The 56,057-nt window shown below is 50.3% G+C and carries 66 protein-coding genes and 1 tRNA gene (2 of these 67 only partly in view); 25 read left to right on the plus strand and 42 right to left on the minus strand.

Annotation, left to right across the window (positions count from 1 at the left end; all coding sequences use genetic code 11):
- Positions 1-831, minus strand: partial view of a Gfo/Idh/MocA family protein gene (locus KNP92_RS06770; RefSeq protein ID WP_214838849.1) — the 5' portion only. 150 nt of this gene lie to the left of the window's left edge; only the first 831 of its 981 coding nucleotides appear in the window; its start codon is at positions 829-831; its stop codon lies off the left edge, out of view.
- 152 nt (positions 832-983) lie between these two features.
- On the opposite strand from KNP92_RS06770, the gene KNP92_RS06775 reads away from it, so the two are divergent.
- Positions 984-1,454 (plus strand): YhfM domain-containing protein, encoded by a 471-nt coding sequence (locus KNP92_RS06775; protein ID WP_024370372.1) that lies wholly within the window; start codon positions 984-986, stop codon positions 1,452-1,454.
- Positions 1,455-1,495: 41 nt separating this feature from the next.
- Here KNP92_RS06775 and KNP92_RS06780 read toward each other — a convergent pair whose 3' ends face one another.
- The 11 genes from KNP92_RS06780 to KNP92_RS06830 form a co-directional block, all read right to left on the minus strand.
- Complete coding sequence (locus tag KNP92_RS06780; RefSeq protein ID WP_214838851.1) at positions 1,496-2,008, minus strand: GNAT family N-acetyltransferase; 513 nt, start codon at positions 2,006-2,008, stop codon at positions 1,496-1,498.
- Positions 2,009-2,023: 15 nt separating this feature from the next.
- Entirely contained in the window at positions 2,024-2,791 is a 768-nt protein-coding gene (locus KNP92_RS06785) for a hypothetical protein (protein WP_214838853.1), read from the minus strand.
- Between the two features lie 14 nt (positions 2,792-2,805).
- Positions 2,806-3,339 carry a DUF2199 domain-containing protein gene (locus tag KNP92_RS06790; RefSeq protein WP_214838855.1) on the minus strand — a complete coding sequence of 178 codons (534 nt, stop codon included), beginning with the start codon at positions 3,337-3,339 and terminating at the stop codon, positions 2,806-2,808.
- A gap of 51 nt (positions 3,340-3,390) precedes the next feature.
- On the minus strand, positions 3,391-3,630 hold the full coding sequence (locus tag KNP92_RS06795; RefSeq protein WP_353047944.1) for a DUF2750 domain-containing protein: 240 nt from the start codon (positions 3,628-3,630) through the stop codon (positions 3,391-3,393).
- Positions 3,631-3,645: 15 nt separating this feature from the next.
- Positions 3,646-4,107, minus strand: a complete 462-nt coding sequence (locus KNP92_RS06800) for an SMI1/KNR4 family protein (protein WP_214838858.1) — start codon at positions 4,105-4,107, stop codon at positions 3,646-3,648.
- 91 nt (positions 4,108-4,198) lie between these two features.
- Entirely contained in the window at positions 4,199-4,936 is a 738-nt protein-coding gene (locus KNP92_RS06805) for a hypothetical protein (protein ID WP_214838860.1), read from the minus strand.
- Positions 4,914-5,621, minus strand: a complete 708-nt coding sequence (locus tag KNP92_RS06810) for a hypothetical protein (protein WP_214838862.1) — start codon at positions 5,619-5,621, stop codon at positions 4,914-4,916. Before KNP92_RS06810 ends, KNP92_RS06805 begins: the two co-directional genes overlap by 23 nt.
- Positions 5,622-5,638: 17 nt before the next feature.
- Positions 5,639-6,031, minus strand: a complete 393-nt coding sequence (locus KNP92_RS06815) for a DUF5412 family protein (RefSeq protein ID WP_214838864.1) — start codon at positions 6,029-6,031, stop codon at positions 5,639-5,641.
- Between the two features lie 14 nt (positions 6,032-6,045).
- The gene (locus tag KNP92_RS06820; RefSeq protein WP_214838866.1) at positions 6,046-6,768 is read right to left on the minus strand and encodes a hypothetical protein; all 723 of its coding nucleotides are present in this window, start codon (positions 6,766-6,768) and stop codon (positions 6,046-6,048) included.
- Positions 6,769-6,770: 2 nt separating this feature from the next.
- The gene (locus tag KNP92_RS06825) at positions 6,771-7,391 is read right to left on the minus strand and encodes a hypothetical protein (protein WP_214838868.1); all 621 of its coding nucleotides are present in this window, start codon (positions 7,389-7,391) and stop codon (positions 6,771-6,773) included.
- Positions 7,370-7,681: an SMI1/KNR4 family protein gene (locus KNP92_RS06830; RefSeq protein ID WP_214838870.1), complete on the minus strand. Its 312-nt coding sequence runs from the start codon at positions 7,679-7,681 to the stop codon at positions 7,370-7,372. The genes KNP92_RS06825 and KNP92_RS06830 overlap by 22 nt, the downstream gene beginning before the upstream one ends.
- A gap of 161 nt (positions 7,682-7,842) precedes the next feature.
- Between KNP92_RS06830 and KNP92_RS06835 the strand changes: the two genes are divergently transcribed.
- From KNP92_RS06835 to KNP92_RS06855, 5 genes are all read left to right on the plus strand, one after another.
- Positions 7,843-8,298, plus strand: coding sequence for a helix-turn-helix transcriptional regulator (locus tag KNP92_RS06835; protein WP_214838872.1), 456 nt, complete (start codon positions 7,843-7,845; stop codon positions 8,296-8,298).
- A gap of 13 nt (positions 8,299-8,311) precedes the next feature.
- On the plus strand, positions 8,312-8,758 hold the full coding sequence (locus tag KNP92_RS06840) for a hypothetical protein (protein WP_214838873.1): 447 nt from the start codon (positions 8,312-8,314) through the stop codon (positions 8,756-8,758).
- Positions 8,755-8,940, plus strand: coding sequence for a hypothetical protein (locus KNP92_RS06845; protein WP_214838876.1), 186 nt, complete (start codon positions 8,755-8,757; stop codon positions 8,938-8,940). Before KNP92_RS06840 ends, KNP92_RS06845 begins: the two co-directional genes overlap by 4 nt.
- Before the next feature lie 15 nt (positions 8,941-8,955).
- Positions 8,956-9,357 (plus strand): nucleoside 2-deoxyribosyltransferase, encoded by a 402-nt coding sequence (locus KNP92_RS06850; RefSeq protein WP_214838878.1) that lies wholly within the window; start codon positions 8,956-8,958, stop codon positions 9,355-9,357.
- Positions 9,358-9,496: 139 nt separating this feature from the next.
- Positions 9,497-10,720 (plus strand): MFS transporter, encoded by a 1,224-nt coding sequence (locus tag KNP92_RS06855; RefSeq protein ID WP_214838880.1) that lies wholly within the window; start codon positions 9,497-9,499, stop codon positions 10,718-10,720.
- Between the two features lie 43 nt (positions 10,721-10,763).
- Here KNP92_RS06855 and KNP92_RS06860 read toward each other — a convergent pair whose 3' ends face one another.
- Positions 10,764-11,657 (minus strand): alpha/beta hydrolase, encoded by an 894-nt coding sequence (locus KNP92_RS06860; RefSeq protein ID WP_214838882.1) that lies wholly within the window; start codon positions 11,655-11,657, stop codon positions 10,764-10,766.
- Positions 11,658-11,876: 219 nt separating this feature from the next.
- Between KNP92_RS06860 and KNP92_RS06865 the strand changes: the two genes are divergently transcribed.
- From KNP92_RS06865 to tnpB, 6 genes are all read left to right on the plus strand, one after another.
- On the plus strand, positions 11,877-12,713 hold the full coding sequence (locus tag KNP92_RS06865; RefSeq protein ID WP_214838884.1) for a GGDEF domain-containing protein: 837 nt from the start codon (positions 11,877-11,879) through the stop codon (positions 12,711-12,713).
- A gap of 163 nt (positions 12,714-12,876) precedes the next feature.
- Positions 12,877-13,323: a GNAT family N-acetyltransferase gene (locus tag KNP92_RS06870; protein ID WP_312846224.1), complete on the plus strand. Its 447-nt coding sequence runs from the start codon at positions 12,877-12,879 to the stop codon at positions 13,321-13,323.
- A 140-nt stretch (positions 13,324-13,463) separates the two neighbouring features.
- Positions 13,464-13,880 (plus strand): NAD(+)--rifampin ADP-ribosyltransferase, encoded by a 417-nt coding sequence (gene arr / locus KNP92_RS06875; RefSeq protein WP_214838885.1) that lies wholly within the window; start codon positions 13,464-13,466, stop codon positions 13,878-13,880.
- Positions 13,881-13,897: 17 nt separating this feature from the next.
- On the plus strand, positions 13,898-14,329 hold the full coding sequence (locus tag KNP92_RS06880) for a hypothetical protein (protein WP_214838887.1): 432 nt from the start codon (positions 13,898-13,900) through the stop codon (positions 14,327-14,329).
- 216 nt (positions 14,330-14,545) lie between these two features.
- Positions 14,546-14,917 (plus strand): IS200/IS605 family transposase, encoded by a 372-nt coding sequence (gene tnpA / locus KNP92_RS06885; RefSeq protein WP_214840258.1) that lies wholly within the window; start codon positions 14,546-14,548, stop codon positions 14,915-14,917.
- Between the two features lie 5 nt (positions 14,918-14,922).
- Positions 14,923-16,014: an IS200/IS605 family element RNA-guided endonuclease TnpB gene (gene tnpB, locus KNP92_RS06890; RefSeq protein ID WP_214838889.1), complete on the plus strand. Its 1,092-nt coding sequence runs from the start codon at positions 14,923-14,925 to the stop codon at positions 16,012-16,014.
- Positions 16,015-16,223: 209 nt separating this feature from the next.
- Here tnpB and KNP92_RS06895 read toward each other — a convergent pair whose 3' ends face one another.
- The 5 genes from KNP92_RS06895 to KNP92_RS06915 all read right to left on the minus strand — a co-directional run bounded on the left by KNP92_RS06895 (position 16,224) and on the right by KNP92_RS06915 (position 21,411).
- Entirely contained in the window at positions 16,224-17,273 is a 1,050-nt protein-coding gene (locus KNP92_RS06895; protein WP_214838891.1) for an ABC transporter permease, read from the minus strand.
- Positions 17,273-18,133, minus strand: a complete 861-nt coding sequence (locus KNP92_RS06900) for an ABC transporter permease subunit (RefSeq protein WP_214838893.1) — start codon at positions 18,131-18,133, stop codon at positions 17,273-17,275. Before KNP92_RS06900 ends, KNP92_RS06895 begins: the two co-directional genes overlap by 1 nt.
- A 434-nt stretch (positions 18,134-18,567) precedes the next feature.
- A complete protein-coding gene (locus KNP92_RS06905; protein ID WP_214838895.1) occupies positions 18,568-19,329 on the minus strand; it encodes a DUF817 domain-containing protein in 762 nt (253 codons plus the stop codon).
- An 8-nt stretch (positions 19,330-19,337) separates the two neighbouring features.
- Positions 19,338-20,198, minus strand: coding sequence for a metal-dependent hydrolase (locus KNP92_RS06910; protein ID WP_214838897.1), 861 nt, complete (start codon positions 20,196-20,198; stop codon positions 19,338-19,340).
- Positions 20,199-20,415: 217 nt separating this feature from the next.
- A complete protein-coding gene (locus tag KNP92_RS06915; RefSeq protein WP_214838899.1) occupies positions 20,416-21,411 on the minus strand; it encodes a helix-turn-helix transcriptional regulator in 996 nt (331 codons plus the stop codon).
- 116 nt (positions 21,412-21,527) lie between these two features.
- Here KNP92_RS06915 and KNP92_RS06920 point away from each other — a divergent pair, with 116 nt between their 5' ends.
- Positions 21,528-22,373 (plus strand): alpha/beta fold hydrolase, encoded by an 846-nt coding sequence (locus KNP92_RS06920; protein ID WP_214838902.1) that lies wholly within the window; start codon positions 21,528-21,530, stop codon positions 22,371-22,373.
- A gap of 22 nt (positions 22,374-22,395) precedes the next feature.
- Here KNP92_RS06920 and KNP92_RS06925 read toward each other — a convergent pair whose 3' ends face one another.
- From KNP92_RS06925 to KNP92_RS06970, 10 genes are all read right to left on the minus strand, one after another.
- Positions 22,396-22,797: a YhfM domain-containing protein gene (locus tag KNP92_RS06925; RefSeq protein ID WP_156028771.1), complete on the minus strand. Its 402-nt coding sequence runs from the start codon at positions 22,795-22,797 to the stop codon at positions 22,396-22,398.
- 26 nt (positions 22,798-22,823) lie between these two features.
- On the minus strand, positions 22,824-23,240 hold the full coding sequence (locus KNP92_RS06930) for a YhfM domain-containing protein (RefSeq protein ID WP_214838904.1): 417 nt from the start codon (positions 23,238-23,240) through the stop codon (positions 22,824-22,826).
- Positions 23,241-23,305: 65 nt separating this feature from the next.
- Entirely contained in the window at positions 23,306-23,632 is a 327-nt protein-coding gene (locus tag KNP92_RS06935; protein ID WP_251136423.1) for a YhfM domain-containing protein, read from the minus strand.
- 169 nt (positions 23,633-23,801) lie between these two features.
- Entirely contained in the window at positions 23,802-24,101 is a 300-nt protein-coding gene (locus tag KNP92_RS06940) for a hypothetical protein (RefSeq protein WP_034815371.1), read from the minus strand.
- Between the two features lie 118 nt (positions 24,102-24,219).
- Positions 24,220-25,638: a glycoside hydrolase family 32 protein gene (locus tag KNP92_RS06945; protein WP_214838907.1), complete on the minus strand. Its 1,419-nt coding sequence runs from the start codon at positions 25,636-25,638 to the stop codon at positions 24,220-24,222.
- An 18-nt stretch (positions 25,639-25,656) separates the two neighbouring features.
- The gene (locus KNP92_RS06950; protein ID WP_214838909.1) at positions 25,657-27,087 is read right to left on the minus strand and encodes a sucrose-specific PTS transporter subunit IIBC; all 1,431 of its coding nucleotides are present in this window, start codon (positions 27,085-27,087) and stop codon (positions 25,657-25,659) included.
- On the minus strand, positions 27,084-28,028 hold the full coding sequence (locus tag KNP92_RS06955) for a carbohydrate kinase family protein (RefSeq protein WP_214838910.1): 945 nt from the start codon (positions 28,026-28,028) through the stop codon (positions 27,084-27,086). Before KNP92_RS06955 ends, KNP92_RS06950 begins: the two co-directional genes overlap by 4 nt.
- Positions 28,029-28,133: 105 nt before the next feature.
- Positions 28,134-29,120: a LacI family DNA-binding transcriptional regulator gene (locus KNP92_RS06960; protein WP_214838912.1), complete on the minus strand. Its 987-nt coding sequence runs from the start codon at positions 29,118-29,120 to the stop codon at positions 28,134-28,136.
- Between the two features lie 48 nt (positions 29,121-29,168).
- Complete coding sequence (locus KNP92_RS06965; RefSeq protein ID WP_214838914.1) at positions 29,169-29,645, minus strand: GNAT family N-acetyltransferase; 477 nt, start codon at positions 29,643-29,645, stop codon at positions 29,169-29,171.
- Between the two features lie 88 nt (positions 29,646-29,733).
- A complete protein-coding gene (locus KNP92_RS06970) occupies positions 29,734-30,597 on the minus strand; it encodes a cation diffusion facilitator family transporter (RefSeq protein ID WP_214838917.1) in 864 nt (287 codons plus the stop codon).
- A gap of 181 nt (positions 30,598-30,778) precedes the next feature.
- Between KNP92_RS06970 and KNP92_RS06975 the strand changes: the two genes are divergently transcribed.
- The 4 genes from KNP92_RS06975 (at position 30,779) to KNP92_RS06990 (ending at position 34,598) form a co-directional block, all read left to right on the plus strand.
- Positions 30,779-31,090: a hypothetical protein gene (locus KNP92_RS06975; RefSeq protein ID WP_034807168.1), complete on the plus strand. Its 312-nt coding sequence runs from the start codon at positions 30,779-30,781 to the stop codon at positions 31,088-31,090.
- Positions 31,091-31,131: 41 nt separating this feature from the next.
- The gene (locus KNP92_RS06980; RefSeq protein ID WP_214838919.1) at positions 31,132-31,923 is read left to right on the plus strand and encodes a class I SAM-dependent methyltransferase; all 792 of its coding nucleotides are present in this window, start codon (positions 31,132-31,134) and stop codon (positions 31,921-31,923) included.
- 137 nt (positions 31,924-32,060) lie between these two features.
- Entirely contained in the window at positions 32,061-34,433 is a 2,373-nt protein-coding gene (locus KNP92_RS06985) for an immune inhibitor A domain-containing protein (RefSeq protein WP_214838921.1), read from the plus strand.
- A gap of 94 nt (positions 34,434-34,527) precedes the next feature.
- Positions 34,528-34,598, plus strand: a tRNA-Thr gene (locus tag KNP92_RS06990).
- Between the two features lie 296 nt (positions 34,599-34,894).
- Here KNP92_RS06990 and KNP92_RS06995 read toward each other — a convergent pair.
- Entirely contained in the window at positions 34,895-35,092 is a 198-nt protein-coding gene (locus tag KNP92_RS06995; RefSeq protein ID WP_214838922.1) for a hypothetical protein, read from the minus strand.
- Between the two features lie 263 nt (positions 35,093-35,355).
- Between KNP92_RS06995 and KNP92_RS07000 the strand changes: the two genes are divergently transcribed.
- Entirely contained in the window at positions 35,356-36,051 is a 696-nt protein-coding gene (locus KNP92_RS07000) for a queuosine precursor transporter (protein ID WP_214838924.1), read from the plus strand.
- 29 nt (positions 36,052-36,080) lie between these two features.
- On the opposite strand, the gene KNP92_RS07005 is transcribed toward KNP92_RS07000, so the two are convergent.
- The gene (locus KNP92_RS07005) at positions 36,081-36,326 is read right to left on the minus strand and encodes a hypothetical protein (protein ID WP_260564049.1); all 246 of its coding nucleotides are present in this window, start codon (positions 36,324-36,326) and stop codon (positions 36,081-36,083) included.
- Positions 36,327-36,473: 147 nt separating this feature from the next.
- On the opposite strand from KNP92_RS07005, the gene KNP92_RS07010 reads away from it, so the two are divergent.
- The 3 genes from KNP92_RS07010 (at position 36,474) to KNP92_RS07020 (ending at position 37,938) form a co-directional block, all read left to right on the plus strand.
- Positions 36,474-36,830 carry a PilZ domain-containing protein gene (locus KNP92_RS07010; RefSeq protein WP_214838928.1) on the plus strand — a complete coding sequence of 119 codons (357 nt, stop codon included), beginning with the start codon at positions 36,474-36,476 and terminating at the stop codon, positions 36,828-36,830.
- Between the two features lie 86 nt (positions 36,831-36,916).
- Positions 36,917-37,549 carry a hypothetical protein gene (locus tag KNP92_RS07015; RefSeq protein ID WP_034815349.1) on the plus strand — a complete coding sequence of 211 codons (633 nt, stop codon included), beginning with the start codon at positions 36,917-36,919 and terminating at the stop codon, positions 37,547-37,549.
- Between the two features lie 137 nt (positions 37,550-37,686).
- Entirely contained in the window at positions 37,687-37,938 is a 252-nt protein-coding gene (locus KNP92_RS07020; protein WP_034804944.1) for a hypothetical protein, read from the plus strand.
- A 44-nt stretch (positions 37,939-37,982) separates the two neighbouring features.
- Here the strand turns inward: KNP92_RS07020 and KNP92_RS15850 are convergent, their stop codons facing one another.
- On the minus strand, positions 37,983-38,108 hold the full coding sequence (locus KNP92_RS15850; protein ID WP_034815346.1) for a hypothetical protein: 126 nt from the start codon (positions 38,106-38,108) through the stop codon (positions 37,983-37,985).
- Positions 38,109-38,165: 57 nt separating this feature from the next.
- Positions 38,166-40,829 carry a cation-transporting P-type ATPase gene (locus KNP92_RS07025; RefSeq protein ID WP_214838930.1) on the minus strand — a complete coding sequence of 888 codons (2,664 nt, stop codon included), beginning with the start codon at positions 40,827-40,829 and terminating at the stop codon, positions 38,166-38,168.
- A 254-nt stretch (positions 40,830-41,083) separates the two neighbouring features.
- Between KNP92_RS07025 and KNP92_RS07030 the strand changes: the two genes are divergently transcribed.
- Positions 41,084-42,115, plus strand: a complete 1,032-nt coding sequence (locus KNP92_RS07030; RefSeq protein ID WP_214838932.1) for a PTS sugar transporter subunit IIC — start codon at positions 41,084-41,086, stop codon at positions 42,113-42,115.
- A 39-nt stretch (positions 42,116-42,154) separates the two neighbouring features.
- Here KNP92_RS07030 and KNP92_RS07035 read toward each other — a convergent pair whose 3' ends face one another.
- The 3 genes from KNP92_RS07035 to KNP92_RS07045 form a co-directional block, all read right to left on the minus strand.
- Positions 42,155-43,147, minus strand: a complete 993-nt coding sequence (locus KNP92_RS07035; RefSeq protein WP_214838934.1) for a Gfo/Idh/MocA family protein — start codon at positions 43,145-43,147, stop codon at positions 42,155-42,157.
- A 58-nt stretch (positions 43,148-43,205) separates the two neighbouring features.
- Positions 43,206-43,694, minus strand: a complete 489-nt coding sequence (locus tag KNP92_RS07040) for a GNAT family N-acetyltransferase (RefSeq protein ID WP_214838936.1) — start codon at positions 43,692-43,694, stop codon at positions 43,206-43,208.
- 75 nt (positions 43,695-43,769) lie between these two features.
- The gene (locus KNP92_RS07045; protein WP_214838938.1) at positions 43,770-44,204 is read right to left on the minus strand and encodes an OsmC family protein; all 435 of its coding nucleotides are present in this window, start codon (positions 44,202-44,204) and stop codon (positions 43,770-43,772) included.
- A gap of 92 nt (positions 44,205-44,296) precedes the next feature.
- Between KNP92_RS07045 and cls the strand changes: the two genes are divergently transcribed.
- The 3 genes from cls to KNP92_RS07060 all read left to right on the plus strand — a co-directional run bounded on the left by cls (position 44,297) and on the right by KNP92_RS07060 (position 47,936).
- A complete protein-coding gene (gene cls / locus KNP92_RS07050) occupies positions 44,297-45,754 on the plus strand; it encodes a cardiolipin synthase (protein ID WP_214838940.1) in 1,458 nt (485 codons plus the stop codon).
- Between the two features lie 70 nt (positions 45,755-45,824).
- Entirely contained in the window at positions 45,825-46,814 is a 990-nt protein-coding gene (locus tag KNP92_RS07055) for a class I SAM-dependent methyltransferase (protein ID WP_214838942.1), read from the plus strand.
- Between the two features lie 249 nt (positions 46,815-47,063).
- Positions 47,064-47,936: a GGDEF domain-containing protein gene (locus KNP92_RS07060; protein ID WP_214838944.1), complete on the plus strand. Its 873-nt coding sequence runs from the start codon at positions 47,064-47,066 to the stop codon at positions 47,934-47,936.
- Between the two features lie 45 nt (positions 47,937-47,981).
- Here KNP92_RS07060 and KNP92_RS07065 read toward each other — a convergent pair whose 3' ends face one another.
- The 7 genes from KNP92_RS07065 to KNP92_RS07095 all read right to left on the minus strand — a co-directional run.
- On the minus strand, positions 47,982-49,961 hold the full coding sequence (locus KNP92_RS07065; protein WP_251136424.1) for a methyl-accepting chemotaxis protein: 1,980 nt from the start codon (positions 49,959-49,961) through the stop codon (positions 47,982-47,984).
- Between the two features lie 291 nt (positions 49,962-50,252).
- Positions 50,253-50,726 carry an SRPBCC domain-containing protein gene (locus KNP92_RS07070; protein ID WP_214838946.1) on the minus strand — a complete coding sequence of 158 codons (474 nt, stop codon included), beginning with the start codon at positions 50,724-50,726 and terminating at the stop codon, positions 50,253-50,255.
- 47 nt (positions 50,727-50,773) lie between these two features.
- A complete protein-coding gene (locus tag KNP92_RS07075; protein ID WP_214838948.1) occupies positions 50,774-51,295 on the minus strand; it encodes a GNAT family N-acetyltransferase in 522 nt (173 codons plus the stop codon).
- Between the two features lie 131 nt (positions 51,296-51,426).
- A complete protein-coding gene (locus KNP92_RS07080) occupies positions 51,427-53,343 on the minus strand; it encodes a PTS fructose transporter subunit IIABC (protein ID WP_214838950.1) in 1,917 nt (638 codons plus the stop codon).
- On the minus strand, positions 53,340-54,269 hold the full coding sequence (gene pfkB / locus KNP92_RS07085; protein WP_214838952.1) for a 1-phosphofructokinase: 930 nt from the start codon (positions 54,267-54,269) through the stop codon (positions 53,340-53,342). The genes KNP92_RS07080 and pfkB overlap by 4 nt, the downstream gene beginning before the upstream one ends.
- Positions 54,266-55,012, minus strand: a complete 747-nt coding sequence (locus KNP92_RS07090; protein WP_214838954.1) for a DeoR/GlpR family DNA-binding transcription regulator — start codon at positions 55,010-55,012, stop codon at positions 54,266-54,268. Before KNP92_RS07090 ends, pfkB begins: the two co-directional genes overlap by 4 nt.
- 136 nt (positions 55,013-55,148) lie before the next feature.
- Positions 55,149-56,057 carry the 3' portion of an alpha/beta hydrolase gene (locus tag KNP92_RS07095; protein WP_214838956.1) on the minus strand. The gene runs 6 nt beyond the window's last position, so only the last 909 of its 915 coding nucleotides appear in the window; its start codon lies beyond the right edge, outside the window — the gene reads right to left on this strand; the stop codon is at positions 55,149-55,151.

The raw sequence follows: 56,057 nt of genomic DNA on the forward strand, positions 1-56,057 counted from the left end.
CGGGTTTATTTGCTCGCTGACGAGCTCCTCGGTCGTCCCGTCACGCCCTTCGAACGTCAAGCGGTCGAACGTGGCAATGTCGTCAATCAAGATACGCCCCGTCTCCCCAATGATTTCAGACGGCGAGTTCGACCCGTGAATCTTCGAATGGAGCACGACGATGTCCATCCCGTCATACGATAGGATGGCCGAGCCGCTGCCGTCGACACCTGACTCGAGTTTGACGGTGTTCGCCAAAATCGTGTTTGGTCGATCGAACAGCTTGAGCGCGGGTCCGAGACAATAGACGCCGAGGTCCATCAGTGAGCCGTTCGAGAAGTCCGGGTTGAACGTGTTCGGGTTGTCCCCACGTTTATACAGGTCATAGCGTGACGAGTACTGCGACTTGTTCAAGATGACGCGCCGGACCGGACCGATGCGATGAAGTTCTTGACGCAACACGTCGAAGTTCGGCATGAACAAGTTGCGGAGCGCCTCGAGCAAGACGACGTCATGCGCACGTGCCGTCTCGAGCATCGCTTCGACCTCGCGGACGTTCGAGGCGAATGGTTTCTCGCAGAGAACATGCTTGTTGTGACGCATGAACAGGATGCTCTGCTCGGCGTGTAGCGAGTTCGGGCTCGCGATATAGACCGCGTCGATGACGTCACTCGCTGCCATCGCTTCAAGCGATGTGAACGTATAAAGGATGTCATGTTGAGCGGCGTATGTATCTGCCCGCTCCGCCGTTCTTGAATAGATGGCCGTCACTTCTGCGTCCTTGATATGTTGAATCGTCTTTAAAAAAGTGTCGGTAATAAAGTTCGTGCCGATGATGCCGAATCGAATCATAGGTAGTCTCCTCGTTTCTTTGTTTAATTTATGTCTTCGGAAATGAATGAGCCATCCCACTTAACATTTACCCGAAATCAATGTAATAAAAAGGAATTTATCTTTCCTATACGGAACAAGTATAGAGCGAAATCAAATTGGGAGTAATCATTATGATGAATAAAAAAATGTCATTGCTTTTGTCACCTGTGTTTTTAACCTCCATTCTTATAGGTTGTCAATCACAGGAAGATACTCAAAAAGAAAATGATCCGAGTAAAGTCGCTAAACAAACTGAAGCGAGTCCATCTTCAGAAGATGGCGCGGAGAACATGAAGATTGAAGACTCGATCGCAACGATTAGCATTTCAAAAGACGGTGAGGTAATCCGTTTTAATGATGATGCGTCGATTGAAACGTTACGTGCAGTCATTGAAAGTGCCATGAAAGAAGATGGGATTGTGAACATGTCTAATCCTACACACTATGTAGATGTTGTTTATGCGAACGAAGACAAACAACGTTTTCATTTCTGGTACGGTGAAGCAGGTGAACGAAGTGCGATGATGAGCGCAGACGACACACATTCCATTTATACGGTTTCAGCAGCATTGACAGAAAAAATCATCATTTTAACTCAATAAGATTAACAATAGACCTCAACTCGAGGTCTATTCTTTTCATGCTAGTTTTCAAACGCTTTCTCGAAACAAATATATCGTTCATGCCCTTTAGGTTTTGAATCAAAATGAACACTACCACGTTCGACATAACCATGGCGTTGATAAAAGTTACATGCAGTTTCATTACCCGAAAAACTGTCGAGCCGGATGCTGTGATACCCTTGCTCCTTTGCCAAACGCTCCGAAGCGTGGAGAACGAGGTTCCCGATTCCCTTACCTTGTTGCGACGGATGGACCATGAGCGAGTGTATGATGAGCGGCTTATCACCTTGCCATTCAATCTCGTTCCATTCCGAAGATTGCCATTCATCGAGCACGACGATTCCGAGCAACTGCTCACCGTCTTTCATGACATAGACGGAGCCTTCTTTGATACAATCCTCGAAATAGGCGCGGTTCGGGTAAGTGTCGTCCCATTGGAAAATCTGTCTGTGGAGCAAATCGTCTTTACAGGCGAGATAAAGTTGTTCGATTGCATTCACATCTGATGGTGTAGCTAAAGAGATTGTGGTCATTCCAATACTCCATTCTTAAAAGTGACTATTTTTATTGATCATCCGTTCATATTTTTTATACTCGTCACGGGACATGCTTAGACCGAGCAGCTCAGCGATGGTGTCTTGTCGCCACGTGCTGGGATTGAAATATTGTGAACTCGTATTGAACCAGCGCCCCTTTTGATCGAATCCCCATGTATACTTCACTCGGTCAAGTCCTTGCTGGATGAGCATCTTTCCTTCTCCCGGATTAGAGTAAAAGCGGCGCTTCCCGAGCCATAAGTACGGTTCTGGTGCCCATGGACAGCGCTCGATGGCGAGTTGATAATAGTGCTGCTTCAGATGACTGAACTCTTTCGCCAACGCAATGCAAAGCAAACCACTCACGTCTTCCGGACCTTGTTCGATGAGCGAATCTGCCAAGGCGACGTCCTCATCCGTGATGACAAAGTCATTCCATCCCGTCCAATATAAGGCGAGCGCATAATAGAACGGGTCATCCGGATGATATGTATAGGCGGTGAGACCGAAGCTGTTCACCCGTGCAAAATCTTCGATTGTGTCAATCAACTCATACCCGACGAGCCAGTCCCATCGGTTTTTATCGGTCGGGTCCATCATCACGTGGTCAATCAACAGCTGTTCGATACCCCGGGTCTGTTGAAGGTAATACTCGAGCTGTTTGAACTGTTTTGCCTCAACGTATGCATCGATGCAATCCATCATCGCTTGTTGCTCTGCCGAAAGGAGCTCGTTTCCTGAATACAGCTCAAAAATATTCCCTGCCGTGTAATCATTCAAATTGAGCTCTCCTCTCACACGTCGCTTTTCACAATACGCGCTAGTTCTTCAATCCGTTCACGTGTGATCCCTTCTCGTTGCTCGACGGCGAGTGGATGGTCGGTCGGCTCGAGTTCGATGAAGGGACGCAATCCGACTTCACGAATATGGACGTTCGTCTTCAAGTTGATCGTGTCCGGATAATCGGGCAAGTCCGTCGAGAACCAACCGAACATCGGTTCAAGTTCGACACGAGCCGGATCTTCCCACGCGTCAAGCATCCGAAAGAAGTTATCCGCGCTGAGCGACACCCAGACGTTCCAAGTGAAGATGTTGTCCTCTCCTATAATCGGGAGTTCGAGACAACCATTCACAAAGAAATGTTCCTCGTCTAGCACGCAGACGTCGTCGGTCAAGACAACGCGCCGTTTTCTCTCTTTCCTAGAGAATCCTTCGATATAGGTCGGCATGAGCGAACCATATCCGAGCGGTACGTCAATCGATACTTGGCAGACCGAACAGGTACACTGGGCGTTATGCTTGCGTTTCTGTTTGAAACGATTCAACATTTTAAAAACCTCTCTTAAATAAAAAATATAAATACGGTATTTGAAATAAAATTAATCTTCTTCTTCGATGGCTTCTAGGACGGTTTCGGGGTCGTACTCCATCCCTTTCAGGTCGCTCGACCAATCCAATCCACATAATAACCCGTCATCCGCCATATGCGGCAACCAGACCGCGACGAAAAGATCTAGTGGCAACTCGATGAGGTGATAGTCTTCCCACTCCTCAGCCTTACAAGCAAGTGCCCGTTCAGGAGTTGAGAAGAACAGCAAAACGTCTGTCGCTTCAATGATGGAAGGCGCATACGCTCAGCCAACGTCTGTCTCGGCCGACAACCCGAACACCGTCCCGCTCTCAAGGACACGTTCACAGAACCGCTCGATTACGTCCGACTCCAATCGCGTCACCTCGACGAACAGATCAATCGAATCGGCCACTCGCTCGAGTTCATCCGTCTCATGCCACCAGATGTAGATCGTCTCGACGTCTGAAGTCAAAAAGCCGAGCTCGTCCCCGCTCCCGTTCTCCGCGACCGTGATAAAGTCTTTCGGCAAGTGACGTTCATCCCTGTTCGCGCGGATGATGTCGTCCCACGTTTTGTTGAAGTAACGTTCATCTTTGATCGGGTAAAAGAACCACTCCCCGACCTCAAACTTATTGTCGTGTAGCCACGCCTCCCGGAGCCCGCTCGGCAAACGGCTGCCGAGCGCTTGTTCGACCGTCTCGATGGTTTCGAACGTAAATCCGGGCAGATTGGTTTCAATACGCATTGCAATCCCTCACTTCGTTTTTCGATACCTTAAAGTATACTTTTTTTGGTGAAAAGAGGGAATGTGTTTTTCGTCGATTCGTGTGAAGACTTCAAACACGAAGCAAAGTGACGTCCGTTCCGTCGATCTGAATAAACCCGCCAGCACATCCACGCAAGATACCTGTCACACGTCCCATTCGAATCGCCTTCTCACGCCGATCGTACGCCCAACGATACATATCATTGCCAGTCACGAAATATGCGACGCCGTCGACCATTGTCATCGCCTCGCTGTCACGGAGTATCTGTGGCGCCCGATGAGCGACGACGCGTCCGGCGCGGTCAATTTGTGCCAACTCCCCGTCAAGCGAAGGGAAAATCCAGACGCCTGATGGAGTCGTGACGAGATGCTCACAATCGACGATAGTCGGCGCTTTCCGTGCGTCTCGGTTGTAGCGAAACAAGACGTCCCCGTCCTTTGAGAAACAGACGAGCGCCTCTGTCGCCATGCCTTCACCAAAAATCCCTTCATCGCCGTAACCGACCCAGATGCCTGACGCATCGACTACAACCGATGCGATACATTGACCGGCGTGAAAAGAAGTCTTGACGACCCCATCCGTTCGAACAATCCACGCATTCGGTTTCGTGTCCTCGCGAGAGAAGTCCATAAGAACGAACGTCGTCTCGTCGATTACACGGACGAACGGGGCGGTCAGGTCGAGATTGAGTGAGATCGTCTCCCCTCGCCACGTCACGACGGCGTTGCCGTCCGCGAGATGTAACGTGATGAATTCCTCACCCCATCGATCGGCATCAACCAGTTTACGATTCTGAAGTTGCTTCAATTGAATCCCTCCACTCTAAATACGCTTCGAGTTCTTGTCGATACGCCTCGACTTCCTTTTCCGTGACGAAACAATCGACTGTATAGCGCGTCTTAAAATAAGGGGTCAAGTCGACCGAATGACAGCCGATTCGTTTGAACCATTCCGTTACGGTCTCACTCGACTGCCACTTATCGGTCCGAGGCAACGCTTGATTGAATTGAATCAATAAATCTCGAATCATCACATGTGTCCATTCAAGCTTCGCCTCTGCATCAAATTGAAGGGGCGATGGAGTTGTTTGACGGCGTCTCTTGAAAAGAGTCGATTCCTCTTCTGATTGACTCATGACATGACGTAAAAATCTGAATTTCGTCATGAGCAGAACGGCTAGAATCATCAAACATCCCATCAACACGCTCCAAATCATGCTGTCCCCACGTTGAATGACCGTCGGAACTGCGTCAATCGAATACTCTAAGTTATCCGGAATGATGGTTGAAGGGTCTTTTTTCGATCCGATTCGTTCTTTTCCGTTCGAGAACTCATTCGAAAAAGAGTCATCAGATGCGGATGACAGCCATCTCATGCCTCGCACTGGAGGGCGATGCCACCATTCGATAAACAAATTCACGAGACGAACGCCCAATACGGTGCTCAACACCATTATGATAGAGATGGCTCCAAGTCGCATGAACCAACGCATGCCTTCCCTCCTCCTTGTTAGTTTCGGGGATAAACGCCGTACCGTACGTCATACACTTCACGCACCGGATCAAATGTCACGTCGTTGATAGTGAGGACTCCTTCTTCCCAAACAACTGTCACTTCTTCACACGGATAATCCCAAAAGATGCGCTCACGTTCTGTCGACCCCTCGTGTTCGATTTCTCCTAACATCGCAAAGCCTGTCGTCGCCCCACCGCTCGTTCGATAGAAGAAAATCGTCTGTGTCCCGTCAGGTGAGACTGATCCATAGACGAGCTCGCCCTTTGGCACACCCTCGATCGTGTCGCCTCCTGTTACGAAACGATATGCACCATACCCGAGTGCAGCCCAAACACACAAGCTGACTAAACCGAGGGTAATCAACCAACCTCCGTGTATATTCTTCAAGTTCACACACCTCCTCATCCGTCCAAGACGGATTGTTCTGAACGTTTCCGCTCTAGAGTTTGACCGGTCACGTTCCAAGTCCCGTCTTGTTTCGGGTAAACACGAAATCTGAACCGGTCCCCGCGCCAGCCAAGCACATCCAACGTATAGAGTGAATCCCAGTACAACTTGTACAGTTGACGAGAGATTCGATACCCTCTCGGAAAAGAACAATCGAACGTCGATGCCTCGACCTCCATGACAGCTTCCCGTTTCATCAATCGACGCTTACCACGAATATCATACAGATCGATTGATACGCTCGCTTTGTCCTCTTTTATCGTGACAATCAAGTCCGCTCGAATCGTCTCGTTCTTATTTTTCGCACGCATCAAGTTTACTTCGAACGTATAGTCGTGACGCTCGACGTGATCGCGCATCGTATGTAGCACGTCTGGCGTGAAGACGTTCGGCGCAAAGAAGCGTAATGCGTGCTCTAACTCGATCAGCGCCCGTTCCGGGGTGACTTCTTCATTAATCTGTATCACATACACCGGGACAACCCCGTGCTCATAGACGATGGCTTGAAGCGATTCGCTCGACAACGTGTCACAATAGACAACCGTCAACGACGCGTCCCGAGAAAGTGCAAGCTTCATGTTCCGTATCTTCTGATGAAGTAACCCAAGTAAGGCATCTAATTTAGATAGCTCGCGCGACAATCCGTCTTGACCTAACTGTTCGATTGAAATTTTCATTATCACACCTCCCATTCTTGCAGCTCGTCAATCCAACGCTCAAGCTCTTTTTTCTCGTGCATATATACACCCGGCTCCACTTGGAGGTCGATGCCGTTCAAAAATCTCAGCCCATCCATCACGCGCGGATCAAGGGGCATGTCTTCCATCCGCTCGAGTGCGTCCACCGCCAAGTCGGAGACGTTTTCGAACGTCAGCTTCCCTATCATGACCGCACATAGCCACTCCACGAGATCCTCGCGAGACGGGACGTTCCGGCGCCTCGGAAGTTCAACTGGCGTTAGCTTTCCATCATTCACCTGCACAAACAGTTCGATGAGCCGTTGGTTTGTCGGAACAATGTCGAGTAACGTCTCAATCGGTGTCCGAATCGACTTCGTTTCATCAGTCATCTCGTCCCACAGCACGAGCACCCCATCCCGACCGTACACGAGCCACTTCCCGGAAGCGTCATATCCGATTCGTTTCCCGAGTCGAGACGACGGAAGACGGGACGCCTCATCTGAAGTGAGTAGCGTCGCAGGCAGGCGTTCACCCGAATCGGTCGTCATGTTGGTGGGAAGCGCTTCGTTCGGGAGAAACGTGATCACGTCTTCCCATGTCATCGTTCTGACTGCAACCATTCTTCAAATGAAGCGGCGATCGTTTCAATTTGTTCCCCTGTCTCATGGTCGACGATGAGGACCTCGTTCGTCTGCAAATTGACACAGACGAGATCCCCGAGAAAGTCTTCATATCCGATGACGGGGAGATGGTTCGGCCAAGGTTCTTCCTCATCGAACACCTCTCCTTGAACCTCATCGAAACGGTCGCGTTCGTTCAAAAATGCGAAACGCGGAAGCCCTTCTGCATCCTTCAGTTGAATTTCTATTTCGGACGTCGGTATTAGCGCTAATAATTGTTCTTTCGTCATTTTTTTGCACCTCGTTTTTTCTCCATTTTACCTCAATATTTACTCCATAGGTTCGATTTTCCAATGAATATAATTGACAGTGGGTTTGAAAGGTGTAAAATTACACTTGTAAGTTATTGTCATAAACTCCTTTATTTTTAACTAGTCAATTGAGGTGGATGATGAAGAAGACGGATTTTATCCAAACGGTTTCAAAACACATAAAATCGATTCGAGTCGAGCAACAGCTTTCCCAAGAAGAGATGGCCGAAGTGCTTGGTATCTCGAAAAAGACGCTCATCCAAATCGAGAAAGAACGAACCGTCGCCAACTGGGGCATCGTCGTCACGATATGTGCCCTTTTTAATGAGAGTGAGATTTTATTAAATGAGATTGGGGACGACCCCGTCGAGTTCGTCAAGCTGATTGCTAAAGAAGTCGCTTATGAGCCGAAATCGAAGACGCTCGGAGGCCGTGTCTGGTGGAAGCGGATTGCTACAAACGGCGATTATGTGATGCAACAAAACGTCATCAGTGGTCATTACCGTATCCTCGATTCAAACGACGTACGTTGGTACAGCTCGTTCGATGCGGATGATGCCATACATGTGTTAGCAAAACTCGCAAAAGATTGTTAAGAGGAGGTTTATCATGAACATAAAAAAACGATGCATCGTGACGCTCTCCTGCGTCTATGCCATCGCCTTTATCTTAAATGTTATCCCGTCGGTCACATTTCCAGACGCTACGATTGGTCCGCTCCAGGCATCAGCGTCCATCTTACTCGTCCTCTGCATGATGGGGACATGCGTCTTGAACGACCGGGTCGCCAAGCTTTATGTGACGGCACTCCTGTTCGCCGGCGTGACCGTGTTCACGTTACATAGCTTCGAGACGTATGTGTACGACATCGTCATCCTTGACGCGTTGTTCGCGATTCAATATCCACTCTATTTGTTATTCGTGACCCCACTCTTCGGGCTCAATCTCTTTTTCAACGTCGAGGCAGATTTTATCGCCTTGTTCGCCTTTTTCATCGGACTGTGCATCCTCGCTATTCATGAGATTGCGATGATGGTGTCACGGAGGATGACATGAGCCGATCGTTACTTGTCGGGTTTAGCGGTCTCGTCACCGGTTTTAGCCTTCACCTCGGACGAAAGCATCATTGGACAGCCCGCCACCGGTTCGTCCTCGGAATCGGACTGATTGCCGCCTTTATGCTGTCATTCGGTCTCATTCTCTGGTGGTTCGTCGCAGTTAACATGAATCACATTTGAATGGGAGGAAAATAAGTGAACTACTATATCGGGTCCGGATTTTATAATATCGAGAACGTCAGACGGTTACGTGATTTGCTCACCGCACAAGGCTATACTCATACATACGACTGGACGCTCAACGCTCGGGCCGATTCAATCGATGCGCTACGCGACATCGGAGAGAAGGAACGTGACGCCATCAAAGGTTCTGACTTTGTCGTCATCTTACTTCCGGCCGGGAAAGGAAGCCACGTCGAGCTCGGCATTGCCATCGGTTCAGGCGTTCCAGTATTTCTTCACGACACGACGGACAGCATGACAAAGTTTGAGACGACGAGCACGTTTTACCACGTATCGCATGTCATCCAGCTCTCAGATAACCTTGAACACGTCCCTACTCAAATTGACGCTTATTTCTCAGCCAACACCAATTGAATATTGGTCTTTTACGCAGTAGTCTGCTAATTTCTCATCCATTCTCAAACAAAATTTTGAAATGATTTGCATTTCTTATGGCGCAGAAATCATTTTTGTGACATACTGTTCAAAATCTATTTGAACGGGGACGATGCATATGCAGTCATGGAAACAGCCTTTACTTTTACTCACCGGTGTCGGGATCTCGAACCTCGGCGCCTGGGTGTATTTCATCGCCCTCAACTTGATCGTCCTCGAGATGACACAGTCACCTTTCGCCGTCTCTGTCCTCTACATGCTCGTCCCGCTCGCGGCGCTCTGTGCGAACTTTTGGTCAGGCTCGGTCATCGACCGTACCGACACGCGCCGCTTGATGATCCTCCTCGATGCGCTTCGTGCCGTTGTCGTGTTCAGCCTCGCCTTTATCGACTCGCTCGCGCTCATTTATATGCTCGTCTTTTTCTTGAATATCGCGAGCTCTGTCTTTGAATCGGCGTCCCTCGTTTATATGACGAAGCTCGTCCCAAGTAATGATCGGCAACGGTTCAACGCGCTCAAAAACTTTGTACAATCGGCCGGCTTTATCTTAGGACCAGCCATCGCCGGGCTTTTGTTTATGATTGGTAGCCCGACGCTCGCCATTCAGTTGAACGCCTTGGCGCTACTCGTATCGGTCGGTATTCTCGCCCTTTTGCCGACACTTTACACGGCCCGTGACGAAGTTGAGGTGTTCAGTGTGCGCATGATCATCGAAGATTGGAAGACGGTCGTTCGGTTCGCGTCCACAAAGCGCTATGTGACGCTCGTCTATAGCCTTTTCTGTGTCATGACGATTTTCATGTCCGGACTCGACTCGCTCGAAGCGTCGTTCGCGACGCAGGTGCTTGACTTCTCTGAGAGCCGTTACGGCTTCCTCGTCAGTGTCGCCGGTGCCGGGATTATCGCCGGATCCATCATCAATGCGACATTCAGCACACGCATGACGTTGCCTTACTTGATTAGTTTCGGCGCTGTCATGACACCGGTCGGCTATCTCGTCTTCGCCTTCTCTGAATCGTTCGTGGTCGCGTCTGTCGGCTTCTTCTTACTCACGTTCGCCTTATCGTTCGCGAATACCGGCTTCCTTTCGTTCTATCAAAACAACGTGCCGAGCGAATTGATGGGTCGCTTCTCTGGGGTGATTAACGTCGCCGAATCCATCCTTGTCATTGGATTGACGTTTGGAATTGGTCTTCTCGCTGAATATGTAGGTATCCGCTCGACGTATGTGGCGTTCTCACTATTCTTCCTCGTAATCGGGATAATGACGGTCCGTATTGTCCAAGCACGGTCGAGACGTTCATTCTATGAGACAGTCGAGTATGAAGAACAAGTTTCATAAAGCTAAACGATTCTGCACTTGTATCGCATGGTCGATTTAGGCTTCAGTTGTTTAAAGATGCATTCACTACATCCACAATCATATCGGGGCGATCCAAATGAATGGCATGGGACGCCCCTTTTGCAATAAAAAAGCGACTGTTCGAAGATAGTTCTGCTTGTTCACGAACTAGTTGATGCCATTTTCCCTCAAAGCTTTTCAATTCACTTTCAGGCAGTCCTTCCATCCTACCTCGTTTTATTTCATACTCTGCATCTCGACTCAAAATGTATAACGGTACATCTTCAAAGGATCCTAAGTCTTTGATCAACTTCGCATCCTGATACCAGTTTTGGACTTCCTCAAGCATCGTTTTATATAATTGTGGACGCCTAGAAAAGTTTAAAAGTTTTGCTTGAATCGATTCGGGAAGTTTTTGTTGAGCTTCACTTAAGTTCGGTCCAATGAGATCCGTTAATTCTGAAGTTGAACACTTTGCATAATGACGACACTGTTGAATCCAATCTTCGTCCGATGCTAGTCGATCCATCACTGGAGTATCGAGCGCATCAAGCTTATGTAAATCATGAGACGTCGAGTCGATAAGAATCAATGCAGCTAGATCCCCCGGAAATAGTTTTGCGTAGTGTTGGGCGCAAAGTCCACCGTAGGAATGACCAATCAAGACAATCGGCTCGTCAATCTGTAGAACGTGAAGTAATTCTTTTAACTCCTTTGCTGTCGCCTCTGTATTACGCTTTCTTGTACTGATTTCACTTCTCCCGGTCCCAGGTCGATGGTATAACAAAATACGGTTTGAACTAACTAGTCTTTCGGTCACCTCAATCCATTCCTCAAACGAGCATCCAATACCAGTCATAATCACAATCGGTCTACCGTGTTCTCCTATAGTTTTCACTTCTAGCTTCGTATCAAATACACGCACCATTTGATTCATCTCATTACCCCGCCTTCTGTTCGCAAACAACTTTGCTTCATCTTAATATCTCTTGAACGACTTCCTCATTTAACACTCGCTTCATTTCAAAAAATCGCCCGTTCCTCAATATCACTTGCTTTATAATGTAGCTATAGCACCTTCTGTCGATTAACTAATCATCACATGGGGAATTGTCGGGGAGGACGTACATCAAGCATGGAGTAAGGAGGGATGGCAATGAACCGATGGAGTAACGAATCACTACAACTGATTGGCCTCATCGCTTCCCTGCTCATTGGAACGATTTTGTATACCATCTTACTTGTGGAAAGTGACATCGGCTTTCTTGGTCTATTAATACTTCCAGTCATCGTCGTGTCCTCTCTCGCTTTCGGGATGCGCGCCGGCTTGACGATATCGGTGACGCTGCTCATCTTTCTGTTCATCTATTTTCTATCGTTTGCTCCCGTCAATGACCAAGGTGAAGTTCAGTTCTTCAATTGGCGTGGAATCGGGTTCACTATACTTCTACTCGTGCTCTCTGTCGTTTCAGGTCTCGTTCACCAACTGGTGAAACGTGTGCAACAGTCGAGACTCGCGTTAGAAGAACGAGCGCGCCAATTGATTGCGGTGGATCCCGAAACGTGGCTCGACAACGCCGAGCGGTTTCGAATAGATGTAATCAGTGAACGCGACCGTCTCGTACGACATGGTGGTGCGTTTTCTGTCTCATTCATTACGATTCATGAGTTCTCACGTTTTGAAGAAAAGTACGGACGTACCGAGTATGAATGGTTTCTAAATTACTTTAGTGATGAACTCCACACAGCGACACGACGAACCGATCAAAAGTATCGAATCGCGCATGATACGTTTGCCATCCTCTTCCCGTATACATCGCCCGAAGCGGTGCAAGTGGTCCACGACCGTCTTCGTCCGCTACTCGAGCACTATGAGTTGCAGAGTGGTGAATACGAGACGTTAACCTATGACGACAGCTCCTATGAGGTGACGCTAGAGAACGCAGCGGTCATGGTCGATGCCATTCTTGAGATAGCATCATCGTCTAATTGAAATCACATTTAAACAATCAAGCCCTGGAACCTACCGTCGATGAACGGCATGGTTCCAGAGCTTTTTTGTGTGCTATTGAAAATCTAAAAGAAATATCTTGCCGGTAAAGGAATCGGATCTCATATAAGAGAAATCAACATCACAACCTTTTGATTAAGGAGGCATGATTCTCATTTCATCGACTGTCTATACCATCAAACCAATCGAGTCACCAGGCGAACTCGATGACTCGTTCCTTGTCATGAACCAACTGCGCACCGACCTGACGCTCGAGGCCTATCTCGAGCTCGTCGCCGCAATGCGACCACAGGGCTATGAACTTTATGCGTTATACGCAGACGATACAATCGTCTCGCTCGCGGGAATCGAAGTTCGCGTCAATCTCTATCTCGAGAAGCACGTCTTCATTTATGACCTCGTGACGTGCGCGAACCATCGTTCGAACGGATACGGAGAGATGTTGCTTCACTTCGTCCATGAATACGCACGCGACCGAGGTGCCAAGTACGTGGCCCTCGAATCGGGACTTGCTCGGACCGAGGCTCACCGTTTTTATACAGATAAGATGGACTATACCATCACGAGCTATTCGTTCCGTAAACAGCTTTAATTTCTATGTAACGAAAAAAGAAGAACCGAACGCACTTCCCGTCTTAATTATATCGCGATTCATGAGCCAAAAACAGACTGTCTTCTCCTAAATCCATCCACTATACTTTGAAGACAACCTGATTGAAGGAGAGATGAAGCATGACTGATGACATCAAACCGCTCGACCCCGGCCCGTTTTTTCACGGCACGAAAGCCGAACTGAAGCTTGGGGACTTGCTTGAACCGAAGCGACGCTCAAACTATCAAGAGAAACAGTCGAACTACATCTATTTCACGGCCACCCTCGACGCCGCCAAATGGGGAGCCGAACTGGCGAGCGGTGAGGCTCGTGAACGCATCTATCTCGTCGAACCGACGGGCGACTTCGAGAACGACCCGAATTTGACGGACAAGCGCTTCCCTGGCAATCCGACCCGGTCGTATCGGTCGAACGCCCCGCTCAAAGTCGTGGCCGAACTCGGCGCGTGGGAACGCCACCCTGACGATGTAATCGCGCATATGCTTGAATCACTTGAGAAACTGAGGCAAGCCGGGGAAGATGTGATTGACGACTGACACGAAGGAGAACGATTTTGAAGAAATTCCACAACAAACGTAAGTATATGTTGATTACCGGTCTCGTCATCGGACTGCTATATGCGACGACATTTATCCCGCAGCGGGTCATCACGACGTCACCGTCGAGCGTGGCTCGCATCCACGTGTTTGACGGTCAGAGCGGTTATGAACTCAACTTGAGTGACCGAGACGACATATACGCTGTCATGAATAACTTGAATGACATCACGTTTCAGAAAGGAAAAACCAGTTTCGGCTATATGGGATACTCGTATCGGGTCACCTTATACGATCAAGATGGGGATGAGCTCGATGAATTTATCATCAATAGCGAGGATACGCTCCGCTACCACGGCTTCTTTTATACGGCAAAGTCAGGAAAAATCGATTATGACGCATTCGATGATTGGATGGCGCAAGTAAAGGCCCAGCCCGTTGAAGAATGAAGTGATGTCTATCGACGCGATTGATTGGCTCTTCGTCTCGACAGCAAGGAGATTAGCACCAGACTTGCTATCGCTGAGATTGCAATCTTAAGCTGAAACTCATTCGTCAATCCTTCGATTACATATCCCCTGAGTTGTTGGTACGGACTCGCTTCCGGTATCCAGTCAATCACATAGCCGATTCCTAACATTGCCGGAATGCTTATCACGACATAAATAACAATAAACGCGAGTGTGAACGTCTTGGTGGTCACATACAGACGCAAGGTGATTGATGACGCCATCTCGGGGTTCGCGAGACAGACGTTCGAACGGATCGGCGCGTCATACCATATCACACTGACCGAATGGAATCATGACGGTGACCATATCCATGTGTTGTTCAAGGCTCACCCGAACACAGCGATGTCGAAGTTTCTGAACACCTACAAGATCGCCAGTAGCCGACTGATCAAACGAGACTTTCCACACGTCAAGAGACGACTGTGGAAAGAGGTGTTCTGGTCTCGAAGCTACTGCCTCGTGACGACCGGCGGTGCGACGATTGACGTCATCAGGCAATACATCGAAAAACAAGGAGAGGAGTGATCACTTTGCTGAAGGCGTACAAGTTTCGACTATACCCGACAAAGCCACAACGAGAACACTTCATGAAGACGTTCGGTTGCGTCCGTTTCGTCTACAACAAGATGCTCGAGGAACGGATCCGGTTATATGAAGAGTCGAGGCTGAACCCTGACGCGAAGCAGAAGCTCCCGACCCCGGCGAAGTACAAGCCCGAGTTCCCTTTCTTGAAAGAGGTCGACAGTCTATCCCTGGCGAACGCCCAGATGGACTTGAATAAGGCGTATGCCAACTTCTTCCGCGACACATCTGTAGGGTTCCCGAAGTTCAAATCGAAGCACGGCGACCGCGCCTCCTACACGACCAACAATCAGAACGGGAGCGTCCGGATCGAGGACGGGAAGGTGAGACTTCCTAAGATCGGCTTCGTGAAGTTCAACCAACATCGTCCTTTCGAGGGGATCATCAAGTCCGCGACGGTCTCGATGACGAAGACGGGCAAGTTCTTCGTCTCCATCCTTGTCAATCAAGGCGAGGAAAAATGGGTTCCTGCCAAGAACAAGATTGGGATCGATCTTGGTCTTGAGCACTTCGCCATCATGACAAATGACGAGATGGTTTCTGAGAAGATCGAGAATCCTCGTTTCCTTCGCAAGTCAGAAGAGAAGGTCAAGAAGGCGCAGCGCGCTCTGTCACGAAAGAAGATCGGAAGCAAGAACAGAGAGAAAGCCAAGCTGATCCTCGCCAAGAAACACGAGAAAATCGCAAATCAACGTAAAGACTTTTTACATAAACTGTCGAAACAAACCGTTGACGAGAACCAAGTCATCGTCGTGGAGACATTGAAATCGAAGAACATGATGAAGAACCACAGGATCGCCAAATCGATCGCCGATGTCAGTTGGTACGAGTTTGTTCGACAGCTAGAATACAAATGCAAGTTCTACGGACGGACTCTTATCAAAGCAGATCAATGGTTTGCATCGACGCAAATCTGCTCTTCTTGTAGATTGAAAGGCGAGAAGAAAACAGTGGATGTACGCGAATGGACGTGTACGTGTGGCGCTCATCATGATCGAGATATCAATGCGAGCATCAACCTATTGATGTTGGCTGACTAAAAAAACCTTCAGGGCAGGGACTTGCCCGACGAGCTTGGTAAACAACCGTGGCTAGTAAAAGTGCGGTCTTCCCAAGAAGCTCCCACTTCAATTTGCGAAGCAAATAAGTGGCGAGTAGTTCACGTTGACTCAAGACAATAAGAAGAGGCACTCCTATACTCAGGAATGCCTCGTTTAAACGTATTCAGTGGCTTCATTTTTTCACCACGTCATCCGCTCATATCTTTTTTACGATGGAGTTGAAGCGCATCATCCGTATAAACGAGCATAAACGGTTCGTCGAGTGTCGCCGCTGCCGCCTCGGCTTGCGAGATCGTTTCATCGGTGACGATTGCTTCTTGACGCCGTAACCGAAACGCCCGCTCGAGCCGGCTCGTCAACAAGTTGCTAAGGAAGACAAGTAAGGACAGTCCGATGGCCGGGACGAGGAACATGTGACTCGTCATCCAAGTCGTCGCCGTGAACTGCTTAAAATAATAACCGAACATTGAGGACCACTCAAATAGCGTCGGCATGACCCCTTCAAATAAGAAGACGGTCCCTCCGAAGAAGACGCCGAATAAAGAGAGATGAATCAACAACATCAACGTCTGGACGAACTGTTGCATGAAGACAATCACCAGCGTTGGCACGAGATGCGGCCACAAGTGTTGCCTCGTCCGATGCCAGACACTGCCACCTAACGTTTCGGCGACGACCATGAACTCTCGGTTCAACAGCTGCCTCACCTCTGTAACCAAATAGAGCGTGACAGCAGGTAACCCGAGCAGGATGAAGACCGTTAGCTGAAGCGATACGCGATCGATGAGCGGTGGCACCATCGTCGAGTCGGCGAACATCAACGACGAGAACAACATCATCATCGCCAGTAGCGAAATCGGTAAAATCAAAAAGCCGTCCAACACAATCTTGAAGTATCGGTTCAACCGCGCCCCGCGAAATGCGAGCGGGATTCCGACGAGCAAACCAATCGCCATCCGTCCGAGCGCAACAATCGCGCAAATGCCGACCGTCCACTTGAACCCTTCAATCATCATCTGGAACAAGTCGTTCCCGGCCCGGTCCGTCCCGAGCCATTGGTCTTTCGACGGTTCGAGCGGCGGGATGCCAATCAATCTTCCTTCCTCCGAGTAGCGGTTCAGGAACTGGTCGACCTGTCCGTCACGAAAGATCGTATTCCCGATACTGAGTAAAAGTAGACCCATTAAAATCGTGAAGACGATCAAGAAAATCGGGTCACGCATGAGTACGCGGCGCATCATACCCCTCCTTTCCAAGCGTCTGGGATGAGCCATTCCGCCAATACATCCACGAGAAAGATTGGGATGTAGATGACGAACAAGATGACGAGTAGTATCGGCATGGAAGGATTATAGACGATGAACCGGAAGATACCTTGCACGTTGAACAAATACTCGATAATCAACAGACTCGACAATACCGTAATCAAATTCGAACGGAAAAAAAGGTAGAACCGATACACCAAATTCGGGAGCAAGTGTTTCCAGAACAACGCGGCCGGTCGAACACCCTTCGCTCGTGCCAGTTCGAGAAACGGCGTCGTTTCTTCTTGCAATATGTGGTTCGTCAACCATTTGAGGAAGAAAAACAAGATGGTGAGCGATAACGTCACAATCGGTAAAAAACGTATGTATTCGGCAAACCCTCCCGCGACCTCGATGCGATCGAAGCCTGTCTTCTTATAGAGCGTAATGGCGAGGAACTGCGTGAAGATGAGCCAAAACAAATCTGGGACCATCTCTAAGGTCTGACTCGTTTGTTGCATTACAGTCCGAACCCGCCTTCCGCTCCGATAAAAGGAATATGCATACAAGAGCGCAAATCCTACCGCGACGACTAACGACGTCATGAAGATGATGACGGTCTCCTTCATGAGCGGTCCAATCGCTGGCAACAACGGTAACTCTCGTTGTGCCGTGACGTTGTAATAGGTGATTTCATCAAGTTTCGTCAACAGGCCGACTTGTTGTTGCAGACCACCCCAGTAGTTCGAGGGCACAAACTCGAGTTGTCCAACCAAAGACGGCAAGGCACTGATCCCAATCAAGACGAAACACGTGATCAGAAATTGGGATGATTTTCGGGCAATCCAATTCATTGTGTCGACTCCTTTTTAATAATCCTTAACTTACTAAAGTTAATATTATCCATATGTGGTTTTAATGAGTTTAGCATATTAGTTATGTAAATAAAAACAATATTCTAAAAATTATCACCATCAAATTGTGATAACCTATCACCAATCGACGAGGATACGTGTTCTGGACAAATAAAAAAGCACTCCCGAATATAGGAGTGCTTCAGTATGTTGAAAAGAGGACCTCTCCATCAAGAGAACGAATCTCATAGTCGACGAGCGTTTTTATTTCGCGTGTCAGCGTTACCGTACATACATACTCAATGCCCGGACCGTACGAAATATCCGGAATCGTCATCATCGCTACTCACCATACGAGCAGCAACGAGCCCGTCTCGACAATCGTTTCAAACTTCATACAAAACCACTCGTTCAAACGTTAGAACGAGTGGTTTTTATGTATAAGCCTTAAGCCGTCGTTTCTGCCACGCCACGAGCAGGATGCTGATGATGACGAGAAGGAACCACGATGACAACTTCCCAAGGTCGACGATGGCCCACCCGTTCAATTGATTCGGATACGCCCAGCCGTTATAGAAGGTGACGATATTCTCCGCGAACCAAATGAAACATGCGATTAAAAAGAAAGCGACGACTACGGGCATCGTGAATCGGCGGTCGTCGAGCCGATACGTGACGATGGCCCGGCCAAAGACGAGAAAGACGAGGCCGATCAACACCCAGCGCAAATCGAGCCAAATGTGGTGCCAAAAGAAGTTGAAGTAGATGGCGATTCCGAGGCCGAACCCGATGAGCGGTGGTGGCATCTTTAGAAATTCCAAATCGAGGCGGCGCCATGACTGGACGACGTAGCTGCCGACGCTCGCATACATGAAGCCGGCATAGAGCGGAACGCCGAACCATTTCGTCAACGCCTCGTCCGGATAGCTCCACGACCCCATCTGGACTTTAAACAGCTCGAGGCCGAGCCCGATGACGTGGAACCAACTGATCACTTTCAGTTCTTCCATCGTCTCGAACCCGGTCTTGACGAGCACGACTTGGACGAACACACACCAAAGAAGCAACACATCATAGCGCGGAATCGGGAAATCGATCCACTTCGTTAACGCGAGTGCACCGAAGATCGCGACCGCGAAGAGACAACTGAGTGCCTGTTCGTAGCCGAAGATGAATAAATACCGGAAACGTCGCACAGAATCACCTACAATTCAATGTATTCGTAGAGGAAGGACGACTCGCCGTCAAAGAAACGCGGGTCGAATAGTCCGAGTCGCTCGTCTTCGTCGACAACGACAACGAACGGTGACCATTGCTTCAGCGTGAGCGCCTCTTTATTCTCATCAAAGAGCGGTGTCAAATCGGCATCGTCCGCACTCATCAATTCATATTGAAGTACAGATGATTGATAGACGGAATCGCTGAAAATCGAGACCGTGTCATCGGTCTTCGTGACGACCGTGAACTGCGCCGGGATGAACGACGCCGACAACGCGACCTCGTCATGCTCGGTAGCGTACGACTGATACAAATAGGCGCCTTGTGCGCTTTGAATCAAGACGTGGACAAAGATGGCGGCCCAGGCATAGCGATATACCGTGTGCCTAACGTTCTGGCGGCGCGCCACGAGCCATGCGACAAGGAAGATACCCCAATAGACGAAATCGACGATTGGAATGACGCCGAACGTGAGCCGCGCGTCCGAGAACGGTTCGAAGTAACCTGTCCCCCAGGCGTTGAACACGTCGGCCGTGTTATGAATGAACACGGACAGCATCGCCCAGTAAAAATAACGCATGTCGGTTACTTTAAAGAGAACGCGGACGAGCCAGTAGATGAGTAGCGCGAATAGCGGGACGAGGAAAATCGAGTGTGTGATGCCGCGATGCCACATCTGATACATCCCTTCGGTGTCCCAAAGCTGGGAGATGACGTCCGCATCCGGAATTTGACTCCCGACGAGTGTCGTCACGAGCAACGCGCGTTTCTCGTTTTTCTGTAACTCGCGTTTGTCCGCCGCTCCGTACAAGGTGAGCCCGAACAACGTATGTGTGATCGTATCCAAAAATTCCCCTCCTTCCTCTCTGAAAAAACACCCTTCTCAAAACGAGAAGGATGTCCTCAATTTATTTATCTTGGTCCATTTTCATCGCTCGTCTCGCGACGATTGTAACGAAAATGACAGCGACAATCGGAATGATTAATGGCATCCAGTTCAACATCCGCCTGTCCCCTTTCTACAAGTGTCGCAAGCAGTATATCACAAACTTAAATCAAGCGTTTCAATGAATGCTCGCCTTTGAGTATCGGCTTGCCATCGACTCAATCGTCTCCCGCATATGGTCGCGGAGCGTTACGGGTTCGAGCACCTCGACTTGGCTTCCTAGGGATAACAGCCAGAAGACGAAGCCGTCGGAGACGGCCGCGTCGAATCGGATGTGGAAACGGTCGTTTGTTTCCGTAATCGATACGTCTTCCCCAAGCTTATCGAAGATGACCGGGAGCACCCGCTCTTCGACGGCCAAGACGACTTCTTCATCGAGCCCATTATACATGTTGAACGACTTTTGGAAATAGTCATCCGGCAAGTGATGCTTTTGACGCGGCGAGTCGTCCTCGACGATCTCCGAGTTGACGATACGGTCAACCCGGTAGTTGCGAATCTCCCCAATCGATTCGTCGATGCCGATTAAGTAATACTGCTCGTGGTTCCAATGCAAATCAATCGGATTGACGACGTAGCGTTCGCCGTCACGTCGGAGCGGGAACGTCCGCTTGGCGACGTCGAATCCGACGACGTCCGTATATTGGAACGAGATGGCTTTTTGTTCTTGAATCGCCCGTTGAATCCGGTCGATATGGTATGGAATATAGTTCACTTTCTTCTTCGGCGTCTTGATGATGGATTGGAGCGTCTCCGCTTCCGGGATGCTCGTCAAATTGCGGAGCTTGTCGACGATCTGCTCGGTCACGTCCTCCGAGATGAACTTCGCGGCGACGATCGCATCGACCATCATCCGCAGTTCATGGCTCTCGAAGAGGCGGGCCGAATGCCAATATTTTTTGGCAAGACCGTTCTTCTCGAGCTCATCCTGCACCTCGAACCCCGAATCGGTCAATGCTTGGATGTCGTCTTTCACGGATTTTTTTGCTAACTTAGAAGTATCACCAATTGTAGATAAGTAAGCAAGCAGGTCCTCTAACGTCTTCGGATGATTGTCGTCCGTATGGCGTTCGAAGAACCGTCTTACTTCAAGTAACCGCTCTCGGTTGTTCACGGTATGTTCCCCTTTCACTTCTGTATATATAATATGTATAAAGAGACATTATCATGTTATTTCCATGAAATAAAGTTATTTTCCATTACATTTCGTTTAAGGAGGCAATCGTCGCTGTGAAACACTACGCCCACGTCAATGGCACAAAAATCGAATACATCGACCGAGGTCACGGTCCGGTCGTCGTCTTGATCCATGGGACCCAATCGTCAAGTCTCGAACCGTACCATGTGGACCGGCTCGTCTTGTCCGGATTCCGGGTCATTGTCCCGTCCCGCCCCGGTTACGGTGAGACTCCGTACTCATTTTCCGCGACGCCTCAAGCGTTCGCTGAGAACTTGCGCCAGCTGATGCACGTCATGAAGATTGACGCTTATCACGTATATGGCATCTCTGCCGGTGGTCCGACAGCGATTGAGCTTTCGTCACGCAACAATCAGGCTCTCAGTCTGACGCTCGCCGCGGCGGTGACGAGCGAGGTCGATTTCCCATATCGACGCTACATTAGCCGAAACATCGCCCAGCCGCTCTTCATCGCCGCCCAGTTCACGATGAAACAGTTCGTCTTCCGGGCGATTCAAAAACAGCCGTTCGAGGCGACGGCTCGTATGATTGAGTCGACGAGCCTGCTCGCGTTAGATGCGATTCGCGATGAAGTGACCCCGTACGACATCTTTCTATTGAAACGCGTCGCCAGTCAGATGGCGTTCGGGCTCGGGGCCCAGTTCGACCTACGTCAACGAGTCCCCGACGAAGCGCTACTCGGCGTGACATGTCCGACATATATCGTCCATTCAAAGAATGATAAGGCCGTCCCTGTGCGCCATGCCCATCACGCGAAGCGACTTATCCCGCACGCACAGCTCACGATTTTGAACAGTCCGGGCCATCTCATTTGGATTGGTCGCCAGGCGCGAAAGAGCGAGCAGCAAATCGAGCGCTTTATCCGCTTAAACTCGTAAGGCACCAATCTAGGTGTCTTTTTTAGTCTGCTTCGAGTAATTCGATCAGTCGATTGGTCACGTCTGCCGGAATGAGGTGAGCCGTGTCTGTATCGTCCGCGTCGTAAAGGCTGCTCTCACCGTCCGATTCATTAAGCCAGAGGTAATAGCGGTCAGTCTCTTCATTTTCGAAGCGGACTTCGAGATCGTATTCCGGTCCGACCACGTTGGCGATCCCCGGAATTCTCTCTGCCTCACGAAGCATATCTTCGAATACTTGAATCGCTTTCGGTTCGTCAAACGTGATGAAGTCACCCGTTTGGAAACGATAAAACCCATCCGATTCCGAGACGGTCACCGCTTTAATTCCGTCCGTCCGAAAATCGTTCGAGCCACAACCCGTCAACATGAACACTACCAATACGGGCGCTACGATTCGTTTCATTGAAAGCTTCACCATCCATCCCCTGTTCACTCATGCTCCAGCAGTCGAATCAGCTCGTCCGTCACGTCTGCCGGAACGAGATACACCGTATGCGTATCGTTCACATCCATAATGCTCGTCGGCATGCCTAACTCGCCGAGCCAGACGTAATAGCGGTCCATCGTCTCGTCTTGATACTGGACTTCCACATCATATTCAGGCGTTGCCATATTCACGATGCCAGGTTGTTGTTCCGCATTGCGAATCATGTCCGCGAACACTTTGACGTCTGCGAGCTCGTTATACGTGATGACATCGTGTTCGTGGAACCGCCCGAAGTCGACCGACTCGGCAATTCTCACTTCTGTGACATCTTCTGCGATGAGCTCATTCGTGTCACATCCTCCGAGTAAGCCGACGGTCAAAGCGGCAATCCCCGTTATCCATTTCCCCTTACGTTTCATCTGACTTCACCTCCTTAAGTTGTCGACTTTCAATACGTAAAACTAGTTTCAAGGACCATGCTAGGTTAGGCGTCCACCTGTAGCGTCACAATTAAGCGGCCCGTGATGTCGGCCTCCACTTGATAGAGGCGGTGTGACTCGCTGACGTTCGAAAGGACACTCGGTGTCCCGTTACGCCCGAGCCAAAGTTGATAGCGTTCCACAGCATCGGCTTTATAGTGAATCTCGAGATCGAAATCCGGTTCACGCTGAACTGTCGTGTCCATCAACTCGTCCGCGTTGCGAAGCATATCCGCGAACACCTTGATGTCCTGCAGTCGATTGTATTCGACGAGGAACTGGTCGTTGAATCGGGTCCCTTCCACCGATTCAGCGACTTTCACATGATTCATCTCTTCAGCTTCAACTGCCTTGAATCTTTCTCTGCCATACCCATACGGTAGCGTAATTTTTCTCACTTCATTAATGAAATTCAACAGTCTACCCATCATATTCGACCTCCTATCTGTCTGATCATTTTACATACGCAAAACGTGTACAGAACGTTTCATTAATATCACTTTAAGCTTTTGACTTCTGCTTCTCCTTAGCCCGTTCTAAAAAGATTGGTAGCACGTTCAGTCCGATTGAGATGCTTGTCAGAACCCACCACGCTCGCCCCATGCCTGGAATGACGTCTGCCAACGCCGCCCAGTCTTCTGCTTCGACCCAAACCGCCAAATGGCTGTAGTCTGCGCATACCGTCAATGCAGTCAAAGACAATGCGACCGCCATCGGTAGCCTGTAGTCTTTCCCCACGCTGAACGTGTACAAGTTGAATAACGTCGCCCCAATTGCCAGTAAACCAAATATAATCCACATCAGAGCATCACTCTCCATTATTTATGCAATTGATTACCTATTTTTACAGTAGCATAAGCAAAACGTGAAATCGTTACATTTCGGAACAACAAAAAAGCCGAGCCGAAGCTCAGCTTAATTATTCGTACGTCCAACCAATCAAGCTCGCAGTCGCCCCTTCATAGCGCAACTGTTTGTCGAGCTCGTTCGGGAACACGCGGAGCGTGGCGACGGCCTCGCCGTCATTGACGAAACATTCGACGCTCGACGAATCGACGAAAAGCTGGAGGGACGTGACGTCCATCACGTTCGTACGCGTCGTGCCAAATTCGGTCGCGAACGGCTCACCGGCGTTCGTCCGGTCAATCGTCAACTCACGAGTCGACGCGTCGTACCGGATGACGAGCGACTCATCTCCGACTTGAAGCAGTTCGAGCGTGAAGTCCGATCCGTCCGTCGTCAGTTCGAGTTCATATCGATGCGGCGTGTCCGTCTTAACCGACGTGCCTGACGTCTCGATGAACGTCGCTTGACGAAGTTTCGACAACTCCCGAACCGGGCGTTGTTTCAATCGACCGTCCTCAATCGAGAGCTCGCGCGGCAGCGTCAAGGCGTGTGCCCAACCAAACCGGTCCGTCGGATACTCGATTTCCGGCAAGCCCATCCACCCGACGAGCAGACGACGTCCGTTATGTTCAGTCGTTTGCGGGGCGTAGAAGTCGAAGCCGAAATCGAGTTCTTCGAATATACCGTGCTCAAACGTCAACGTCTCGAGGTCTAACTTCCCGATGACGAATCCCGATTGATAGATGTTGTGATACCGATGGCCGTCCGGCTCGATGCCTTGTGGCGAGAAGACGAGCACGTGCTGTCCGTTCAGTTCGAACACGTCGGGACATTCCCACATGTAACCGAACGGGTCGAGGCCCGTCTTCACTTCTCCAAGAAACGTCCAGTCGTTCAAGTCGCTCGAACGATACAAGACGACACATCCGGTCCCGTTCTCACGCTGAGCACCGACAATCGCATAGTAGAAACTGTTCTCAACCCATACTTTCGGGTCACGATAATGCTCCGTGTAGCCAGCCGGGACGTCCGGGATGGCGACGTTACGTCGTTCGATTTTTCCATCGCGTAACACGCCGATCAGTTGCGAGGCGTGACGCGTCCAGTCATCCGTCCGGTGATTACCCGTATACATGACATGCAGTTCCCCGTCTGCGACGAAGCCGCTTCCGGAATAGGCACCATGTGAGTCTTCGGTCGACTCCGGGACTAACGCCACCCCGCGATCGGTCCACGTGACGAGGTCGGTCGATGTGACGTGATACCAATGTTTCAGACCGTGTACCGGTCCGAGTGGGAACCACTGATAGAACATGTGGTATTCCCCATTAAAAAACGTGAAACCGTTCGGGTCGTTTAGCAGGCCAGTCGGCGGTTGGATATGATAGCCGAACCGCCAAGGCGAGGCCGCCGTTTTCGTGCGGAGTGTCTCCATGTCGAGGGCACTCACGTCACGCAGCGAACGATAACGTTCCGCCTTCGTCCAAGTCATTCAAATCACTCCTTTATCTTATGCGGCTTGTTTGACCGCGTCTTTTTTTGCCTGGCGCTTCGCGAGGACGAACGTCAAGCTGAAGGCAACAGCGAACGAGATCGCCATGCCGATGATATACGATACGATTGATGCCGGTGCGATTGAGATGATCCCCGGAAGACCAGCCGCACCGAGTGCGACAGCGAGGACTTCACGACCGACGATGAACGCCGAGGCGATTCCTGAACCGATGATGGCGGCGATGAACGGGTAGCGGAGTTTCAAGTTGACCCCGAACATGGCTGGTTCGGTGATCCCTAGAAGTGCCGAGATACCTGACGCCGAAGCGACACCTTTCATTTTCTTCTCACGTGTCAAGAAGAAGACAGCGAGTGTAGCCGCGCCTTGGGCGACGTTTGACATCGCGGCGATCGGGAAGATGAACGACCCGCCCGTCCGTGCGATATCGGCGAGAAGTTGCGTCTCGATGGCGATGAAGCTGTGGTGCATCCCTGTGATGACGATCGGTGCGTACAAGAGACCCATGACGAGACCGCCGAAGAAGCCGAGTGAGTCGTACGTCCAAACGAGTCCATCGATAATCAAGTTCCCTGCTTCACGTGTGATCGGCCCGACGAACGCGAACGTGACGAACGCTGTGATCAAGAGTGAGAGAAGCGGCGTGAGCAAGATGTCGAGCGATGCCGGCATAAACTTGCGGATGTTGATTTCAAGCTTCGATAAAATATAAGCCGATACGAGTACCGGTAACACTTGACCTTGGTAACCGAGTTTCTCAATTTCAAATCCGAGGATGTTCCAGACCGGAATATCACCGACCGTCGCTTGCGCATAGGCGTTGACGAGATCCGGGTGGACCATGATCATCCCGAGGGCGGCACCGAGATACGGGTTGCCCCCAAACCGCTTGGCCGCGGAGAACCCGATCAAGACGGGCAGGAAGACGAAGGCGGCGTTGGCGAACGTATTGATCATCGCGGCAAGGTCGGCGATGCCAGGGTACTGGTCGATGAGCGAGCTACCGTCGAAGAACAAGTCCGGCGCTGTGAGCAAATTGTTAATCCCCATCAAGAGACCACCGGCGACGATCGCCGGGATAATCGGTACGAAAATATCAGATAACATTTTCACGAACTGTTGGAGCGGATTGCCTTTTTTCGCACTCGCCGATTTGACGTCACTCGTCGACATGTCGCCGAGTCCTGTCAATTGAGTGAACTCGGCATAGACTTTGTTGACCGTCCCTGCACCGATGATGATTTGGTACTGACCGCCCGTCGCGAACGTCCCTTTGACGACGTCTAACGCATCCAATTTTTTCTCATCGACTTTCGACTCGTCATTCAAGACGAGACGGAGCCGGGTGGCACAGTGGGCGGCCGCGGCGACGTTGTCTTTTCCGCCGAGCGCCTCTAAAATCGCTTCTGCTTCTTGTCTGTAGTTCATTCGGGTTTCCCTCCTAACAGTTGTTGAACACGTTGTGGTGATGGTATGGCTGGAATCGCGCCGTAAGCCGTACACGTGAGTGCACCGGTCACGTTCGCATATTCGATGTCCTGCTGTAATCGTGCATCGTCGACGCCAAGTGTTACGAGACGATACAAGTACGCCCCGACGAATGCGTCACCGGCACCCGTCGAGTCAACGCTTTCAATTTTCACCGACGGGATGATGGCCCGCGTCTCGCTTGTCGCAATCAACGTGCCGCGCGACCCGAGAGTGATGGCGACCCGGCTTGCGCCGAGTTTGATGAGTGCGTCGACCGCCTCGTCGAGCGTCGCAGCTCCGGTCAACAAGTGGGCTTCTTCTTCGCTCAATTTGACGAAGTCGGCCTCGGCGATAAAGTGTAGCGAGTCTTGTTTGAACGCCTCGAGGTCCGTCACGAGCGCGTCGCGATAGTTCGGGTCGAACGAGACGAACAGCCCATCGCGTTTCGCGAATTGCAGCAACTTGAAGTAGGCGTTCTTTAATTCACCATCAAGCAGTGCCGTCGCCGAACCGAAGTGGACGATATCCCCTGACTTGAACTTCGACAAGTCAATCGCGTCGAACGCATAATCGCCGTCACTGCCACGTCGGAACGTGAAGTCACGCTCTCCGTCCGCCTGAATCGAGACGAAGGCGAACGTCGTGTCGCCTGCTTCGACCAAGTTGTCCGTGCCGACGCCGTTTGCTTCGAGCGTCTCTTTTAAGAATTGTCCGAACGGATCCGCCCCGACTTGACCGAGGAAACTTGATGTCCCCCCGTGTTTACTGACGACGGCCGCCACGTTCGCAGGCGCACCGCCTGCTTTTTTGACGAAAGTAGTGCCGTTGACGAGGTCGCTCGACGCGTCCTCACACACCCAATCAATCAATAGTTCACCAATGCAATGTACGGTATTCATCCGTCCACCTCCATAATCTTTCAATCCACGCTCTTTATCGAACCGGTTCCAAAACCAATTAAAAAAATGTTGCGGAACCGGTTCCGCAACACAAATGTAATCGATTTATTTTAAAATGTCAACGCTTTCTCGCAGTTTAATCTCGAAATTTGTGAACGTTTTCATTGCGATGACATCGCCTGTTAACAACTGGAGAATCATGTCAGCCGCCTTCGCTCCTGTCCTGCGATATGGCAGGTGGACCGTCGTGAGGGACGGATGCAATACCTCGGTGAAATCATAGCCACCAAATCCGCTCACCGAGACGTCATTCGGTACGGTCTTGCCGCTGTTGGCGAGCCCTTTCAATACACCGAGGGCGATATTATCGGTCGCACAGACAACGAGTGACGCCGCTTGCTCATGACCGATTTGTGCCCCAATCGGAATCGAATCCTCAATCTTGAACGTCGTCGTATACGTCTTGACGCTCGCGCCCGATTCGCTAAAGGCACGTAAAAATCCGTCGCGTCTCGCTTGGCCGACGGCGATATCATACTCCTCGACACCTACGTAGATAACGTCCCGATGGCCCCAGTCCATGAACTGCTTACCTAGTGCGTATGCCGCCTCATAGTCAGGATAAACGAGACTATGCACTGTCGCATGTTCCTGACCGATTAACAGTACCGGAATTTGAATCGCCTCGATCGCATGTAAATGACGTGGGGTCACCGTCGTCCCGAGCCAGATAATGCCGGCGACTTTCTGTTTTGCCAAGTTGTACAATTGCTCGATCTCGCGCTCGGTCTGTTGAGCCGTGTTCACGACGAGCATTTGATAGCCGCGTTCGGTCAACCGCTCGTCGATCCCCATCATCGTGCGAGAGGCGGCGTACGAGTCAAGACGCGGCACGATGACGCCAATCATCTTCGTCTGTTTCGATTTCAAACTTTGCGCGAACTGGTTCGGTTCGTAGTTCGTCTCTTGAATGACCCGCTCAATCTTCTCCCGTGTCGCCTGTCCGACCGAGCCTCCGTTTAAATAACGCGAGACCGTACTCTTTGCGACGCCTGCTAGCTTGGCGATGTCGTTGATCGTTACTTGTCTCATCTCCAAAAACCCCCATACGAAAAAACTGACGCGTCAAACGCCGTCAGTTTAGTGGTTTACTACATATCGTTTCTTAAAGTTCAAATAATAGAGTCCGTTCCGTTTCTCAAAGCCGTTCTTCTCGAGCACGCTTCGCATCGCTTCTTGATGCGGGCTCGTCGGCGGAATCCCGGCACGGACGGTATGTCCGTCTTTCAAATCTGACTGTTCGAGCGCGAGACGTAACCCTTCCGTCGCATAGCCTTTGCCTTTGTATGGGTCGAACACCATCAAATCGAGCTGATACACACGTGCGAGCTTGAGCAAAAGTACTTTTCCGACAATCTTTCCATCAACGAGGATATCAAAATAAAAATCTTCCCCGTAGCTATGGTCAACGGCCGAATAGACATGTTCGGTGCCCATCTCTTCAAAGATGCCTTTCAGCTCCTCAGCTGAAATGCCGTATGAGCTCTGCCCATATTTCTGAAAATGTTCATATTCAATCTCATCAATTTGACGAATAGGTTGACGCACGATGTCCATCCCGTGCCCTCCTTAACAGTTATTCCGTATTCTTTCCACACTCATTATATACGAACTGCGACTTGATTCGCAAAAGATAACCGAAACGTCAAGCAGGTTCAATGTGAATATGAACCGAATCGACGGCATGCCGCTCATCGAGTTTTCGTTCAATCTCATCGCAAAGGTCATGCGCCTCGTCAACCGTCAACTCTCCATCAACCGCAATGGTGACGTCGAGCATAACATGGTTCCCGAGATGCCGACCCTTGATTTCACGCACTTCCTTCACCGATTCGAACTCGCCAATCGTCTCCTCGTAAGCGTTCACGAGGTCCGGGGGGAACCCGTCCGACAGTTGATGCGTCGCATCTAAGAAGATTTGAATGGCCGTGCGGATAATCATCCCGGCAATCAAGACGGCGAGCACCGTGTCCATCCATGGCAGTTTGAAGAATGCGAACAAAACACCGAGCGTCGCCCCGATTGAGATCATCGCGTCGGCGAGATTGTCTTTCGCGGCGGCCTTCAAGGCGAGCGAGCGCGTCTTCTTGGCCAAGCTCGAGTTGTACGCATACACACCGAACATGACAAGCGCACTGATAAAGGCAACGACCGCTGCGAGCGGGTTCGGCTCAATGTATTCCCCCTGAAGCAAGTTCGCGACACTGTTCAGTAGGACGAACACCCCGACGGCGACCATGATGAGCGAAGCGACGAGTGCGGCGAGCGTCTCCATCTTGGCATGGCCATATTTATGTTCGGCGTCATGTGGTAATGCCGCAATCCGAATCCCGATATAGACGGCGATTGAGGCGATAATATCCGTCGTGTTGTTGAAACCGTCCGCAAGGACGGCCTCTGAGTTATAAATGATTCCGAAGACGACTTTTAATATAGATAGAATTAAATACGTCGTAATCGATAAAATCGCGCCTTTAAGCGCTTTTGGTGGATGATTCGTTGTGCCCATCCGCCCACCTCCCTTTTAGCCTAGTTAGTATATCAGCTGGGGTTTGAGTGGGTATAGAGAAACATTGTTTCCCGTTCGCAAAATAAATGGAATATATTCCCGGTAGTTTCGTCTTACAAAAAATATGGTAAAGTAAACAAGAAGAGACCCTTGTGGTTACAACGCAAAAGAGGTGAAACGTATGTTTACAGAACGTGATGGGATTAAATTAAGACTGGAACAAATTGACAGATTGTTGTCGGATTTGAATCGTGAGGCGAAGCAATTGATGGCACGTCTACGTGAACTCGATGCGAGTGGTGAAAACCCGCAGGAAGTGTCACTCAAACCTGAAGACCGTGACACGCTCAAATCATCAATTGACGAGACGCTCGAGGCACTTCAAAGCCGCTCGAAACGTCCAATCAATCCGAACGATGAAAAGAAAAAAGAATTGGCGACGCACAAAGCACTCATTGACGAATTGTCTGATCTACTCAGCAAGAAAAAGTGAGACGCAATCTGCGTCTCTTTTTTATGAAGGAGCGTTTTTTTATGTATATTGTCACGACTTGTCTGCGACCAACCGATGCAGTACGCGAACAAGCGACTCGACACGCATCGCATTACGGTGTACGTTTTGTCGAGCGGAAAAAACAATCACTCGAGACGCTGATGAATCACTATGAGAAAAGCGTCCTTGTCTTCGATAAACGGCGCGTCGAATACACGTCGCTCGGGACGACCGAACCGTTCTTTTTTCATCCTTCCAGCTCGGTCTTTCGCATCAAACAATTGATGCGTGATGGACACGACCCGCTCGTCGACACGGCCATGCTCGAGCCCGGCGACCGTGTCCTCGACTGTACGCTCGGCCTCGGTTCGGACTCGATTGTCATGAGCCATGCCATCGGAGCAGATGGTCGCATCACCGGAATCGAGAGCGAGTTCATGACGGCGATGCTCGTCAAGGAAGGACTTAGCGTGTGGGTCGAGAAAGAAGAGGCCATCAATCAAGCGATGCGACGAATCGAAGTCGTCCACGCAGACGCCCTTACCTATTTGAAGACATGTATCGACGACTCGTTCGACATCGTCTACTTCGATCCGATGTTCGAGAAAACGATTTCAGAATCGGTTCATTTGAACCCGTTACGTTCACTCGCGAATACGGCTCCGCTCTCAGACGAGCTCATTCGGGAAGCGCGACGTGTTGCAAAAAAACGAATCGTCCTAAAAGCGCATTTTGAGAGTGAATGGTTCAACGAGTACGGTTTTACGAGGATTACACGAAAGACGTCAAAACTGCATTACGGATATATCGACATAGAGACGGACATCCTTTAGGGCTTATTGCCCAAACGGGACGAAAGTCTCTTTTTTTCGCTACCCTTTTTCTGAATATTGACATTAATCAGACACAAGTCTAATGTTTACCCTAAGCTCACACAATTTCCCATTATTTACACAGGAGGTTAGTACAGATGAAAAATCGTTCCATCCGCCGCACGACACTCGCGGCCGTCCTGACGTCAGCAATGACGGTCAGCGCCATCCCGGTTGCTGCAGGACCGACAAACGTCGCACCGGCCATACCGTCGGCTAGCGAACACGCTCCGATTGATCATCATATCATCGATGAGGAACGTCTCGCTAAAGCGCTCGAGAAGCGTGGCGTCATTAAGAAAGGCTTATCGGCTTCAGAACGCACGAAAGCGGTCGAGGCGTACATCGCCAAGAAACAAGGTGCAGCGCAAGACCCGCATAAGCATGACTTGAATGACAAAGCAGCCGCAGCCAAAGAGAAGATACATAACCAGTTCGAAAAAGAATCGAACCGTCTCCTCGACAAAGCGAAAAAAGGACAAGCAAACTATCGGAAAGGCAAGCCGAACGGTCAAGTAAAAGTTGATCCAGCGAAACAGACAGGCTATAACGGCGCCGTCCGTGAAGACAAAGTACTCGTCCTTCTTGTCGAATATAGCGACTTCAAACATAACAATATTGTTCAAGAGGAAGGTTATCTGTATAGCGATAACTTTAGTAAAGAACATTATGAGCAGTATATGTTCGGCGACGAGTCGTTCGAACTGTTCAACGGAGACAAAGTCCAGACATTCAAACAGTATTATGAGGAACAGTCTGGAGGTAGCTACACCGTCGATGGTACGGTCTCAGAATGGTTGACCGTCCCAGGTACGGCGAAAGACTATGGCGCCGATAGTCCATCTGGTGGTCATGACAACGCCGGACCAGGACCGCGTCAACTCGTCAAAGACGCATTGAATGCGGCTGTGAAGAGCGGTATGAATTTGGCAGAATTTGATGAATATGATTTATATGACCTTGACGGTGACGGGAACTTCAATGAACCGGACGGGTTGATCGACCACTTGATGATCATTCATGCGGGTACCGGTCAAGAAGCGGGTGGCGGTGTGCTCGGTGATGATGCAGTCTGGTCACACCGTTGGGTTGTCGGTAACAGCCCATATCGCATCGCTGGTACAGAGGCAGCTGTCCCGTATTGGGGCGGTCAAGTGGCCGCGTTCGACTACACGATTCAACCAGAGGACGGTGCAGTCGGCGTCTTCGCGCACGAATACGGTCACGACCTCGGGCTGCCAGATGAGTATGACACGCAATATACAGGTCAAGGCGAACCGGTCCAATCATGGTCAATCATGAGTGGCGGTAGCTGGGCTGGGAAGATTGCCGGAACTGAACCGACCAGCTTCTCTCCACAAAACAAAGAGTACTTCCAAAAGTTGATGGGCGGCAACTGGGCAAACATCAAGGAAGTCGAACTCGATGATATTAACGCGCAAGGTTTCGTCTCTCAAATCGACCAATCAGTGACGAAATCGAACAACCCTGGCATCGTGAAAATCAACTTGCCAGATAAAAAGGTTAAAGGCATCGAGCCGAAGTTCGGGAAGTATTACTACTACTCGACTAAAGGCGACAACTTGCATACGGAATTGGCAATCCCGAACGTGAAACTCGGAGCTGACGGGCAACTTGCCTTCGATACACGTTTTGAAATTGAATACGATTATGACTATCTTTATGTCAAAGCGCTTAGCGGCGGTAAAGAAGTCGTCCTCGACGTTTACGGTGACGACAACACAGGTAACGATGCAGAATCGACGAACGGTGAATGGGTTCGTAAGTCATACGACTTGTCACAATTCGCCGGACAAGACGTCTCGATTGTCTTCGAATACGTGACTGACGGTGGCCTTGCGCTTGAAGGCTTCGCACTCGACAACGTCTCGATCACGTCGGGCGGTGCAACATTGTTCTCTGACGACGCAGAAGGCGCGGAAGTGGTCAAGTTGAACGGTTTCGTTAAGTCGGACGGTTGGGATGAGAAGCCGCACTACTACTACTTGGAGTGGCGTAACCATGCCGGCGCTGATACGGGTCTCTTGAACGGCCGTGGTGTCAAATACAATACAGGTCTCGTCGTCTGGTATGGAGACGATTCGTTCTCAGACAACTGGGTCGGTCTCCACCCGGGTGAAGGCTTCCTCGGTGTCGTCGATTCGCACCCTGAAGCATTGATTGGGAAGTTGAACGGCAAAGACACGGTCGCAGGTAGCACACGTTATCAAATCGCAGACGCGGCGTTCAGCCTCGACAAGACGATCCCATGGTATATCGCATCCCCGACACGTGGAACATACGATTACAAAGCACAACCTGGCGTGAAACAATTTAATGACGCCAACACGTATATCAACTCGCTCATCCCGGACGCAGGTAAGAAATTGCCTAAGTACGGTCTCGTCGTCGACGTCGTCGGCGAAGCGAAAGACAACTCGGCTGGTGCCGTTTGGATTCGCAAACAATAATGACCCTGCCCCGCATCTAAACTGGATGCGGGGTCTTATTATTCTAAAAAAGCTTGAAATTGTCGAACGAACTGTGTAACATAATATGTGTAACGCCTCTGTAGGTTAGTGGCAGACCTCAGCAATGGTAATGCTGCAGCACGAGTTCGATTCTCGTCGGAGGCATTCATAATACCTCTCAACCAAGCGGTTTCAAGCACTTCCTGTATCTTGCAGGAGGTGCTTTCTTTTTCTCATTAAACAGGTTGTGCCCAGTCGTACGATTTTAGTTGGTGTCGTAAACATTTCTATTACTTGATCTGAAATGACATCGTGATTTCCTTATACGTTCCTTCTTTGTATTGCGAAGTTGCATATTGCATTGTCGCCAGGAGTGTAACCTTGATAGACGACAAAAACGCCCAGAAGGACGCTGATGTGCTTGCTTCGTACACTCCCAATTTTCTAAAACACTTCACGAGTCATTCCATCTTCTTCTCTATAGCTTGATCGCCTTCTTTCGGAGAGAAAAAGAATACGAGAGACAAGATAAAAAGCGCTACTGGAAATGTCACTAAAGAAAGATCAAATTTAACAGACTGACTCGCATATTCTCCATACAAATAAATTGCCATCCAGGAAGCACAACATAATAAAATCACGGCCGATAAAATTTTCATTTTTTTCTCTCCACCTTTCAAGTGATATTATAACGGATTGATCGAACGACTTTTCATTTCTTCCGAAAATATACAATATTGTTATTTCAATAACTCCGTTAAAATACAGAAGGGTGTAACTTGATTTTATAAAGAAAGTTATATGGGGTGTAGGGGCTACAATTTCCTAGCGGTCGCTTTTTACATTGCCTTGACAAGCGAAACGGTCGTATATAAGATTGAAAAGTTAAAAGTACTTATTGATTCGGAAGGAGCAACATCCAATGCTTAATGAATGGTTATGGATTCCTTCTGCCTTGCTCACGCTCGGCCTGCTCGTCCTCAGCTATAAGCTGTTCGGCCGTGTCGGGCTGTTCGCCTGGATCGCGATGGCCTCGGTCGTCGCCAACATTCAAGTGACGCAGCAGATTGTAATCGGTGGTTTCATCTTCACACTCGGGAATATCGTCTACGGTTCCCTTTATTTAGCGACAGACATCTTGAACGAGAAATACGGCCGTCATACGGCGCGTAAAGGCGTCTGGCTAGGTTTCTTCATCTTGATCGTCTCGACGGTGCTCATGCAGTTCGCCTTGCTTTATGAGCCGTTTGAAGAAGCGCTATTCATGCATGAGAGTTTCGAGGCGTTGTTCTCGATGCTCCCACTCATCACACTCGGTAGTCTCGCGGCGTACCTTGTCTCGCAACTGTTCGACGTCTTCATCTACTCGAAGATTCGTGCGAAGACCGGAGAGAAAAAGCTATGGCTCCGGACGACCGGTTCTACGGTCGTCTCACAGTTCATCGATACGCTCACATTCTGTACAATCGCCTTTTGGGGCATGGACTGGGACATCTGGTGGAACATCTTTGTCACGACATACGTCGCGAAGTTCGTCATCGCCTGGATTGCCACACCGTTCATGTACTATGCGAAACGGACGAAACCGCAAGAAGATCAAGCCGAGAACGCTGCATAACGAAAAACGCCACGAGACATCGTGGCGTTTTACTTTGTCCGAATCTTGAGTCGGACGGCATATGGTCTAGCATCTTCGACGGTAGACGTCTCTCGACAGACGGCGAGCGCAACGTAGGCGTCGATGGCAAGTGCTTCAATGGTCGTATCGGTCTTCGTGACCTCAAGTATGGTGTAAGGTGGCAAGCGTTCCATCTTGACCCACTCCCCGTGCTCTTTTACATAAACGACGGGTTCGTCGATCGAGTAACGTGTCAGTAGTTCCTTGACGTTCACACGATCCCCTCCTTCAACCCAATCCATATGCTTATTATAAAAATTTCTCGTTTTTCTGTAAACCGTGTCCTTCGGAATTTGTCGTCCCCTGCCCTTCAACTTTTTTCGATTCAACCGATAATAAAAGGAGAGAAATGAGGTGAACCGATGCGTTATCGACGCCAAGAAACTTTTCGTTATATCTTACCGACCCCTCGTTTTATTCCGTACCGCCTCGTATGGGAAGACAAAGAATTGCACGACGGAGAAGCGATACTGTTGAACATCAGCTCCCACGGTATGAAACTGCGTTGTGACTACCTCTTCCCGTTGTCTGAAGGATTGAAGGTTACCGTCACGCTCGACCTCGTCCCGCTATTGCAGCCAATCGATTTGACGGGCCACGTCCGGCACCGCAGTCAGCTGGGGAATCTTTATGACTACGGCATTATGCTAGAGACGAACTCGGAAGAGACGCAACAACTCGTAACGATGATTAAATCTTATGCACGCGAGAACCAGTGAGAGGGTGTCTGATGACACTTTCTCATTTTTCGTTCTTAAAAATCAGGGTATACTATGGAAAACAGTACTAGACGTGAGGTGTTGGCATGACGAGAAAGTTTTTATTGATTCCTTGGGGCATCGCGATCGCCATCGCCGTCCTCGGCCCAAACGAGCCGTTCTCGAGCCGGTTTTTGCTCGACTTTGTAACGTATAACACAGATGTATATGAAGGCTATTCTTTGTCCTTATTCAGCATCCTAGGTGTGTATCCGCTCGCTTTGTTCCCACTCCTCTGGTCGGAGGTCAATCAATTACGACCGAATCCGCTCTTGCCTGCAGCGACCGGTTTCGTCGTCGGCGGTTTTCTCATCGCCCCGTACTTAGCCTTTGCCCGGCAGTCGCCCTACCCGACACCGATCAAGCCGCTCCCGACACGATTACTCGGGGTCGTGTTGCTCGCCGTGACGATCGGCTTATTCATCGCAGCCGCGACGACGGGTGACGTCGGGACGTATTGGTCGTACGTGGAACAGAATCAGTTCGTCCGGACCATGACGGTCGATTTCTTCTTACTTGCCTGCATTCAAATCACGCTCATGAACCGCGATGCGAAACGATACAAGATGAGCCTTTGGCCGCTACCGTACATCCCGTTGTTCGGATTGTTGTTCTGGCTCATTATCCGACACAAACAGCCGTTCAACGAAGCGCCGACAAAGCGCCCTCGACACTCGTAAAACACGAACTCCTGGAACAGTTCCGGGTGTTCGTGTTTCTTCATGTGTTCGAATAAGGTATGATGGACGTTGAAACGAAATCATTTGAATCGAACGGAAGAGAAAGTAGGAATGAAACGATGCGTTATTTTAAAGTCATGACTCATACGAACGACAAACAAGAGGAAGTCATCCTCAGCGAATATCACAAAGTACCGGAGAAGAAAGTCGATCAATTCTTAAAAGACATGCTCGAACTCGATATGTATGAAGAGAACGTCAGCTTAAAAGAGTGTCAAGTCGCCAAAGACCGTTGGGAATGTCCGGTCGGTGACTTCGTCATCGTCGAATACTTTAATGAAAAAGAGTTTGACCGCATGAATGAATTTAAAGCCGTCAAGAAAAAATGAACGCAAAAAGGAGAGGACCTCATTGAAGGCCCTCTCCTTTTTAATTATTCGTTATCTTCTTCCGGGTCCGGGTCAGGATGTTGTGTCGGCGCCGGTTTTTTAGCGGGATCGGATTGTTCGTCTGGCTCTGGGTCTGGATGGACCCCTGGCTGTGATTCGTCACGTTTCATAAAGCAACCCTCCTTTTCGATAATTCATTCTTTCCACCGCGTTACACTTCTGAAACGTCAGTGAATGTTTTTATCTCCGATGACGCGACGCGAGATAGCTTTCTCAATTTCAACAATCACGAAGACAATGAAACCGAACACGACCGGGAAGAGCCAGTCACTTAACTCGAGTGCGGCTGTGCCGAACAGCGTATGCATGAACGGCACATACGTGATGAACAACTGGAGCGCAATCAAGAGTCCGGAGACAAGGAATGCGATCTTGTTGTCAAAGAAGTGACGGTTAAACGCTGGCGCGAGCTCGGTCCGACAGTTGTACAAGTGGAACAACTGGGCCATGACAATCGTGTTGAGCGTAATCGTCTGCAACTTCGCCGTCGAGAAATCGTAATCGGCGAGCAGATAGTTGATGGCGAGACTACCTCCCCCAATCAAGATCGAGATGAAGATAATTCGGAAGACATAATATTTACTCAAGAGCGGCACGTTCGCCGGACGCGGTGGCCGTTTCATCGTGCTTTCCTCGAGCGGCTCGAAAGCGATCGCGAGCGAGAGCGTGATGGCGACGACCATGTTGACCCATAAAATCTGGACCGGACTAAGCGGCGCGGAAGCTCCCAGCAAAATACTCATCGCGACGAGGAGCGCCTGTCCACCGTTCGTCGGCAATAGGAACAAAATCGTCTTCTTCAAGTTGTCATAGACGCGGCGTCCTTCACGGACGGCATTATAAATCGTTTTGAAGTTATCATCGACAAGGACCATCTGAGAGGCTTCTTTTGCGACCTCTGTCCCTTTAATCCCCATTGCGACCCCGATATCGGCCCGCTTCAAGGCTGGCGCGTCGTTGACCCCATCTCCCGTCATCGACGTGATGAGCCCGTTCTGTTGGAGGCCTTTGACGAGGCGTAGTTTATCGTTCGGACTCGTCCGTGCGAAGACATCGTTATGAACCGACGCTTCTTTAATCTCTTCGTCAGACATGTTCGTCAATTCTTTTCCTTCAAGCGCACCTTCGACTTCCATCCCAAGTTCACGGGCGATGGCGACGGCCGTATCTTTATGGTCACCGGTGATCATCTTGATGCGGATGCCGGCATCCCGACAAGCAGCGACCGCTTCGATTGCTTCTGGACGAGGCGGGTCGACGATGCCGTAAAGTCCGAGGAAGGTCACCCCATCTTCGACATCTTCATGGTCGACCGTGTCTTTCGAAGCATCGACACGTTTAAACCCGCCCCCGAGAACACGTTGACCGCGGTCGGCAATCTCTTTTCGTTTTTCGTCCCAATATGCCCGGTCGAAATCGTTCCCTTCGGCCATATCGAACAGACGATCCGGCGCGCCTTTGATAAAGATCATGCGCTCCTCTTTATAGTCGACGAGCGTAGCCATATATTTATATTCTGAATCAAACGGAATCTTCGAGATGACTTTTAACCGCTCAATCGGCTGTTCAGCCTTCTCGGCGAGCGTCAACAGACACGCCTCGGTCGGGTCCCCGTTGACAACCCATTTTCCTTCTTCTTGATACAGTTGAGCATCGTTACACGTCTTCCCGACCGTGAGTAAATCGACCATCGAAGCATCATCGTCGAGATCGAACGGTTGACCGTTGATTTCAAGGTCTCCATCTGGTGCATATCCGCTTCCCGATACTTCGATATCGTGTTTCGCCGTCACGACTTGTTTGACGGTCATCTCATTTTTCGTCAACGTACCCGTCTTATCTGTACAAATGACCGAGACAGCACCGAGCGTCTCGACCGATGGTAGACTTCGAACGATTGCTTTCTTCTCGGCCATGTTTCGGACACCGAGCGCGAGAATAATCGAGATGACAGCCGGTAATCCTTCTGGAATCGCGGCAACGGCAAGACCAATCGTCGTCAGCATCAGTTCAATCGGGTCATAATCGCGGAAGAAATAGCCGAATGCATAAATGGCGATTGAAATGACGAGAATGGCGATTGACACCGTTTGACCGAACTTCGTCGTCTGACGGATAAGCGGCGTTTTTACGGTCTCGACTTCAGCGATCGAAGCGTTGATTTGACCGAGCTCCGTCCCTTCCCCGATGGACGTGACGAGTGCTTTCGCACTGCCCGTCGCGACACTCGTTCCGGAATAAATCATGTTTTTCCGGTCACCGAGTACCGCGTCTTCCGGTACGACTTTAATTTTTTTCTCGACCGTTGTCGCTTCCCCGGTCAAGGCGGATTCTTCCACTTTAAATTTCTCGGCTTGGACGACGCGGGCGTCGGCCGGAACTTTATCTCCGGCAGCGAGCACCATGACGTCGCCGACGACGAGGTCGCTCGAGTCGACTTGAATTTGTTTTCCGTCACGGATGACGCTCGCTTTCGTCTCCAGTAGTTTCTTTATTCCTTCAAGCGCCTGTTCGGCTTTGTTTTCCTGAAGATATCCGACGACCGCGATGATCGTCACGACGAGTAAGATGACGATTGTATCGATATACTCACCGAGAAATCCGGTCACGACGGCTGCACCGAGAAGGACGTAGACGAGAACGTCATTGAACTGTCGTAAAAACTTGATGATTTCTGGCGTCTTCTCCTTCTCGGGCAATACGTTCTTCCCGTATTTTTCTTGTCGACTCGATACTTCCTCATTCGTGAGACCGTGGTCGACGTCTGTCTCGAGATGCTCCCTCACCTGGTCCGGTTCGAGGGCGTGCCACTTCTGATTCTCGATCTCCATCTCTGCTTCTCCTCCTCAATTCCATCTATCTAAATCTACTTCTACTTCCTGTTTCCCACTCCAACGCATCCTGACACATTTTCACAACTTTTTTCAGCACATTTTCATTACTGACCGACTATAATTTTCCAAACGACACATTGGAAACGTTATCATCGAACTTTCTTATGTCAGTTCGTTGAAATGGCTTTACAGGAGCGATGGGATGTTTAAATATAGAAGAAATACAAACAGAGAGAAAGAGGTACAACATCATGGTGATCATTCAAGGGATAGCATTGTTGCTATTGATTCTCGCACTTTTTACATTATTCAGTTACAAAGCCCCGTTCGGCATGAAAGCGATGGGGGCGCTTGCCGGGGCGGCCATCGCCACATTCTTAGTCGAGGCGTTCAACGCCTACGCCATCGGCGGACTCTTACCGCTTCCACTCTATGAGGAAGTCGGACAAGCCGCCGGCTCGCTCTCCGGACCGGCAGCTGCGGCGCTCGTCGCCATCGCGCTCGGGATCAATCCGGTCTATGCACTCATGCTTGGACTTTCCGTCTCTGGATTCGGCATCTTGCCAGGATTCTTCGCCGGATACATCCTCGGGCTGCTCGGGCGTCGCCTCGACAAACACTTGCCGGCCGGGGTCGATATGATTTTCTACGTCATCATCATGGCGCCGCTCGCCCGACTCGTCGCCATTGGGATTGATCCGATCGTCTCCAATACGCTTGCCCAAATTGGGGCGGTCATCGAACTTGCGGCGACACAGAATCCGATTGTTATGGGACTCGTCTTGGGCGGCATTGTGACGGTCGTCTCAACGTCACCGCTCAGCTCGATGGCCTTGACGGCTATGCTCGGCCTTACAGGCGTACCGATGGCCATTGCCGCGCTCGCCTTAACGGCCTCGATTTCAATGAACTTCTTGTTGTTCAAACGTTTGAACATTGGAACGAAAAAAGATCAGTTGTCGGTCGCTATCGAACCGCTCACGCAAGCCGACCTCATCTCGGCCAACCCGATTCCCATCTATAGCGTCAACTTTGTCGGCGGCGCTTTGGCCGGTCTCGTCGTCGCGATGACCGGGATGGTCAACAACGCACCAGGTTCGGCCGCAGGTGTTCCAGGACTCCTCGTCATGTACGGGTTCAACGATTGGCAAACCGTTACGGTAACGGCCGTCATCGTGTTCGGAATCGGGATTGTCGCCGGACTCGTCGGTAGCAAGCTCTTTAAAAACTTCCCGATCGTCTCAGAAAGCGAGAAGACAATCGAAGCTGAAGATGCGGCATAAAAAAATCGGACGTCCCACGCGGGATGTCCGATTTTTTAGTTAGAAATCGATTGTGCGTTGTTCATCTGAAGACAAACGGGCCAATTCGATGACTCGTGTCGTCAAGAGCGCGTCACTTAGCGGGACGAGCGGACGACGGTCGATGTAACTCGCCGCTAGTTCACGGTAAAAGTCGACATAGCATCCAGACTCGATGGGGATAGCGCTTGTCTCCTCTTGGCTGAGCGTTCCCGTCTCGAGGATGTCCGGCGTGAGCTTTCCATCCCGTAGCGCCGCTTCTTGTGGGTCAAGGCCATGTTTGATGAAACTTCCTTCTGTCCCGTGCAACTCGAAGCGTGGAGCCTCACCGGCGATAAACGGGTTCGAGCGTACATACACTCGTTTCTGTCCGTAATGCAGCGTGAGGAAAAAGCCGTCGTCCGATTGACCGCCGTCACGTTGAATCATAACGTCCGCTTGAACCTTGTCCGGGACACCGAACAAGACGAGCGCTTGGTCAATCAAATGACTGCCGAGGTCAAACAAAATCCCTGCACCTGGGCCCGCGTTCTCCCGCCAACGGTCACGGACGACAGGCCGGAACCGGTCAAAGCGTGACTCGAACACTTTCCAGTCCCCAAGTTCACCTTTTTCAAGTAGCGCCTTGACTGTCAAGAAATCCCCGTCCGACCGGCGATTATGGAACACGTTGACGATGCCGCGACTGTTCTCCTCGAGATCACGGAGCGCCTCTCCTTCCGCGACAGTCAAAAATGCCGGCTTCTCGACGAGGACATCTTTTCCTGCCTTCAAGCACGCTTCAATCATCTCGTTATGTAGATGCGTTGGCGTCGTAATGATAAATAGTGTCGCCTCACTCTCGAGAGCCGCCCCGAGTGTGGCGAACACTTCAGCGTCAGGCAGATGACGCGATACGTCGTCCGGGCGTGATGAGACGACACCGGTAACGCGATACTCCTTTAGCTCTTTTAAAAATGGCAGATGAAACGTCGTCGCCGAAAATCCGAATCCAACTAGTACCGTGTTAATCATCTATTCTCCTCCTATCGTTCAGCCTTAAGTATAGCAAAATGAGAGGTCGTTTGACCTCTCATGCACTGACGCTCGCCTCGAGCTTGTATTCAAACGTGTTGTACCCGTTATGTGTGCCGACATAAACGAAGCCGAACTGCGGGTAATACTCGTTCAAGAAGGCATTGTCTGCGACACAGTCGAGACGAATCGGGTGTTCCCCGTTCGCTTCCTCAAGGACATGCTCCATCAATTGTTGACCGACGCCTTGGCCCTTCAACTGCTCACTGACGACAATCCGGTGAATGTATTGACCGCGCTCGCCATCTTTCCATAAGGCATGGTCCCACTCGTCCGGTGGAAGTAAGGCGATCGAGGCCAATATGGCATCTGCTTGTTCATATACATATACGTCACCGCTAGCGATGTCGGTTTCTACCCGTTTCAACAAATCTTGCTCCAAATATTCAGTCCATTGGTCGCTTCCTTGTTCATTTAGCGCTACGGCTCGTTGTTCGATTAGGTTCGCGATGGCTAAAGCATCGCGTTTCGTCGCGAGTCGAATCATAACGTCCTCCTTAGTTATACAGTATTTGAAATACCAATATAACGGACGCGTCTGACCGATTTCAACCATCTTGCTTCATCCTTCTGCTCGGAACAACACGACCTCGCCCCTATTCAACTGATAGCTATAGGTGAACGTCGCGTTTAGACTGTGTGAGACCGAACAGTAGCGATCGACGGAAAGCTCGATGGCACGGCGGACCCGCTCCTCGGGCAGTTCGCCTTCGAGCACGTACAAGATGTGGATCGCCGTGAACCGTTTCGGGTGTTCCGTCGCCCGGACGCCGTCAATCTCTATTTCGAATTTCTCAATCGGCAGCCGCATTTTATGGAGGATTGAGACGATGTCGATCCCGGTGCAGGAAGCTGTCGCCTGTAAGAGCATCTCGGTCGGTCGTGGCCCGAGGTTCAATCCGCCGACGTCTTCCCCCGCATCAAGTGTCACCCGATGACCTGATGGTGTCATCGACTCGAACGCCATCCCTTGTTTCCAATCCAGTTTCATATGCATCCGTTTCTCCCCCTTTGTTTCGATAGCATACTATTCCCCCGAATGAGGTATGATAAAGCTAGATGTCTAAATTGTCGTTAGGAGTGTGGGTTATGGATTGGTCCGTTATTATTAGTTGGGGACTGTATATCGTCCTTGGATTAAACTTATTATTCGCGCTCGCCGTCATCTTTGCCGAGCGCCGCGACGTGGGCGCCACGTGGGCGTGGCTCCTCGTCCTCTTCTTCTTGCCGATCCTTGGTTTTATCGTCTATTTGTTCCTCGGGCGTCAGTTGAAGAAAGACAACTTCTTTAACTTGAGCGTCGAGGAGCGCTCGTTCCACTCGCTCCAAGTCGAGAGTCAAATCGAGCAGCTACGCCGGAAAGAGACGGCGCTCCAGCAACCGCTGTTCGAAAAATACGAGCAACTGCTCGAGATGAACTTACGCTCCTCGAAATCACTTGTCAGCGTCTATAATAAGTCCTCGATTCTACATGACGGGGAACAGAAATTTAAGGCGTTGATGGATGATATCCGCAATGCCGAGACAGAAATCAATATTCAGTACTACATCATCCAGCGGGACGCGCTCGGGAAAGCGCTCATCCACGAGTTGATCGAGCGGGCGAAGGCCGGGGTGAAAGTTCGCCTGTTATATGACGCCGTCGGCTCACGTAGCTTGCGGAACTCCGACTTCAAAGAACTGATTGCGCATAACGGAGAGGTCCGCGTCTTTTTCCCACCGACGCTCGGAATCATCAATTTTAAATTAAATAACCGAAACCATCGCAAAGTCGTCATCATCGATGGGAAAATCGGGTACGTTGGCGGTTTTAACGTCGGGACCGAATACCTCGGCCTCGTCGAAAAATTTGGCTATTGGCGCGACACGCATCTTCGTGTCGAGGGCGACGTCGTCTATCATCTTCAACACCGCTTCATCTTAGACTGGAACTATTCCGGCCACGACAAACACGACCCGGAGAACACGTTCTGTTTCGCTCGCCATGATATCTCGGACAAATCACCGATGCAAATCGTGACGAGCGGTCCGAACTCGGACACCGAACATTTGAAGAACATGATGATTAAAATGATCATGTCGGCGAAACATCGCGTCACCATCCAGACGCCGTATTTCATTCCGGACGCGAGTTTCATGGATGCCTGTAAGATGGCACTCCTTTCTGGCGTCGAGATGAATATCATGATTCCTGGGAAACCGGACCATCCGTTTGTCATGTGGGCATCGCTGTCGTTCCTCGGCGAGTTGCTCGATTATGGCGCGAACGTCTATATGTACGACCAAGGCTTCCTTCATGCGAAGACGCTCGTCGTCGATGATGAGATCGCGACGGTCGGGACGACGAACCTCGATGCCCGAAGCTTCCGTTTGAACTTCGAAGTGAACGCCATCATTTATGACAGCCAAGTCGCCCTCGAGCTCGCCTCGTTGTTCGAGTCGGACATCGCCGTCAGCCGACGGTACACGGTCGAGGATTATGCCGAGCGGCGATGGACCGTCCGCTTGCGAGAAGGCGTGTCACGCCTGCTCAGTCCAATCTTATAATGTCAGAATGGTCCGCTTCTCATCGGAGAGCGGACTTTTCAATCGTGAACAAAGAATAGGAGGAAGTACATTGTCAAATCAATCCATATGTGAGGCGTGTCGAATCCGAGCGGTCGATGTCATCGAGACGACCGATGACCCGGTTCAACCGTACCGTCTGTGCGCCTCGTGCCATGAACGACTGATGGCCTATGCTTTGCGCCCAATCGAATGGTACAACTTGGCGAGTATGCACGGTTCGTTCAAGCCGATGTTACATGACGATTTTTATGAGGAAGACGGAACAGCGTGTCAACCGGAACTAGACGTTTTGGTGACGAAGCAAGACGAGGCACCGACACTTAAAGAAGTCCGACACGACGTCGAGGCGCTTCTCTCATTTGCCGTCTCGAGATGGTATATCGAAGACGACGTGACAGACTCCTTAAAACGGCATGACCCGTCCCTGTTGTTTGATGCCGTCAAAACGAGATATGTTGCCACACAAAATATCGACGTAAAGGCTCGCCTGCTCGAAGTCGTCGCTGACGTCATAGCCACACCGGCAGCCGATTGGGTGCGCAGCCTCTGGCATGATGTTGACAACGAATTAGTTGACTCACTCGCCGCTGCGACGGCGAGCAGTCTACCGACCGAAGAAGGTTTGCAACGCGTTTATGACAAGTTGGACGAGATTGAACCGAAAGAACTTCCGAGTGCCGCATTCTTAAGTTTATATCGTTTCCGTTCGCCTGACGTGCTTGATTGGATCGAGTCAAACTGTGACGCGTTCGATTCCAACTGGGCGAGGCTCGTCGCCGTCAGCATGCCGACGTGGCATCAAATGAACGCTTGGTTAGAGCGCGGACGACCGCTCAGCTTAGTGGCGCTCGAGGCGATGGTCAACTGCTTAGAAGGTTACGATGGATTGTACGTCGAGAGTCAATCGCCCCATATTCTTCAGACGCGACACGACGAGGTTGAGCTGGTGTTGACTGCGTATGAACAATCCGATTCTGTTCATCGCGTGAGACGGCAAGTCGCGACCATCCTTCAACACAAGGACGAAATCTTCATGTGATTTGAATATGGCTGATAGAGAGGGATGCGATCAACGTATCCTCTTTAACGTATAAAATCGACAAAACTAGTCTTGCACTTCTCGATTCGGATTTGTCTAATCACTGACAGCTTTTTAAATTCAGCACATTTCTCTATCTTTTTAGCTATTTCCATTCCAAATCAGGGTATAAAGTATCAATACGAACGTCCTATTCTTTCAAATTTCTATGTAGAAAGGAGGAAGTATGCGTTCGCGCATGTGTCACTTATGGCAAATTTTAAAGAAAAAGATGAGGCAGACAAACTACTTCTGAATCCTTCCTCATGGGACGAACTTCCAATTGGTCTGTTTACGTTTGACCAATCCGGTCACATCATCAGCTATAACGAATCGTTTATCTCGTTGCTCGGATTATCGGTGACCGAGTATCCTTCATTCGAGCGTTGTACGTCCGCCCACTTGAACTTGAACGATGCCACCTTACGTGTCTTAAAGGGGGAGACAGTCCGTCTTGCCGGTTGGCATTACGGTCCGGATTTTCAAGCTCGCTTTTTACGGACAACGATGTCTCCGAGTTTTCAACATGAACGTGTGGCAGGTGGTGTCGGTGTGCTTGAAGATGCGACCGAACAACGCCGTCATGAAGAGCGAATCGAACAGCTCTCCTCTCTCGACCCGTTGACCGAGCTGTACAATCGGAAGAAAGTAAGTGACATGTTGATGACCGTGGCGGAACGACCGGACGACTCACCGGATGCGGCCGTCATCATGCTCGACATCGATTATTTTAAACTCGTCAATGATACGTTCGGTCATCCGACAGGCGATCTCGTCTTACGCTCGATTGCTCAACTACTTCGCCGAAACATTCGCAAGACCGATGTGATTGGCCGCTGGGGCGGTGAAGAGTTTCTAATTGTCGCCCCGCATTCAACGCTCTCCGACGGGGTACGGCTCGCCAATAAGTTACGACAACTGGTGAATGCCGAACCGTTCGGCCCTGTCCCTCACGTGACGTGCTCGTTCGGTGTTAGCTCATTCGGCGGCGGCAAATCGGTCGAGCAAGTGTTGCAAGACGCCGATGACGCGCTATATGCGGCAAAACATTACGGACGCAATCGCGTTTCAAGCAAACAATAAAAAGCGTCGCGGCCCTCTAAAATGAGAGACCGTGACGCTTTTTTATTAAATCGTGAAACGAGAGACGAGTTCTTGAAGTTCTTCCGCCATATCGGCGAGTGCTTTCGCCGATTGTGACACTTCTTCCATCGAGCCGAGCTGATCCTCGGTCGTCGCGGCCACTTGTTTCGAGGCACTCGAGTTCTCGTCAGCGATATGTGCGATTTGAGTCGCTGCTGCCGATACTTCCTCGACGTTCGCGGCGATTTCCTCGACTGTCGCCGTCACGTCCTCAATCCGTGGTGTCATCTCTTGCGTCCGGGCCATAATCTTATGGAACCGGGCCGCCGTATTCTCTGTCGTTTCAAGCCCTGCTTTCGTATGACTCGACACTTCCTTCATCAAGACGACCGACTGCTCGGTCTCTTGCTTGATTCGATCAATCAAGTGGGCAATCTGTTTCGTCGACTGTTGCGATTGTTCGGCTAGCTTTCGGACCTCGCTCGCGACGACAGCGAACCCTTTCCCGTTCTCGCCAGCCCGCGCCGCTTCAATTGCGGCGTTCAAAGCGAGAAGATTTGTCTGAGCGGCAATCCCGTTGATGACGTCAACGATGTCCCCGATCTCGTTTGAGCGGTGTGACAGCGATTCAATGACGCGAGAGAACGAGTTGACTGACGTATCAATGGCACGCATCTGAGCCACATTCTCGGTGACGGCAGATGTCCCGTCTTCTGCCTCAATCGCTGTCTCACGCGAGAGTTCGGAAACATCCGTCGAACTTTCTGCGATGCGCATGATGCCCGAAGTGATGGCTTGGAGCGAGACCGCATTGTCGTCAAGTTGACGCTTCGAATCGTCCGCCCCGGCTGCCATCTGTTGCACTGCCCCGGCAATCTGTTCGGAGGATGCCGTATTTTGAGCCGAGTTCGCCATGAGTTCTTGAGACGAGGCCGCCACTTGGCCGATGGATTCATCGAGCCGAGAAATGATCGTCCGAAGTGATTGTGTCATCGCATTGAAGCTTTCCGCGACCCGCCCGACTTCATCGTTTGAATCCACTGGAATGAGTTCCGTTAGATCGCCTTGTTGAATCCGCTCTGCTCCTTTTGATAAACGATTGAGCGGACGAATAATCGAACGAATGACAAAGTAAAGAAGAACAGATGCGACGAGGATCATCCCGGCGATGACCGCTAGCGTCGTCCACAGAATACCGACTGATTCTTGTTGGATTTCGGCTTCGAAAAGCGTGCCCGCGACTTTCCAGCCGGTCAAGTCGTTCGTGATGAAATCCATTTGTTTCGCGTCCCCTTCAAACGAATAAGCGAACGTGTCTTCAGCTGAACCATAGAGTGGTTCGACCCAGTCCCCTGATGCCTCTTCGCCTGTCGCAAGCGTCGGATGGGTGACGAATCGCTGCGTCCGGTCGAGGATGGTGATATAGCCGTTTTTCCCGATTTTAATACTTGCAGCGACGGCTGCGATGTCGTTGACATCGACATCGACCGCAACCACTCCTCGACCGTCTGTCGTTTCACGCGACAACGTGACCATCATCTTCTCAGAAGCCGCGTCGACGTACGGATCGGTGATGACGACTTGTCCCGCTGCCGCCTCAGCCGATTCATACCACGGCCGTACTCGCGGATCGTAGTCGTCTGGTAGCGATTGTTCAGGATAGATCGTCATCTCGCCTTCTGTCGAGGCATAGTAGATGTTCGTGACTTTAGGGTGAGTCGCCAAATACTCTAGAAATTTTTCTTCTAATGCGAGATTGTCACTACCCGACTCATAAAGCGTCGCATCGATTCGTTGGGCGAAAAAATCAATATCGCCTTTAATCGGACCGACCAAATTATTAATCTCAACATCCATCCGCTCCACTCCCGAGTGGGCAGACTGTAAGATTTGACCTTTAATTTTTTGTTTCGCCTGACCATAGGCGACTAGTCCAATCAATAATGACGGAATGAGTAAGACAAGTGCAGACATGATAATTAATTTCTGTTTGATGCTGATTGTGCGGGTTGACTTTCGATTCATAGAACAACTCCAATCTCGAGCGATTTGCTCGTCACGTTACTGACAATATCGGTCGAAATCAGCATTTCTTTATAACCCTTAGAAAAATTCTTTATGCTATTTAGAATGTTCATAATTGAAAACCTTTTCATTCCAATTACGAATAACTTTCATGTCTTAAAGTGGGGGTTTTAGTCAATTTTGTGTGGTCACCATGTAAAACACATGCGTCAAAACGAATCAAACCGATAAAACATCTGCGCGAAGAAGCAGATGTTTTATCGGTTCTGAGTGAATGAACTGGAAAAGCGTTTATTCGCTAGTTTTTCCTTTCAGAAAATCTGAAAGTTGATTTAACGTCGCTCCTAGTCCGCTCAAGTGATCTTCTTTCAAAATGCCACTTGGAACGTTCTCACATACAATGGTCACGTTTGTACCGTCGTCCATCTCCTCGAGATACCACGTTTGAACCATTTCACCTGAAAAGCTGGGATCCTCGGTCTCGAATATACCGGCCATGACAATCTTCTGATTCGTTTCGAGCTTGACGAATCGCCCTTTCGAGACGTCTGTATGTAACGACGTCTTCCCTGTGACGGTTTCGTCTTCATACGTCAAAACGATACGATACATACCACCGGCCAGTGGGTCAAACACGTCAATCTGCGCGCACATCCCTTTTGGCGCCAACCATTTCTCAAGTCGTCTTGGGTCGAGAAACGATTCATAAATCTCCTTAGAAGAAAACGGAATCCATTTTGATGACGTATCGATTCGACCTTTCATAAACAAGCTCCTCTCAAAAAAAGACGCAACAATAAGGTCGCGTCTGGTCAAGCTCCGATAATGGCGTCATAATTGGCTTTCGTCCACCCGTAGGCGACTTCGCGAAGCGCGATTTCCCCGAACGTGCGCTCTTTCTCATCAATCACTTCGCCTTGTTTTTGCTCGTAAAACGAGCGATATGGGTTCAACTCGAGCGCCCAAATGATGATTCCTGAGCTACACATCGTTTCGACCGCCTTTTCGAGCAAACGTGAGCCGAGACCGTTCCCTTGATGTTCTTCGAGCACGTAGATGGCGTACACTTCATTCGAATGATCCGGATACTTCCCTGTCCGCTCTGCCCCGTACAGAACGAAACCGACGATTTCTTCTTCGACGACAGCGACATATCCATCCAATTCCCGTTTTGAAAGGGCGTCGCGAACCTTTTCAGCCCATTCAATCGTGTTCGATGACAGTTTCAACAAAAAATCGGCCGGTACGATTCCGCGGTATGTCGTTCGCCACCCGTTCACTCGAACGCGCGCAATCCCGTACGCGTCTTTCGGTTCGGCTGCCCGTATCACCATCTCGACCCCCTCCTTACGCAAGTTTTATAAGTATTTTACCACAAATCGCCAACCTACAATCCACAAGTCAATGAAATCCAAAGACATTTTAACGACAAAAAACGACCGTGGAATCTCCACGGCCGTTCAACTTACGCGACGTCTTGTTTCGGTGTAGGTGTAGCTGTCGCAGTCGTAAGTGGTTTTTTCAAGAATGAGAGGAGGAGTGCTCCAATCAAGGCTCCAGCAAGAATTGCAATCGCGTAAAGCCCCATGCTCATGACGACGTTACCAGCTCCTTCAAGGAGTGGGAAGACGAAGATGCCGCCGTGTGGTGCAGGCAATTGGATGGCGAAGAATGCTGACAACCCACCGGCAATCGCCGAACCGAGAATAGCTGATGGCAAGACGCGAATCGGGTCAGCTGCTGCGAACGGGATGGCTGCTTCCGTGATGAATGAGGCACCCATAACGTATGCAGTCTTCCCTGCTTCACGTTCTTGCTTCGAGAACTTCTGACGAGCGAATACAGTCGATGCGAGCGCGACGAGAAGCGGTGGTACCATCCCACCGGCCATGACCGCTGCCATGACTTCTTGGTTACCCGCCGTGAGCGCGGCTGTACCGAAGACGTAGGCGGTCTTGTTAATTGGACCACCCATATCGACGGCCATCATGCCACCGACGATCACACCGAGTAAGACGGCGTTTGCCCCGCTCATTCCGTTGAGGACTTCCATGAGCCATGTCATGAACGCGGCAATCGGTTCGTTGACGACGAGCAACATGATCATCCCTGCGATGAACGAACCGAGTAACGGATACAACAGTACGGGCTTGATGCCTTCGAGTGACGCTGGCAACTTCGCGAGCGCCCGTTTTAAGAAGACGACGACATAACCAGCAAGGAAACCGGCGATGAGACCACCGAGGAAGCCTGCTCCACCTTCACTTGCAAGGAAACCAGCGACAAGACCTGGTGCGAGACCCGGACGGTCGGCAATCGACATCGCGATGAAACCAGCAAGAACCGGAACGAGGAAGCCGAATGCGGCGCCACCGATTGTCATGAGTTGTGCGGCGAATTCGTTGTATGACGGATCATCCGGGTTCGCTGAGTTGATGCCCCAGAAGAAGCTGAGTGCGATCAAGAGACCCCCAGCGACGACGAGTGGAAGCATTGCTGAGACCCCACTCATCAAGTGTTTGTAAACTCCTGTGCGCTGTTCTTTCTTCTCTCCGTCAGACTTGCCAGACGACTGGTAGACCGGTGCGTCTTGTTTCACAGCGCGGTTGATCAATTCCTCAGGCTTCCGGATTCCTTGAGCGACAGGAACTTCGATGACGTGTTTGCCAGCGAAACGGTCCATCTCGACCGCCTTATCCGCAGCAACGATAATCGCTGTCGCTTTGGCGATATCCGCTGACGTCAACTCATTTTTGACACCCGTCGATCCGTTCGTCTCGACTTTCATGTCAACACCCATGGCGTCTGCCTTTTGTTTCAAGCTATCGGCAGCCATATACGTGTGCGCAATCCCTGTCGGACAAGCTGTGACGGCGAGAATATATGGTGCGTCCTCTTTCACGGCTTTCGTTTCGACCGGTGCTGCTTCAGCCGCTTCTTTCTCTTCAATCGCCCGAATGACGTCATCGGCAGAAGTCGCGGCGTATAGACGTTCTTGGAAGTTCGGATCCATAAGGAAAACAGATAATTTCGATAACGTTTCCAAGTGCTCATTGTTCGCGTGTTCGCCTGCTGCGATCATGAAGAACAAGCGGCTGTCTTGCCCATCAAGTGCCTCATAATCGATTCCTTCCGAGCGACCGAACGCGATTGCCGGTTCTTTGACCGCTTTCGTCTTCGCGTGCGGAATCGCAATTCCTTCACCGAGACCCGTCGTACTTTGCGCTTCACGTGCGAGAATAGCGTCACGATACCCGTTCCGGTCCGAGAGTTTTCCGGCCCGATCAAGCACGTCGACGAGCTCCTCGATGACGTCTGCTTTCGTACGGCTGCCGAGATTCAATTGAATCGTGTCTTTTTTGAGCAGATCCGTGATGTTCATGTTGTTTCCTCCAATCGAGATAGTGGGGTGACGTTGACTTCGCCGACCAAGCGGTCCACGTCTTGTTTCGTACAGAGGCCAAACGTATAGGCAGACGCGCTGCCGGTCGTTACCGCATAGCGGAACGCCTCTGACGCGTCGTGGTCGAGAATGTTAGCGACGAATCCGGCGACAAGCGAATCACCAGCTCCAACCGAGTTGACGAGCTTCCCGTTCGGCGTATTAGCCGTATAGGCACCGTATGCATTGACGAGCATCGCACCGTCACCGGCGAACGAGACGATGACGTTCTTCGCTCCCCGTTCAACAAGTTTTTCCGCATAAGGGAGAGCCTGCTCGAACGTCTCAATGTCCGTATCGAACAGTTCACCGAGTTCATGGTGGTTCGGTTTGATCATAAGCGGTTCGAGTGACAACACCTCAAGCATCGCTTCTTTCGTCGTATCGACGACAAATTCGGCCCCGTTGGCACGCACCGTCTCGGCAAGTGTCCGATATAAAGTACTCGGTAAATTACCCGGGATACTGCCTGCGAGGACGACGATGTCACCAGCGCTCACGTGTTCGAATTGTTTCGTCAGTTGCTCGAGCTCGACGTCTTGAATGACAGGTCCGCTCGCATTGAGCTCCGTCTCTTCTTTGGCCCGAATCTTCACATTGATTCGCGTTTCACCCGTGACTTCAATAAAGTCGGTTTGGACGCCTTTGTCTTTTAATGCTTGTTTAATGAATTCACCGGTCGTTCCACCGACGAATCCGAGTGCGACCGTCTCGACATCATATTCTCGTAAGACGAACGCGACGTTGATTCCTTTGCCACCTGCTGTTTGTGTCGTCTCTTGAATCCGATTCACTTCTCCTAGCACAACTTCCGGTAACGTGACATAGTAGTCGATTGAAGGGTTGAGCGTTAACGTGTAAATCATTGGGCGTTCACCACCTTTGTTGTAGATTCGATTGAACGAACGTACGCGACATCTGACAGTGTGATCAGGGTCGCCGCTTCGAGTGAAGCGACTCGACTGAATGACCGTTTCCCGAATTTCGAGTCATCCGCCAAGATGTAAGCCGTACGTGCGAGTTCAATCGCCGTTTTTTTGACGAGGGCTTCTTCTGGGTCCGGTGTCGTATAACCAGCCTCGAGGTCGACACCGTTGATTCCTAAAAATGCGAGGTCGACTCGATAGTTCATCATGCTCTCGCGGGCGTTATAGCCGACGAGCGCTTGGGTCGAACGTTTCAGTTCTCCCCCGATGACGAACGTCTTAATATCGAGGTCGAACAAATCATTCGCAATCGGAAGACTGTTTGTGACAACGACGACTTGTTTTCCAGTTAAGAACGGGACCATGGCTTGCGTCGTCGTCCCGGCATCGAGATAGACAGACATGCCGTCCTCGATAAACGTCGCGGCCTTCCGTGCAATCGCGACTTTCTCATCGACGTGACGGTCACGTTTCTCTTCAAACGTCGGTTCTTCTTCCGGGCGGACGACAAGAGTGGCGCCGCCATGTACCCGTTCTAAATAACCTTCTGCTTCAAGATCGGTCAAATCCCGACGGATGGTTGACTCTGACGCTTCTGTCAATTCGACCAACTCTTTCAATTTGACGATTCGTTGCTCCGATAACCGTTGCAAAATCAGTTGATGTCGTTGTTTCGTTAACATCGTATTCCCTCCGTAGTTCTAATATAAAGCGTTTACATTCAAAAAACAATCAAAAACATTCATATTCGCTCAATATTTTTTCATTTGTCACAATTATAACATAAAAAACGGTCACTAGGTGACCGTTTTTGACTATTCATGGCTGTTTTTGAAACCATGTATGAAGTTGTTGGATGAGAACCGGATGTAACGGCGCTTCGATTGCGTCACGATATTCTTTATGCAGCGTCAGAAGTGAATGCGGACTCGTCCGCTCGACGAGCAGATGGTTCATGTCTTGAATGACGTAACTCTGAACTTCCCCTTTCGTACGAAGAGAATGAACGTGTTCTGGCGGGACTTGGACGTCGCGATCACCTGTCATGGCGAGCACGGGTACGTGAATATGTTCGAGTCGTTCGCGCACGTCGTACGATGCGTGCTCACGAATCCATTTCGCATTGACGATTTGGCCCCGATATTTAAATGAAGCGACATTCGTCCGAAGCGACCGTTCAAATAGTTCGTCTTGGCGCTTTCGTACTTTCCCGGGGACACCGGTCAAGCGGTAAAAGAAGCCCTTCACGCCTTTGACGGATGCGATTTCTTTAGCAAGCGCATCCGCTTGAAGCAAGAACATCTGTTTCGACGCATTGTTAAATCCGGCTAAGAGAATCAAGCCTGACGCTTTCGTTTCGAGTTGAACAGCTGGCGCGATGACTGCTCCTTCGCTATGACCGAGAATCACGACGTCGGTCACTTCCGATAAACGCTTGATTTGATGGACTACAGCAATCGCATCGTCAATCAAGTCGTGCAGCCCGACTTTGTTAAAGTCTCCGTCCGATTCGCCAATCCCTTGTTTGTCATATCGAAAGACGTTGACACCCATTTCAAACAACGCCTCTGCCAACTTCTTGTACGTGCCAAACTGGGACGGTCCCATGTTGCCATCACGGTCACTCGGTCCGCTTCCACTTAAGATGACGACCGTCTTCCGTGGGGTGTCGTGCAGTCGTAGTGTTCCGGCCAATTCACCGTAAGGTCTCGTTATATTCATGTTTCG

Origin of the sequence: Exiguobacterium sp. s122 (genome assembly GCF_018618475.1) — a bacterium.
Taxonomy (GTDB): domain Bacteria; phylum Bacillota; class Bacilli; order Exiguobacteriales; family Exiguobacteriaceae; genus Exiguobacterium; species Exiguobacterium himgiriensis.

What these genes read in the sequence shown, in the direction of transcription:
- KNP92_RS06860 (WP_214838882.1), bottom strand. Translation starts at nt 11,657, where the DNA reads ATGAATCAAATGGTGCGTGTATTTGATACGAAGCTAGAAGTGAAAACT.
- KNP92_RS06830 (WP_214838870.1), bottom strand. Translation starts at nt 7,681, where the DNA reads ATGACGAAAGAACAATTATTAGCGCTAATACCGACGTCCGAAATAGAA.
- KNP92_RS06845 (WP_214838876.1), top strand. Translation starts at nt 8,755, where the DNA reads ATGAGCCGATCGTTACTTGTCGGGTTTAGCGGTCTCGTCACCGGTTTT.
- arr (WP_214838885.1), top strand. Translation starts at nt 13,464, where the DNA reads ATGACTGATGACATCAAACCGCTCGACCCCGGCCCGTTTTTTCACGGC.
- KNP92_RS06790 (WP_214838855.1), bottom strand. Translation starts at nt 3,339, where the DNA reads ATGTTGAATCGTTTCAAACAGAAACGCAAGCATAACGCCCAGTGTACC.
- KNP92_RS06945 (WP_214838907.1), bottom strand. Translation starts at nt 25,638, where the DNA reads ATGACTTGGACGAAGGCGGAACGTTATCGTTCGCTGCGTGACGTGAGT.
- KNP92_RS07090 (WP_214838954.1), bottom strand. Translation starts at nt 55,012, where the DNA reads ATGTTAACGAAACAACGACATCAACTGATTTTGCAACGGTTATCGGAG.
- KNP92_RS06840 (WP_214838873.1), top strand. Translation starts at nt 8,312, where the DNA reads ATGAACATAAAAAAACGATGCATCGTGACGCTCTCCTGCGTCTATGCC.
- KNP92_RS06925 (WP_156028771.1), bottom strand. Translation starts at nt 22,797, where the DNA reads ATGAAACGAATCGTAGCGCCCGTATTGGTAGTGTTCATGTTGACGGGT.
- KNP92_RS06995 (WP_214838922.1), bottom strand. Translation starts at nt 35,092, where the DNA reads ATGAAAATTTTATCGGCCGTGATTTTATTATGTTGTGCTTCCTGGATG.
- KNP92_RS06820 (WP_214838866.1), bottom strand. Translation starts at nt 6,768, where the DNA reads ATGAAAATTTCAATCGAACAGTTAGGTCAAGACGGATTGTCGCGCGAG.
- KNP92_RS06775 (WP_024370372.1), top strand. Translation starts at nt 984, where the DNA reads ATGATGAATAAAAAAATGTCATTGCTTTTGTCACCTGTGTTTTTAACC.
- KNP92_RS06955 (WP_214838910.1), bottom strand. Translation starts at nt 28,028, where the DNA reads ATGAATACCGTACATTGCATTGGTGAACTATTGATTGATTGGGTGTGT.
- KNP92_RS06935 (WP_251136423.1), bottom strand. Translation starts at nt 23,632, where the DNA reads ATGAATCATGTGAAAGTCGCTGAATCGGTGGAAGGGACCCGATTCAAC.
- KNP92_RS15850 (WP_034815346.1), bottom strand. Translation starts at nt 38,108, where the DNA reads ATGAAACGTGACGAATCACAGCCAGGGGTCCATCCAGACCCAGAGCCA.
- KNP92_RS07045 (WP_214838938.1), bottom strand. Translation starts at nt 44,204, where the DNA reads ATGCATATGAAACTGGATTGGAAACAAGGGATGGCGTTCGAGTCGATG.
- KNP92_RS06900 (WP_214838893.1), bottom strand. Translation starts at nt 18,133, where the DNA reads ATGAATTGGATTGCCCGAAAATCATCCCAATTTCTGATCACGTGTTTC.
- KNP92_RS07060 (WP_214838944.1), top strand. Translation starts at nt 47,064, where the DNA reads ATGGCAAATTTTAAAGAAAAAGATGAGGCAGACAAACTACTTCTGAAT.
- KNP92_RS07020 (WP_034804944.1), top strand. Translation starts at nt 37,687, where the DNA reads ATGACTCATACGAACGACAAACAAGAGGAAGTCATCCTCAGCGAATAT.
- KNP92_RS07035 (WP_214838934.1), bottom strand. Translation starts at nt 43,147, where the DNA reads ATGATTAACACGGTACTAGTTGGATTCGGATTTTCGGCGACGACGTTT.
- KNP92_RS06895 (WP_214838891.1), bottom strand. Translation starts at nt 17,273, where the DNA reads ATGCGCCGCGTACTCATGCGTGACCCGATTTTCTTGATCGTCTTCACG.
- KNP92_RS07000 (WP_214838924.1), top strand. Translation starts at nt 35,356, where the DNA reads ATGCTTAATGAATGGTTATGGATTCCTTCTGCCTTGCTCACGCTCGGC.
- KNP92_RS06970 (WP_214838917.1), bottom strand. Translation starts at nt 30,597, where the DNA reads ATGGGCACAACGAATCATCCACCAAAAGCGCTTAAAGGCGCGATTTTA.
- KNP92_RS07015 (WP_034815349.1), top strand. Translation starts at nt 36,917, where the DNA reads ATGACGAGAAAGTTTTTATTGATTCCTTGGGGCATCGCGATCGCCATC.
- KNP92_RS06810 (WP_214838862.1), bottom strand. Translation starts at nt 5,621, where the DNA reads ATGCGTTGGTTCATGCGACTTGGAGCCATCTCTATCATAATGGTGTTG.
- KNP92_RS06800 (WP_214838858.1), bottom strand. Translation starts at nt 4,107, where the DNA reads ATGCGTATTGAAACCAATCTGCCCGGATTTACGTTCGAAACCATCGAG.
- KNP92_RS06865 (WP_214838884.1), top strand. Translation starts at nt 11,877, where the DNA reads ATGAACCGATGGAGTAACGAATCACTACAACTGATTGGCCTCATCGCT.
- KNP92_RS06960 (WP_214838912.1), bottom strand. Translation starts at nt 29,120, where the DNA reads ATGAGACAAGTAACGATCAACGACATCGCCAAGCTAGCAGGCGTCGCA.
- pfkB (WP_214838952.1), bottom strand. Translation starts at nt 54,269, where the DNA reads ATGATTTACACGTTAACGCTCAACCCTTCAATCGACTACTATGTCACG.
- KNP92_RS07010 (WP_214838928.1), top strand. Translation starts at nt 36,474, where the DNA reads ATGCGTTATCGACGCCAAGAAACTTTTCGTTATATCTTACCGACCCCT.
- KNP92_RS06930 (WP_214838904.1), bottom strand. Translation starts at nt 23,240, where the DNA reads ATGAAACGTAAGGGGAAATGGATAACGGGGATTGCCGCTTTGACCGTC.
- KNP92_RS06985 (WP_214838921.1), top strand. Translation starts at nt 32,061, where the DNA reads ATGAAAAATCGTTCCATCCGCCGCACGACACTCGCGGCCGTCCTGACG.
- KNP92_RS06835 (WP_214838872.1), top strand. Translation starts at nt 7,843, where the DNA reads ATGAAGAAGACGGATTTTATCCAAACGGTTTCAAAACACATAAAATCG.
- KNP92_RS06870 (WP_312846224.1), top strand. Translation starts at nt 12,877, where the DNA reads ATGATTCTCATTTCATCGACTGTCTATACCATCAAACCAATCGAGTCA.
- KNP92_RS07070 (WP_214838946.1), bottom strand. Translation starts at nt 50,726, where the DNA reads ATGAAAGGTCGAATCGATACGTCATCAAAATGGATTCCGTTTTCTTCT.
- KNP92_RS06855 (WP_214838880.1), top strand. Translation starts at nt 9,497, where the DNA reads ATGCAGTCATGGAAACAGCCTTTACTTTTACTCACCGGTGTCGGGATC.
- KNP92_RS06975 (WP_034807168.1), top strand. Translation starts at nt 30,779, where the DNA reads ATGTTTACAGAACGTGATGGGATTAAATTAAGACTGGAACAAATTGAC.
- KNP92_RS07080 (WP_214838950.1), bottom strand. Translation starts at nt 53,343, where the DNA reads ATGAACATCACGGATCTGCTCAAAAAAGACACGATTCAATTGAATCTC.
- KNP92_RS07025 (WP_214838930.1), bottom strand. Translation starts at nt 40,829, where the DNA reads ATGGAGATCGAGAATCAGAAGTGGCACGCCCTCGAACCGGACCAGGTG.
- KNP92_RS07075 (WP_214838948.1), bottom strand. Translation starts at nt 51,295, where the DNA reads ATGGTGATACGGGCAGCCGAACCGAAAGACGCGTACGGGATTGCGCGC.
- KNP92_RS07040 (WP_214838936.1), bottom strand. Translation starts at nt 43,694, where the DNA reads ATGATTCGACTCGCGACGAAACGCGATGCTTTAGCCATCGCGAACCTA.
- KNP92_RS06965 (WP_214838914.1), bottom strand. Translation starts at nt 29,645, where the DNA reads ATGGACATCGTGCGTCAACCTATTCGTCAAATTGATGAGATTGAATAT.
- KNP92_RS06980 (WP_214838919.1), top strand. Translation starts at nt 31,132, where the DNA reads ATGTATATTGTCACGACTTGTCTGCGACCAACCGATGCAGTACGCGAA.
- KNP92_RS07065 (WP_251136424.1), bottom strand. Translation starts at nt 49,961, where the DNA reads ATGAATCGAAAGTCAACCCGCACAATCAGCATCAAACAGAAATTAATT.
- KNP92_RS06950 (WP_214838909.1), bottom strand. Translation starts at nt 27,087, where the DNA reads ATGAACTACAGACAAGAAGCAGAAGCGATTTTAGAGGCGCTCGGCGGA.
- cls (WP_214838940.1), top strand. Translation starts at nt 44,297, where the DNA reads ATGGATTGGTCCGTTATTATTAGTTGGGGACTGTATATCGTCCTTGGA.
- KNP92_RS06825 (WP_214838868.1), bottom strand. Translation starts at nt 7,391, where the DNA reads ATGGTTGCAGTCAGAACGATGACATGGGAAGACGTGATCACGTTTCTC.
- KNP92_RS07030 (WP_214838932.1), top strand. Translation starts at nt 41,084, where the DNA reads ATGGTGATCATTCAAGGGATAGCATTGTTGCTATTGATTCTCGCACTT.
- KNP92_RS06940 (WP_034815371.1), bottom strand. Translation starts at nt 24,101, where the DNA reads ATGTGGATTATATTTGGTTTACTGGCAATTGGGGCGACGTTATTCAAC.
- KNP92_RS06780 (WP_214838851.1), bottom strand. Translation starts at nt 2,008, where the DNA reads ATGACCACAATCTCTTTAGCTACACCATCAGATGTGAATGCAATCGAA.